61 protein-coding genes, 1 tRNA gene and 3 pseudogenes are annotated in these 56,216 nt (G+C 38.3%); 53 read left to right on the top strand and 12 right to left on the bottom strand.

Annotated features, from left to right (window positions below):
* The first annotated feature begins 89 nt into the window (after window positions 1–89).
* The 20 genes and pseudogenes from H7T92_RS03935 to msr(D) all read left to right on the top strand — a co-directional run bounded on the left by H7T92_RS03935 (window position 90) and on the right by msr(D) (window position 21,169).
* Window positions 90–428 (top strand): YlbF/YmcA family competence regulator, encoded by a 339-nt coding sequence (locus H7T92_RS03935; RefSeq protein ID WP_003014453.1) that lies wholly within the window; start codon window positions 90–92, stop codon window positions 426–428.
* 172 nt (window positions 429–600) lie between these two features.
* The gene (aroA, locus tag H7T92_RS03930; RefSeq protein WP_201037134.1) at window positions 601–1,884 is read left to right on the top strand and encodes a 3-phosphoshikimate 1-carboxyvinyltransferase; all 1,284 of its coding nucleotides are present in this window, start codon (window positions 601–603) and stop codon (window positions 1,882–1,884) included.
* Window positions 1,877–2,362, top strand: a complete 486-nt coding sequence (locus H7T92_RS03925) for a shikimate kinase (RefSeq protein ID WP_070673935.1) — start codon at window positions 1,877–1,879, stop codon at window positions 2,360–2,362. The genes aroA and H7T92_RS03925 overlap by 8 nt, the downstream gene beginning before the upstream one ends.
* Window positions 2,353–3,207: pseudogene (gene pheA / locus H7T92_RS03920) on the top strand (prephenate dehydratase). Before H7T92_RS03925 ends, pheA begins: the two are co-directional and overlap by 10 nt.
* Window positions 3,204–4,520, top strand: a complete 1,317-nt coding sequence (locus H7T92_RS03915; RefSeq protein ID WP_201037133.1) for an LCP family protein — start codon at window positions 3,204–3,206, stop codon at window positions 4,518–4,520. Before pheA ends, H7T92_RS03915 begins: the two are co-directional and overlap by 4 nt.
* Window positions 4,521–4,582: 62 nt before the next feature.
* Window positions 4,583–5,941 carry a 23S rRNA (uracil(1939)-C(5))-methyltransferase RlmD gene (rlmD, locus tag H7T92_RS03910; protein ID WP_201037132.1) on the top strand — a complete coding sequence of 453 codons (1,359 nt, stop codon included), beginning with the start codon at window positions 4,583–4,585 and terminating at the stop codon, window positions 5,939–5,941.
* Window positions 5,942–6,368: 427 nt separating this feature from the next.
* Window positions 6,369–6,797, top strand: coding sequence for an aminoglycoside 6'-N-acetyltransferase (gene aac(6'), locus H7T92_RS03905; protein ID WP_002912789.1), 429 nt, complete (start codon window positions 6,369–6,371; stop codon window positions 6,795–6,797).
* Between the two features lie 57 nt (window positions 6,798–6,854).
* A complete protein-coding gene (locus tag H7T92_RS03900; protein ID WP_201037131.1) occupies window positions 6,855–7,463 on the top strand; it encodes a Type 1 glutamine amidotransferase-like domain-containing protein in 609 nt (202 codons plus the stop codon).
* A gap of 121 nt (window positions 7,464–7,584) precedes the next feature.
* Window positions 7,585–7,905, top strand: coding sequence for a TfoX/Sxy family protein (locus H7T92_RS03895; protein ID WP_037605505.1), 321 nt, complete (start codon window positions 7,585–7,587; stop codon window positions 7,903–7,905).
* 25 nt (window positions 7,906–7,930) lie between these two features.
* Window positions 7,931–8,473 carry a GNAT family N-acetyltransferase gene (locus tag H7T92_RS03890; RefSeq protein WP_201037130.1) on the top strand — a complete coding sequence of 181 codons (543 nt, stop codon included), beginning with the start codon at window positions 7,931–7,933 and terminating at the stop codon, window positions 8,471–8,473.
* Between the two features lie 191 nt (window positions 8,474–8,664).
* Entirely contained in the window at window positions 8,665–9,294 is a 630-nt protein-coding gene (locus tag H7T92_RS03885) for a TetR/AcrR family transcriptional regulator (protein WP_201037129.1), read from the top strand.
* A 277-nt stretch (window positions 9,295–9,571) separates the two neighbouring features.
* Window positions 9,572–10,312, top strand: a complete 741-nt coding sequence (locus H7T92_RS03880; protein WP_201037128.1) for an ABC transporter permease — start codon at window positions 9,572–9,574, stop codon at window positions 10,310–10,312.
* A gap of 135 nt (window positions 10,313–10,447) precedes the next feature.
* On the top strand, window positions 10,448–11,185 hold the full coding sequence (locus H7T92_RS03875) for an ABC transporter ATP-binding protein (protein ID WP_201037127.1): 738 nt from the start codon (window positions 10,448–10,450) through the stop codon (window positions 11,183–11,185).
* A gap of 2 nt (window positions 11,186–11,187) precedes the next feature.
* Entirely contained in the window at window positions 11,188–12,870 is a 1,683-nt protein-coding gene (locus tag H7T92_RS03870; protein WP_201037126.1) for an ABC transporter ATP-binding protein, read from the top strand.
* 715 nt (window positions 12,871–13,585) lie between these two features.
* Window positions 13,586–14,419: pseudogene (locus tag H7T92_RS10405) on the top strand (ZIP family metal transporter).
* 14 nt (window positions 14,420–14,433) lie between these two features.
* Complete coding sequence (locus tag H7T92_RS03855) at window positions 14,434–14,796, top strand: ArsR/SmtB family transcription factor (RefSeq protein ID WP_201037125.1); 363 nt, start codon at window positions 14,434–14,436, stop codon at window positions 14,794–14,796.
* Window positions 14,780–16,867 (top strand): heavy metal translocating P-type ATPase, encoded by a 2,088-nt coding sequence (locus H7T92_RS03850; protein WP_201037124.1) that lies wholly within the window; start codon window positions 14,780–14,782, stop codon window positions 16,865–16,867. Before H7T92_RS03855 ends, H7T92_RS03850 begins: the two co-directional genes overlap by 17 nt.
* Before the next feature lie 945 nt (window positions 16,868–17,812).
* Entirely contained in the window at window positions 17,813–17,983 is a 171-nt protein-coding gene (locus H7T92_RS03845; RefSeq protein WP_000873143.1) for a hypothetical protein, read from the top strand.
* A gap of 385 nt (window positions 17,984–18,368) precedes the next feature.
* The gene (gene mef(A), locus H7T92_RS03840) at window positions 18,369–19,586 is read left to right on the top strand and encodes a macrolide efflux MFS transporter Mef(A) (RefSeq protein ID WP_000417519.1); all 1,218 of its coding nucleotides are present in this window, start codon (window positions 18,369–18,371) and stop codon (window positions 19,584–19,586) included.
* A 119-nt stretch (window positions 19,587–19,705) separates the two neighbouring features.
* Window positions 19,706–21,169, top strand: coding sequence for an ABC-F type ribosomal protection protein Msr(D) (gene msr(D), locus H7T92_RS03835; protein ID WP_000420313.1), 1,464 nt, complete (start codon window positions 19,706–19,708; stop codon window positions 21,167–21,169).
* A gap of 117 nt (window positions 21,170–21,286) precedes the next feature.
* On the opposite strand, the gene H7T92_RS03830 is transcribed toward msr(D), so the two are convergent.
* Genes H7T92_RS03830 through H7T92_RS03815 form a run of 4 tightly spaced genes read right to left on the bottom strand, consistent with a single transcriptional unit; the run spans window position 21,287 to window position 22,531 of the window.
* The gene (locus H7T92_RS03830) at window positions 21,287–21,586 is read right to left on the bottom strand and encodes a DUF5960 family protein (protein WP_001072467.1); all 300 of its coding nucleotides are present in this window, start codon (window positions 21,584–21,586) and stop codon (window positions 21,287–21,289) included.
* Window positions 21,573–21,941: a hypothetical protein gene (locus tag H7T92_RS03825; RefSeq protein WP_000567222.1), complete on the bottom strand. Its 369-nt coding sequence runs from the start codon at window positions 21,939–21,941 to the stop codon at window positions 21,573–21,575. The genes H7T92_RS03830 and H7T92_RS03825 overlap by 14 nt, the downstream gene beginning before the upstream one ends.
* 12 nt (window positions 21,942–21,953) lie before the next feature.
* Window positions 21,954–22,289 (bottom strand): DinB/UmuC family translesion DNA polymerase, encoded by a 336-nt coding sequence (locus H7T92_RS03820; protein ID WP_000806926.1) that lies wholly within the window; start codon window positions 22,287–22,289, stop codon window positions 21,954–21,956.
* On the bottom strand, window positions 22,286–22,531 hold the full coding sequence (locus H7T92_RS03815; RefSeq protein WP_001813542.1) for a hypothetical protein: 246 nt from the start codon (window positions 22,529–22,531) through the stop codon (window positions 22,286–22,288). Before H7T92_RS03815 ends, H7T92_RS03820 begins: the two co-directional genes overlap by 4 nt.
* A 422-nt stretch (window positions 22,532–22,953) precedes the next feature.
* Between H7T92_RS03815 and H7T92_RS03810 the strand changes: the two genes are divergently transcribed.
* From H7T92_RS03810 to H7T92_RS03795, 4 genes are all read left to right on the top strand, one after another.
* Window positions 22,954–23,706 (top strand): CPBP family intramembrane glutamic endopeptidase, encoded by a 753-nt coding sequence (locus H7T92_RS03810; RefSeq protein WP_201037123.1) that lies wholly within the window; start codon window positions 22,954–22,956, stop codon window positions 23,704–23,706.
* A gap of 88 nt (window positions 23,707–23,794) precedes the next feature.
* The gene (locus tag H7T92_RS03805) at window positions 23,795–24,286 is read left to right on the top strand and encodes a nucleotidyltransferase (RefSeq protein WP_201037122.1); all 492 of its coding nucleotides are present in this window, start codon (window positions 23,795–23,797) and stop codon (window positions 24,284–24,286) included.
* A 267-nt stretch (window positions 24,287–24,553) separates the two neighbouring features.
* Window positions 24,554–25,339, top strand: coding sequence for an alpha/beta fold hydrolase (locus tag H7T92_RS03800; protein ID WP_201037121.1), 786 nt, complete (start codon window positions 24,554–24,556; stop codon window positions 25,337–25,339).
* Between the two features lie 21 nt (window positions 25,340–25,360).
* Window positions 25,361–26,215 carry an ADP-ribosylglycohydrolase family protein gene (locus H7T92_RS03795; protein WP_201037120.1) on the top strand — a complete coding sequence of 285 codons (855 nt, stop codon included), beginning with the start codon at window positions 25,361–25,363 and terminating at the stop codon, window positions 26,213–26,215.
* 104 nt (window positions 26,216–26,319) lie between these two features.
* Here H7T92_RS03795 and H7T92_RS03790 read toward each other — a convergent pair whose 3' ends face one another.
* From H7T92_RS03790 to H7T92_RS03780, 3 genes and pseudogenes are all read right to left on the bottom strand, one after another.
* A complete protein-coding gene (locus H7T92_RS03790; RefSeq protein ID WP_201037119.1) occupies window positions 26,320–27,036 on the bottom strand; it encodes an ABC transporter permease in 717 nt (238 codons plus the stop codon).
* Entirely contained in the window at window positions 27,033–27,848 is an 816-nt protein-coding gene (locus tag H7T92_RS03785) for an ABC transporter ATP-binding protein (protein ID WP_201037118.1), read from the bottom strand. Before H7T92_RS03785 ends, H7T92_RS03790 begins: the two co-directional genes overlap by 4 nt.
* Window positions 27,845–28,597, bottom strand: a pseudogene (locus tag H7T92_RS03780) (MerR family transcriptional regulator); the annotation flags it as partial. The pseudogene H7T92_RS03780 and the gene H7T92_RS03785, both read right to left, overlap by 4 nt.
* A gap of 486 nt (window positions 28,598–29,083) precedes the next feature.
* On the opposite strand from H7T92_RS03780, the gene relB reads away from it, so the two are divergent.
* From relB to H7T92_RS03750, 6 genes are all read left to right on the top strand, one after another.
* On the top strand, window positions 29,084–29,377 hold the full coding sequence (relB, locus tag H7T92_RS03775) for a type II toxin-antitoxin system RelB/ParD family antitoxin (RefSeq protein WP_201037117.1): 294 nt from the start codon (window positions 29,084–29,086) through the stop codon (window positions 29,375–29,377).
* Window positions 29,370–29,708, top strand: coding sequence for a type II toxin-antitoxin system RelE/ParE family toxin (locus H7T92_RS03770; protein WP_201037116.1), 339 nt, complete (start codon window positions 29,370–29,372; stop codon window positions 29,706–29,708). Before relB ends, H7T92_RS03770 begins: the two co-directional genes overlap by 8 nt.
* A 14-nt stretch (window positions 29,709–29,722) precedes the next feature.
* Entirely contained in the window at window positions 29,723–30,160 is a 438-nt protein-coding gene (locus tag H7T92_RS03765; protein WP_201037115.1) for a hypothetical protein, read from the top strand.
* A gap of 172 nt (window positions 30,161–30,332) precedes the next feature.
* On the top strand, window positions 30,333–30,533 hold the full coding sequence (locus H7T92_RS03760; RefSeq protein ID WP_003003382.1) for a helix-turn-helix transcriptional regulator: 201 nt from the start codon (window positions 30,333–30,335) through the stop codon (window positions 30,531–30,533).
* Window positions 30,520–31,038, top strand: a complete 519-nt coding sequence (locus H7T92_RS03755; RefSeq protein WP_037615666.1) for a DUF3278 domain-containing protein — start codon at window positions 30,520–30,522, stop codon at window positions 31,036–31,038. The genes H7T92_RS03760 and H7T92_RS03755 overlap by 14 nt, the downstream gene beginning before the upstream one ends.
* Window positions 31,039–31,125: 87 nt before the next feature.
* The gene (locus H7T92_RS03750) at window positions 31,126–31,566 is read left to right on the top strand and encodes a GNAT family N-acetyltransferase (RefSeq protein ID WP_201037178.1); all 441 of its coding nucleotides are present in this window, start codon (window positions 31,126–31,128) and stop codon (window positions 31,564–31,566) included.
* 282 nt (window positions 31,567–31,848) lie between these two features.
* On the opposite strand, the gene H7T92_RS03745 is transcribed toward H7T92_RS03750, so the two are convergent.
* Both H7T92_RS03745 and H7T92_RS03740 read right to left on the bottom strand, forming a co-directional pair.
* Window positions 31,849–32,634, bottom strand: a complete 786-nt coding sequence (locus H7T92_RS03745) for a CPBP family intramembrane glutamic endopeptidase (protein WP_201037114.1) — start codon at window positions 32,632–32,634, stop codon at window positions 31,849–31,851.
* A gap of 4 nt (window positions 32,635–32,638) precedes the next feature.
* The gene (locus H7T92_RS03740) at window positions 32,639–33,526 is read right to left on the bottom strand and encodes a helix-turn-helix domain-containing protein (protein WP_201037113.1); all 888 of its coding nucleotides are present in this window, start codon (window positions 33,524–33,526) and stop codon (window positions 32,639–32,641) included.
* Between the two features lie 339 nt (window positions 33,527–33,865).
* Here H7T92_RS03740 and H7T92_RS03735 point away from each other — a divergent pair, with 339 nt between their 5' ends.
* The 17 genes from H7T92_RS03735 to H7T92_RS03655 all read left to right on the top strand — a co-directional run bounded on the left by H7T92_RS03735 (window position 33,866) and on the right by H7T92_RS03655 (window position 50,105).
* Window positions 33,866–34,912: a DNA/RNA non-specific endonuclease gene (locus tag H7T92_RS03735; RefSeq protein ID WP_201037112.1), complete on the top strand. Its 1,047-nt coding sequence runs from the start codon at window positions 33,866–33,868 to the stop codon at window positions 34,910–34,912.
* A 202-nt stretch (window positions 34,913–35,114) separates the two neighbouring features.
* Window positions 35,115–36,863 carry a glycoside hydrolase family 13 protein gene (locus tag H7T92_RS03730; protein ID WP_155125323.1) on the top strand — a complete coding sequence of 583 codons (1,749 nt, stop codon included), beginning with the start codon at window positions 35,115–35,117 and terminating at the stop codon, window positions 36,861–36,863.
* An 82-nt stretch (window positions 36,864–36,945) separates the two neighbouring features.
* The gene (locus tag H7T92_RS03725; RefSeq protein ID WP_155125321.1) at window positions 36,946–37,485 is read left to right on the top strand and encodes an RDD family protein; all 540 of its coding nucleotides are present in this window, start codon (window positions 36,946–36,948) and stop codon (window positions 37,483–37,485) included.
* Window positions 37,486–37,545: 60 nt separating this feature from the next.
* A complete protein-coding gene (locus H7T92_RS03720; protein WP_155125320.1) occupies window positions 37,546–37,989 on the top strand; it encodes an 8-oxo-dGTP diphosphatase in 444 nt (147 codons plus the stop codon).
* 288 nt (window positions 37,990–38,277) lie between these two features.
* Window positions 38,278–38,589: a hypothetical protein gene (locus tag H7T92_RS03715; protein ID WP_155125319.1), complete on the top strand. Its 312-nt coding sequence runs from the start codon at window positions 38,278–38,280 to the stop codon at window positions 38,587–38,589.
* A gap of 191 nt (window positions 38,590–38,780) precedes the next feature.
* Window positions 38,781–39,557, top strand: coding sequence for an Ltp family lipoprotein (locus H7T92_RS03710; RefSeq protein WP_201037110.1), 777 nt, complete (start codon window positions 38,781–38,783; stop codon window positions 39,555–39,557).
* A gap of 119 nt (window positions 39,558–39,676) precedes the next feature.
* A complete protein-coding gene (locus H7T92_RS03705) occupies window positions 39,677–39,958 on the top strand; it encodes a hypothetical protein (RefSeq protein ID WP_023917901.1) in 282 nt (93 codons plus the stop codon).
* Between the two features lie 173 nt (window positions 39,959–40,131).
* On the top strand, window positions 40,132–40,794 hold the full coding sequence (locus tag H7T92_RS03700; RefSeq protein ID WP_023917903.1) for a hypothetical protein: 663 nt from the start codon (window positions 40,132–40,134) through the stop codon (window positions 40,792–40,794).
* Complete coding sequence (locus H7T92_RS03695) at window positions 40,787–41,851, top strand: hypothetical protein (protein ID WP_070505662.1); 1,065 nt, start codon at window positions 40,787–40,789, stop codon at window positions 41,849–41,851. Before H7T92_RS03700 ends, H7T92_RS03695 begins: the two co-directional genes overlap by 8 nt.
* Window positions 41,852–41,859: 8 nt before the next feature.
* Window positions 41,860–43,206 carry an AAA family ATPase gene (locus H7T92_RS03690; protein WP_023917906.1) on the top strand — a complete coding sequence of 449 codons (1,347 nt, stop codon included), beginning with the start codon at window positions 41,860–41,862 and terminating at the stop codon, window positions 43,204–43,206.
* Window positions 43,207–43,494: 288 nt separating this feature from the next.
* Window positions 43,495–44,382 carry a DUF4300 family protein gene (locus H7T92_RS03685; protein ID WP_023917908.1) on the top strand — a complete coding sequence of 296 codons (888 nt, stop codon included), beginning with the start codon at window positions 43,495–43,497 and terminating at the stop codon, window positions 44,380–44,382.
* Between the two features lie 3 nt (window positions 44,383–44,385).
* Window positions 44,386–44,802, top strand: coding sequence for a hypothetical protein (locus H7T92_RS03680; RefSeq protein ID WP_023917910.1), 417 nt, complete (start codon window positions 44,386–44,388; stop codon window positions 44,800–44,802).
* Window positions 44,803–44,824: 22 nt separating this feature from the next.
* Window positions 44,825–45,580: a CPBP family intramembrane glutamic endopeptidase gene (locus tag H7T92_RS03675; RefSeq protein WP_023917912.1), complete on the top strand. Its 756-nt coding sequence runs from the start codon at window positions 44,825–44,827 to the stop codon at window positions 45,578–45,580.
* Window positions 45,577–46,332, top strand: a complete 756-nt coding sequence (locus tag H7T92_RS03670; RefSeq protein WP_023917914.1) for a CPBP family intramembrane glutamic endopeptidase — start codon at window positions 45,577–45,579, stop codon at window positions 46,330–46,332. Before H7T92_RS03675 ends, H7T92_RS03670 begins: the two co-directional genes overlap by 4 nt.
* Before the next feature lie 157 nt (window positions 46,333–46,489).
* Entirely contained in the window at window positions 46,490–47,161 is a 672-nt protein-coding gene (locus tag H7T92_RS03665) for an ankyrin repeat domain-containing protein (RefSeq protein WP_021153074.1), read from the top strand.
* 186 nt (window positions 47,162–47,347) lie between these two features.
* On the top strand, window positions 47,348–48,856 hold the full coding sequence (glpK, locus tag H7T92_RS03660) for a glycerol kinase GlpK (RefSeq protein WP_024056021.1): 1,509 nt from the start codon (window positions 47,348–47,350) through the stop codon (window positions 48,854–48,856).
* A 484-nt stretch (window positions 48,857–49,340) separates the two neighbouring features.
* On the top strand, window positions 49,341–50,105 hold the full coding sequence (locus H7T92_RS03655; protein WP_070594517.1) for a (S)-acetoin forming diacetyl reductase: 765 nt from the start codon (window positions 49,341–49,343) through the stop codon (window positions 50,103–50,105).
* 115 nt (window positions 50,106–50,220) lie between these two features.
* Here H7T92_RS03655 and H7T92_RS03650 read toward each other — a convergent pair whose 3' ends face one another.
* The 3 genes from H7T92_RS03650 to H7T92_RS03640 form a co-directional block, all read right to left on the bottom strand.
* A complete protein-coding gene (locus H7T92_RS03650; protein WP_003016441.1) occupies window positions 50,221–50,463 on the bottom strand; it encodes a type B 50S ribosomal protein L31 in 243 nt (80 codons plus the stop codon).
* A 161-nt stretch (window positions 50,464–50,624) separates the two neighbouring features.
* Window positions 50,625–51,197: a lantibiotic ABC transporter permease gene (locus H7T92_RS03645; RefSeq protein ID WP_201037108.1), complete on the bottom strand. Its 573-nt coding sequence runs from the start codon at window positions 51,195–51,197 to the stop codon at window positions 50,625–50,627.
* Window positions 51,198–51,293: 96 nt separating this feature from the next.
* The gene (locus H7T92_RS03640) at window positions 51,294–52,238 is read right to left on the bottom strand and encodes a DHH family phosphoesterase (RefSeq protein WP_201037106.1); all 945 of its coding nucleotides are present in this window, start codon (window positions 52,236–52,238) and stop codon (window positions 51,294–51,296) included.
* Between the two features lie 76 nt (window positions 52,239–52,314).
* Here H7T92_RS03640 and H7T92_RS03635 point away from each other — a divergent pair, with 76 nt between their 5' ends.
* The 6 genes from H7T92_RS03635 (at window position 52,315) to H7T92_RS03610 (ending at window position 55,799) form a co-directional block, all read left to right on the top strand.
* Complete coding sequence (locus H7T92_RS03635; protein WP_260314265.1) at window positions 52,315–53,061, top strand: hypothetical protein; 747 nt, start codon at window positions 52,315–52,317, stop codon at window positions 53,059–53,061.
* A 162-nt stretch (window positions 53,062–53,223) separates the two neighbouring features.
* Window positions 53,224–53,667 (top strand): flavodoxin, encoded by a 444-nt coding sequence (locus H7T92_RS03630; RefSeq protein WP_201037104.1) that lies wholly within the window; start codon window positions 53,224–53,226, stop codon window positions 53,665–53,667.
* A 63-nt stretch (window positions 53,668–53,730) separates the two neighbouring features.
* Window positions 53,731–54,003 (top strand): chorismate mutase, encoded by a 273-nt coding sequence (locus H7T92_RS03625; protein ID WP_201037102.1) that lies wholly within the window; start codon window positions 53,731–53,733, stop codon window positions 54,001–54,003.
* A gap of 46 nt (window positions 54,004–54,049) precedes the next feature.
* Entirely contained in the window at window positions 54,050–55,213 is a 1,164-nt protein-coding gene (locus H7T92_RS03620; RefSeq protein ID WP_201037176.1) for a chloride channel protein, read from the top strand.
* A 123-nt stretch (window positions 55,214–55,336) separates the two neighbouring features.
* Window positions 55,337–55,684 carry a 50S ribosomal protein L19 gene (gene rplS, locus H7T92_RS03615; protein WP_021153086.1) on the top strand — a complete coding sequence of 116 codons (348 nt, stop codon included), beginning with the start codon at window positions 55,337–55,339 and terminating at the stop codon, window positions 55,682–55,684.
* A 43-nt stretch (window positions 55,685–55,727) separates the two neighbouring features.
* A tRNA-Arg gene (locus H7T92_RS03610) sits at window positions 55,728–55,799 on the top strand.
* The last annotated feature ends 417 nt before the right edge of the window (window positions 55,800–56,216 follow it).

Here is a 56,216-nt window from a genome sequence, read left to right as displayed (position 1 = left end):
GATTTGCATCAAAAGGCCTGCTTCATTTTAGGAATATTAAGGGAAAAGAAGTATAATAGAGGTATCTTATCAGTAAAGGAGCCTAGAAAATGGCAAATATTTATGATGTAGCAAACGAACTCTCTCGGACCCTGCGAGACCTTCCTGAATACAAGGCTGTCGTAGAGAGCAAGCAGGCGATCGAAGCAAATCCAGAAGCGAAAACACTGTTTGACGAATACGTCGCTTTCCAAAATCAATTGCAAGGCTTGATGCAATCCGGTCAACTTCCAACAGAAGCTGTGCAACAAGAAATGAAGGACTATATGGAAAAAATCCAAGCAAGTCCGATTGTGAATGAATTTTTCACCAAACAACAGCAATTGTCTATTTATCTTGCAGATCTTGAAAAGATCATCTTTGAGCCGATTCAAGATTTATACAAGTAGAAATTTCTACCAGAGTTGTCATTTCGACTCTGGTATTTTCGTTCGCCACTAGATCAAAAGAAGCTCAAAAAAAGCTTGGAAACATTCGTTTTTTGTTCCAAATTTTTGATCAAAAATTGAATTCATGTCCTATTTATGATAGAATATGTGGAAAAGCACTCTGGAGATGGCAATGAAATTAAGAACCAATAGCAAGGGTCTAAAGGGAACCATTCGTGTCCCTGGTGACAAATCCATCAGTCACCGATCCATTATTTTTGGAAGTCTTGCAAAGGGCGAAACCAAGGTCTATGATATCTTGCGAGGCGAAGATGTGCTCTCTACCATCCAGGTGTTTCGAGATTTGGGAGTTTCTATCCAAGATGATGGGGATGTGATTCGGATTCAAGGAGTAGGCTTTCAAGGTCTTCAAGCTCCGACGGCTCCCCTTGATATGGGCAATTCAGGAACGTCTATTCGTTTGATCTCCGGTGTTTTAGCAGGTCAGGATTTTGCAGTGACCATGGTCGGAGACGACAGCCTTTCCAAACGGCCCATGGATCGTGTCGCGATCCCACTGCGTCAGATGGGGGTAGAGATTGCTGGTCAGGGAGATCGCGATTGCCCACCTTTACATGAAAAAGGGACCCGTCAGCTCCAACCGATTCATTACCGTTTGCCAGTGGCATCGGCTCAAGTCAAGTCTGCTCTCATTTTTGCCGCTCTACAAGCTGAAGGTGAATCGACGATTATCGAGAAGGAAAAGACGCGTGACCATACGGAGGATATGATTCGCCAATTTGGTGGAGAGATCCAAGTGGATGGAAAAACCATCCACATCCAGGGTGGACAAGAGTTCAAAGGTCAAACAGTCATTGTTCCTGGAGATATTTCCAGTGCGGCCTTTTGGTTAGTGGCTGGACTCATCCTTCCAGATAGTGTGATTAAGATTGAAAATGTTGGCATCAACCAAACGCGGACAGGGATTCTCGATGTGATCCAGGAAATGGGGGGAGATCTCACCATTGAGGATCGTGATGAAAAAGCGATCTCTGCGAGTCTCACTGTCAAGACTTCGTCCTTAAAAGGGATTCGGATTGATGGGGAGTTGATTCCACGCTTGATTGATGAATTGCCGATTATTGCTTTACTAGCGACACAAGCAAATGGTCAGACCGTGATTGCGGATGCTGAGGAGCTTCGTGTGAAAGAAACGGACCGCATCCAGGTCGTGGCAGATAGCCTCAATGCTATGGGAGCCACTGTCGTGCCGACGGAAGACGGCATGATCATCACTGGACCGACTCCCCTACATGGAGCAGACATAGAGACCTTTGGAGATCACCGGATTGGGATGATGGCTGCCATTGCTGCCTTATTAGTGAGTGAAGGAAATGTGATGCTGGATCGGGCAGAGGCCATTAACACCAGTTACCCTAGTTTTTTTGAAGATTTGGAGACCTTACTGCATGGCTAAAATTTTACTTGGTTTTATGGGAACAGGTAAAACGACCGTTGGTCGCATTCTTGATCCAAAGTTCCATGATATGGATGAATTAATTGTTGAAGAGATCGGTATGTCGATCAATGACTATTTCGCAGTGGAAGGAGAAGCAGCCTTTCGTCGTCGCGAGGCTGAAATGCTGGAGCGTTTATTGGAAAATGAAGCGGCTATTATTTCTCCTGGAGGCGGGATTGTGGTCAATCCTCATAACCGTGCACTCTTGGAAAAAAATCCTCACAACATTTATCTGCGGGTAGATTTTGAAACCTTGTACAGCCGGATTCAAAATGACAAAGCCATGCAACGTCCCCTCTTTTTAAACAACACCAAAGAAGAATTTAAGAAGATTTTTGATGGACGTTTGCCTTTGTATGAGGATATTGCTACCCATATTGTGGATGTAGAGGACAAAACACCTGAAGAAATTGCGGAGATCATTCGATGCTTGTAGGCTATCTTGGTCCCAAGGGATCTTTTACCCATGATGTGGTTACTCATAGCTTTCCAACTTCTGAACGAATCGCCTATCGGACGATCACAGATGTCATCAAGGCTTATGAGAATCAAGAGATCGATTTTGCAGTCGTCCCAGTTGAAAACTCGATTGAAGGCAGTGTTCATGAGACCCTTGATTACCTCTTTCACCAAGGGACCATCCAGGCCGTTGCAGAAGTGGTCTATCCCATTAAACAACAGCTCTTGGTAGTTAAAAAAGATCGGCCTATTCGAACGGTCTATTCGCATCCACAGGCCTTGGCCCAAGGGAAGGCTTTTCTAAGAGCCCATTATCCGGATGTGGCCATGGAAATGACGGCTTCAACAGCCTAGGCAGCCCGCTATGTAGCAGAGCATCCAGACATGGAAATTGCAGCGATTGCCCCTCTGGCAGCGGCCAGTGAGTACGGCTTGGAAGTCCAGGCCAAAGACATCCAAGAAATCGAGGACAACTACACACGTTTTTGGATTTTAGGGACCAAAGAGCCCGCAATTTCAGAAACTTTAAGACCGGCCCTTCAAAAAGTTAGCTTGGCTTTAACTTTGCCAAGTAATCTGGCAGGAGCCCTCTATAAGGGTTTGTCCACCTTTGCTTGGCGGGGAATCAATTTAACCAAGATTGAAAGTCGCCCCCTAAAAACAGCTTTAGGAGAATACTTTTTCATTATTGATCTCCTAAATGAAGCGCCTGATCTTGTGCACTTTGCCTATCAAGAATTAGACAGTCTGGGCATTCAGACAAAAGTCTTGGGTCAGTATCAGGTCTATACTATAAAAGATAACGGAATGGAGAAAAGATGAGTAACGAATCCAACTTTCTATCTCACCATGAGCGAAAGCGATTAGAGTACTTATACTCAAATTTTCATTATTTGAATGAACGAGAACAACTAGAATACAATTATTTGCTCAAAAAAAGCCAAGGAGTTTATGAGGAAATAGAACCCCTTCAACAGCCTGAAGTAGCTGCTACTGAAGAAGTGCAAGGAGAGATTGCTGAACCGATTGGTGACCTTCCTGTTTACCAATCACGTAGCAGAAAAACAAAGAAAAAAGCAGTCGCTGCGACGAGCGATCTACCTAAGAAACCACGGAAAAAGATCCGCGTCAAGCGGATCCTCAAGTGGATAGCTCTCTTTTTCTTGCTCATTATCGGTGGCATGGTCTTTATGTTTGTGAAAGGCCTCAACAGTAAACCAGCTGGGAAAGATGCCAAGCCTGCTGTCGTCGAGAAATTTAACGGCAAGAAGTCGCGAGATGGGGTCAATATCCTGATCTTGGGGACAGATGGTCGGATCGGTGAGAAATCAGATGAGACTCGGACAGACTCCATCATGGTGGTCAACGTCAATAACAAAGAAGGCAAGATCAAGATGGTCAGCTTCATGCGGGATACACTGGTCCATATCGATGGAGTGAGCCAGCAAAATATTCCTGAATATGATGGCTACTATGACCAGAAGCTCAATACTGCCTTTACCATTGGGGAGCAAAATAACAACCAAGGGGCTGAATTGGTGCGTCAGATGCTCAAAGATAACTTTGATATTGACATCCAATATTACGCCATGGTCGATTTCAAGACCTTTGCGACAGCGATCGATACCCTCTTCCCAAATGGGGTCGAGATGAATGCGCAGTTTTCAACGGTTGATGGCGAAAAGGTCAGTGAAGTGGAAGTGCCAGACGATTTGAATATGAAAGACGGCGTCGTTCCGCAGCAAACCATCAAGGTTGGAAAACAACGGATGGATGGCCGGACCCTTCTCAATTACTCGCGTTTCCGTAAGGATGATGAAGGAGACTTTGGTCGGACCCGTCGCCAACAAGAGGTCATGTCCGCTATCATGCATCAGATCAAGGATCCAACCAAACTCTTTACGGGATCTGAAGCCCTTGGGAAAGTCTTTGCCATGACGTCTACCAATGTTCCTTTCTCCTTCCTATTGACCAATGGACTTGGACTAGTCGGAAGTGCTGGAAAAGGAATTGAACGAGTGACCATCCCAGAAAATGGGGATTGGGTCGATGCTTACGATATGTATGGTGGTCAAGGCTTGCTGGTCGATTTCGATGCTTATAAAAAGAAATTGTACCAAATGGGACTGAGATGATATAATAAGGGGATAGGAGTTTTGGACTCCACCCCTTTTAATTTGTAGAAAGATAGAAAACGATGTTAAAGAAAAATGAAATTGTAACGGTTGAGATTGTCGATTTGACACACGAAGGAGCAGGAGTGGCTAAGGTCGATGGCCTGGTCTTTTTTGTGGAGAATGCCCTGCCAGGAGAAGTCATTCGCATGCGCGTGCTCAAGGTCAATAAGAAGATCGGCTACGGAAAAGTAGAGGAGTACTTGGAAAAATCTCCTCACCGCAATGAAGAGTTAGACCTGGCTTACTTGCGAAGCGGTATTGCCGACTTGGGCCACCTGGCTTATCCAGAGCAGCTGAAATTCAAGGCCAAGCAGGTCAAGGATAGTCTCTACAAGATGGCAGGAATCTCCAATATCGAAGTGCCCCTGACCTTGGGGATGGACCATCCTGTCCAATACCGCAACAAGGCCCAGGTCCCTGTCCGTCGTGTCAATGGTCAGGTAGAGACAGGCTTCTTTCGCAAGAACTCTCATGATTTGATGCCGATTGAAGACTTCTATATCCAAGATCCAGTCATTGACCAAGTAGTCTTGGCTCTTCGAGATTTGATTCGTCGGTTTGACCTTAAGCCTTATGATGAAAAAGAAAGATCTGGCTTGATTCGCAATCTTGTGGTCCGCCGAGGTCACCATTCAGGAGAAATCATGGTCATTTTGGTCACCACTCGTCCCAAGGTGTTCCGTGTGGACCAGTTGATCGAGCAGTTGATCAAGCAATTCCCAGCCATCAAATCCGTTATGCAAAATATCAATGACCAGAATACCAATGCGATTTTTGGAAAAGAATGGCGCACTCTTTATGGTCAGGATTACATTACGGACCAAATGTTGGGCAATAGCTTCCAAATCTCAGGACCAGCCTTTTACCAGGTCAATACCGAAATGGCAGAAAAGCTCTATCAGACAGCAATTGACTTTGCGGACTTGAGAGCAGAGGATATCGTGATTGATGCCTACTCAGGAATTGGGACCATTGGCTTGTCAGTTGCCAAGCATGTCAAGGAAGTCTATGGGGTAGAGGTCATCCCAGAAGCAGTGGAGAATAGCCAGAAGAATGCTAGTTTAAATGGCATCACCAATGCCCACTATGTCTGCGATACAGCAGAAAATGCTATGAAGAATTGGCTCAAGAAAGGCATCCAACCAACTGCTATCCTAGTCGACCCACCACGCAAGGGCTTGACCGAAAGCTTTATCAAAGCAAGTGCCCAAACAGGCGCTGACCGCATCGCCTATATCTCCTGTAACGTCGCCACCATGGCGCGTGATATCAAACTCTATCAAGAGTTGGGCTATGAACTGAAGAAAGTCCAGCCGGTGGATCTGTTTCCTCAAACGCACCATGTCGAATGTGTAAGCTTGTTGGTAAAACGCAGTTAATCCTCAAAGGTTTACTGAACCTTTTGAGTCCCACAGACGCACCATGTCGAGTGTGTGAGCTTGTTAGTGAAACGCAGTTAATCCTCAGAAGGTTCACTGAACCTTTTGAGTCCCACAAACGCATCACGTTGAGGCAGTATCACTGCTTGTACGAGCCGAGGCATCAGCGAAGTAGAAGTAGATGATCTGCCCATGCGACAAGGTGAGACCGAAGGTCGAGAAGGTGCCCTGGGGTATAGGACTCGTAGAATGAGGAGGGAAACTGACGAAATGATACGATAAGTCCGAACTGCTGAGTGCGTGGATCTGCTCTTCCGATCTGAGACAGTCGAAAAGTAGAAGGGGATGGTATTGGTATCAATCAATGAGTAACAAAGTAACAGCATGATTCGAAACATTTGCTTGTAATTTGCGGAGGAACATCAATATGGATGGAATAACAAAAGATTCTATAAAAACGGCTAAACTAATGAAACAATTATGGCCCCAATTGACCGATAAAGAAGCTATTGATGAAGTAAAAAGATATACGAATGGCAAAAATACTGCAATCTTTACTGAAGTTGAAGGTGACACAATTGTAGGTTTAGCACTATGTTCACTCAGATTCGATTATGTTGAAGGTTGTAAATATAGTCCTGTTGGATTCTTAGAAGGGATTATTGTCGACGAGGAATATCGTTTAAAGGATATAGCTAAAAATCTCTGTACAAAATGTGAGGAATGGGCGAAAAATAAAGGATGTAAGGAATTTGCAAGTGACTGTACTTTAACGAATACGGACTCTATAAGATTTCATCTCAATATTGGATTCCAGGAGGCAAATAGAATTATTCATTTTAAGAAAAAATTATAATTTCGAAACGAGAATAAACTTGTTTAAACTTTATGTATCTTTAGAAAGTGTGAAAGATTGGACGAACAAATTTTTTTGATGGGTGGAAATCCGCCGATAAAGAATCCTACGGTTGTTAATAAAATTGTGTCATCAAGAAAGATCGAAAGAATTGTCATTTTTACAGTTTATCGAGAAAATTGGCAACCCTATATGAAAAAGTACACGGAAGTTTTCCAAAGCCATTTTTCTAATCTAAACACTGATTACTTACTCTTGGACACTGAGCAGATTGATTTTGATAGCTATCTAGATGCTGATGTCATTATCATCGGTGGTGGAAATACGGAAAAGTATCTAGCTACTTATGTCAATCAGGAGTTCAAAAATTATATCGATCATATGCTGAATAAAGGGGCAAAAGTTATAGGGTTTTCTGCAGGAGCCCTATTATTAGGAGAAAAAGTCTATGTCTCACCTAATGATAATTCAAATCATCAGATAAAGATAAAAAATGGATTAGGACTCTTTAGTCAGTTTTTAATTAGTGTCCATTATGATTCCTGGAATGATAAAGCTAATAAGGATAGAGCTGAAGAACTCGTTAATGTTCCCATAATTCCACTAAATGATCATTCCTGTCTTGTATTAGATAAACTTGGAAACATTATTGAGAAAATTGACTAATTTTCATTATGTAATTCTGGATCTAGGATACTAAAATGTAGACGAACTGGATGGGAGCCAAATTTTTAAGTTTGATGAAAATGGACTATTGAATTATAGTAATTAAGGGAGATAGAAAAAAATGGCTTCAAGTAAAGAATATTTAAATTTCATCTTAGAACAACTATCCGATTTGGAAGAAATAACATATAGATCAATGATGGGCGAATATATTGTTTATTATCGCGGAAAAATTGTGGGTGGAATTTATGATGATAGATTTTTAGTGAAGCCTGTTAAATCTGCAATAGCATATATGCCAAATGCGAAGTATGAGTTACCATATGATGGAGCAAAGGAAATGCTGTTGGTAGATGATGTTGACAACAAAGATTTTTTAACTGGCTTATTCAATTCAATGTATGATGAATTACCTGCACCCAAACCAAAGAAAAAGAAATAATTAAATTGGAATTTGAGGAGAAATAATGATTTTAGAAACGGAAAGATTGATTCTTCGCCCATGGGAAGAAAGTGATGCTAATGATTTATTTCAATATGCCAGTGCTCCAGAGGTTGGTCCGAATGCAGGTTGGCCTGTACATACTAGTGTTGAAAACAGTAGAGAGATTATAAAAAGTGTTTTTTCCTCACCTGATACATACGCTATCGTTTTAAAAGAAACGATGCAGCCAGTGGGTAGCATAGGATTGATGATTGGCTCTGCAAGTAATATAGGTATTCCTGATACTGAGGCGGAGATTGGTTACTGGATAGGAGTTCCGTATTGGGGTCAGGTACTTATACCAGAAGCAGTTCAAGAGATAATGAGATATGGATTTGATGACTTGAATCTGGAGAAAATGTGGTGCGGTTATTTTGATGGCAATACAAAGTCGCAGAGAGTTCAGGAAAAATGTGGGTTCCGTTATCATCATACAAAAGAGAAGGTGCCATGTGCATTGGAAGGAGTTCTTCGCACAGAACACATAAGCTGTCTATCAAAAGAAGAGTGGATTTCATTTAAGTAAATCCCAGTTTGTCAGAGTAAGGAGTGTATGACGAAACGGTAAGTAAAAGCATAAAACCCTTGTAATGAAAGGGATCATGAAAAGCCTTGAATTAAGGCTTTTTGTTATATTCCAATAAAGAACTTGACATAATTAGTTTCGTCCACTACAATAGAAGTTACATACCGATGGTATGATAGAAAGGGACTGGAATGGCAAGAAATAGAAACTCACATGAAACTAGAAAAAAAATACTAGAGGTCTCTAAAGATTTATTTTTAGAAAAAGGATTTGATAATACGTCAATACAAGATATCATAGATGGTTTAGGTGGATTAACGAAAGGTGTTATTTATCATCATTTTGAGTCTAAATATGATATTTTGCAAACGATCATTAGCGAAAATAATCAAGAAATTTTTAATTATAATTGGAGAGGAAATACTGGATTAGAAAAAATACAAAATTCTTTGATGGATTCTTTCTCTAACTTTGAACACCAAAGGCTCGTCTACTCTGCTTCAATTATGCTAAGAAGTCCACGCTTATTGGGAGAGCAGTATCTAGGTTTATTTTCTGATTTTTTACCGGAAATTAGAGAAAAAGTTTACGAAGGTGTTGAAGATGGGTCTATTAAAACAGAATATCCAGAAGAGCTAGCAGATTTAATTGTTTTAACTCTAAATATTTGGATTGGTTTTCAAATTTCCGTTTTTTCATTAGTGGAATTAAAGCGTAAAATGAATTTCATTAAACTTACTTTTGAAGGTCTGGGGGTACAATTAATTTCTGATGAAATGATGGACGTGATTTTCAAGTTATTTGATCACTTAAAAAAATAGGAAATAAGTAGTTGCATGACATGCTTGTTAATACTAATTTCTATCTATGTATTATCAATTGAACGATCTATTTTACATTTTGATACTTAAAAAATAACATACTTTATGTGTGTTATTAAAATCCTATTTTACATACCGTAGGTATGTTTGTTTTTTAGTATATACATACCGACAGTATGTATGTTGCCATTGTCTGTAAAATAAGCTTATTTTTAAATATTTGTTGAGATTAGTTTGAATAGTTTATTCTTTATTTACACTTTGGAGGAAAGAATCTATGTTGTCGCTTATTAAAATTGAATTAAATAAAATTTCTAAATCTAAATTATTTTTAGCCTGGTTGTGTACTATATTTATAGTGTTAGGTATTACAGTAATAATCATTATGGGGTTAGGTACTGACAATAAACTAGGAGAATTCACTGGACAGGATTCTAATCTTATTAGAGTTACTGATAAATGGGAAGGTTGGGCAATTGTAGCATCATTGTTTTCATCTTTATTTACAAAATCAGCATTTTTGATTTTCGAATCTTATTTATTATCTACGATTATTATTGATGAATTTAAACGAAGAACAATTTTTCAGTTGTTTTCTTACCCTATTTCTAAAATAAAGTTACTATGGGGAAAAATTCTTACAGTCATTCTAATATCATTTATTGCCAATTTTTCTGCACATTTAGTTATTCAATTATTAATTAAATTAGTAGCAATTTTAACTGAATCAAATTATATTCCAGTAGCTAATCAATTGATTAACTTAGCTGGAATAACGTTTGCAACAGTACTAATAGGGTTACTACCATTTGTTTTAGGTATGATTAAGCATTCGACAGCTATAACAATGCTTACTGGACTTGGTTTAGCAGCATTACTTTCGAATGCCAGTCCAGGAAGTTTATCTAATAATATTGCTGATAACCTATTCTTTTTGATATTTGCAAGTTTCATAAGTTTAATGATTACTTCATTTTCAATTTTTGATATTTCAAGACAAGATATTAGTATCAAGTAGCATACCCGAGTTTAATTGAAGGAAAGTGATAATTCCTTAATGATTTCTATAAAAAAAGAGACTGTATAAATTAGTATTTATTCTCCGGGAGAAAAATTCTTGTATTTAAAGCCAGATATAGAAAGAGAGATAGAAATGAGAAATATTGTTGAAATAAAAGAAGTTTTTAAAACAATTGATAAAGAAGAAATTTTAAGTGGTATCAACCTTCAAATTGCTGAAGGAGAAATCTATGGTCTTTTAGGACCGAATGGAGCTGGAAAAACAACGTTAATGAAATGTATGTTATCCTTATCAACAATTACATCAGGTAGTATTGAAATTTTTGGGAAAAATCTACAAGAACACAGAGAAGAAATCCTAAGTCAGATTGGAAGTATTATTGAATCACCAATTTTTTATGATAATTGCACTGCAAAAGAAATTTTGGAAATTCACGCTCAGTATATGGGGAAAAATATTATTGAATCAGATATAATAAGAGCCTTAAGAATGGTCGGATTAAAAAATACGACTAAAAAAGTAAAAGATTTTTCGTTAGGAATGAGGCAAAGGCTTGGTTTAGCTCGTGCCTTTCTAACAAAACCTAAATTGTTAATTTTAGATGAGCCAATCAATGGTTTAGATCCAATAGGAATTCAAGAAATTCGAAATCTTTTGTTGTCGCTTTCTAAGGAGCATGGAATTACTATTCTAATATCGAGTCATATATTATCGGAAATTTCACAGATAGCAGATAAAATTGGTTTTATCAAAAATGGAGAAATGGTAGAACAGGTTTCTATGAAAGAGATTAGGAGAGAGAATATTGACTTAGAAGAATATTTTATGTCACATTTTCTAAATGAAATTAAGAATTATGAGGTAGATTAAGGATGAAACAATTGATAAAGAACCATCAGAAGGCTTTTTATGCTTTCATGATATTTAATATACTGGTCCCTTTAACTAACGTTGCTTTTGCTTATTCTATTAAAGGTATTATTGATAGTGGCATGTCCCAAAATGAAGAAGCCTTAACTCAAGCGGTACTAATAGGGGCTACTGTTATTTTCATCTATGCAGGACTCAACTTTATATCTCTTCGATTGAAAAATAAACTTGTTAGGCAAATAATGTCAAGATACAAAAACAAGGTGTTCCAATCTATTTTAGATAGGGATTATAGAGACTTTTCTATAGAAAAATCAGGAAAGTTTATTTCTGTATTAACCGAAAATATGAAGAAAATCGAGCAAGATTATCTACACCAGTATTTTAATATTTCAAAAAACCTTTCCTTAATGATTTTTTCACTCCTAGCTATGTTTATAGGTAATTGGTTTTTGACCTTATTAGTAATCATTGCTAGCATTATTCCAATGATGGTTTCAGGATTTATTGGACAAAAATCAGCCTCTCTACAAAATAGTGCTATGATTGCAGATCAGAAGTATTTAGCTAAGGTTAAAGATATTTTAGCAGGATTTCTGGTTATTAAAAGTTTTAATGTGAAAGATGCTATCTGTGAGGATTATAGTCATGAAAGTGAAAAATTTGATGAAATAAATTTTATAAAAGGGAAATTTGATGTTTTAGCTTATGTTATTTCGCAGCTTTCAGGGATGATTGTTTTTTTGGTAGCCTTTGGTGGAGGAATGTATCTCGTATTTAATGGCTATACCACAATTGGAAGTGTAACAGCTATTGTTCAACTAGTCAATTTTGTAGTAATGCCACTAAATGAAATTGGTATGGGAATGAGTAAATTCCGTGAAGGGCAAGCAACACTTAATGCATTTGAGGTAAAAGATGTAACTGGACTTCAGACCGGTGAAACGAAAGAATATTTCGATGATGTTATTTCTTTTTCAAATATAGACTTTTCTTACCCTAATACTGAAGAAAAAATTTTTAATCATTTATCTTTGAAGATTAAAAAAGGAGAAAAAATTGCAATTGTAGGAATGTCAGGGAGTGGGAAATCAACTTTGCTCAATCTATTACTGCGTTTTTACGATGTAACAAGTGGACATATTTCAATTGATAATCAAGATATACAAGCTATTTCAGCAGATAGTCTTTATAACTTAATGACGATTGTTCAGCAAGAAGTTTATATTTTTGATGATACTTTAAGAGCGAATATTACTCTTAATCAATCCTTCACTGATGAGGAAATAAAGCAAGCTGTACAGCAGTCAGGTTTAGAAAGTTATGTTTTAGAAAATGAATCTGGCTTACAAACTTTATGTGGCGAGAATGGATCAAATCTATCTGGTGGAGAAAGACAGAGACTTAGTATTGCGCGTGCCTTGATTCGAAAAACACCAATCTTATTATTGGATGAGGCTACCTCATCTTTGGATAATCGAGTAACTACTGAAATTGAAAATTCAATCTTGGATATTCAAGATTTAACTGCACTTGTAGTAACCCACAAGTTGAATGAGAACATTTTGAAAAGATACGATAGAATTCTCTTTATGAAAGCAGGCGTCATTGTTGAAGATGGTTCTTTTAGTGACTTGATGTATAGAAGAGGTGAGTTTTATAAGTTGTTTGAGTTGAGTGTATAATTCTCTTTCGTTTTATAGTATAATTTTAGAAAACACTCTATCACTTTCGTTCTAAAATAAAGTTGTTTGCTAGCAATACACGTGGAGTGTGTAGCTTTGCTCGTAAAAGCCTAGAACCTTTGAACGAAAGGGATAATGAAAAGCCTTGATTGCAAGGCTTTTTGCTTTATGGTGGGGAAGTATTAGAGTAAGTAATTTTTGGAGTGAGTGGAAGTGATAGTTAGGAATTCTCAAATTCTATTTCCATTTACACTGTGGGTACGTTTTTATTTCCATTGACAAGGAGTTTGAGGGAATAGAAACGTACCCACCTATATGAAAAAATCACGAAAGGTTTGATCTATGGAAATCAGTAGAAATTAGGTGATACAATAACACGTTATAAAAACCTTGAAATCAGTATGTTTCAAGGTTTTAAGTACTCTTACGGATAGCATTGGGAACATCTAACTTTCTTGAGGAGTAAAGTTTGTTTCTCAATATAGTAATCGTTAAATTGTGTCGAAGCGTTATATGATATGATAATTCCAAATAGTCCTTTGGGCTTTTTATGGCATTGTGATATTCTCTAAGAACACGAGATTGCTTCAATAATTTACAAAGTTATGGGGATTTCTCATAGCTTTTTTACTTTCTTCCTTGACAATTGAGCGAGTGTTCAACTATAATGATAATAGTTGAGTGGTTGTTCAACTGAATCATCGATTATTGAGGTATGAGATGTAATTTTTCTTCTCTATCACCAGTAATGCAAGCTTTATTAGCTGGCTTATTCAACTGGTTTTGTACCCTTATCGGTGCTAGTTTGGTCTTTTTTGTCAAAACCATTCATCAAAAATTCATGGATATGATGATGGGCTTGGCAGCGGGCATTATGACGGCAGCGGCAGTCTGGCCTTTGCTTGTCCCTTCTTTGGACTATAGCCAGTCAATAGCTACGAACAGATTTTACTGGTTGACGACGGCTGTTGGTTCTATTGTCGGGGGCTTATTTATCCGCTTTATTAATTATTTGGTTCCCGACCTACATTTGAATCATCAGATGAGTGATAAGGAAGGGATTTTGAATCCCAAAAGACCCTTATCAAAGACCATGCTGCTTTATCTGGCGGTAGTGTTTCATAATATACCAGAGGGCTTAGCAGTTGGTGTGGCATTTGCTAGTGTGGCAAATCTCGCAACTAGACTTTCCTTTACGTGAATGAGTGCCCTTGGATTGGCCTTGGGAATTGGCATCCAAAATATTCGAGAAGGCTCTGCCTTGTCCTTGCCACTACGGGTAGAAGGGCGAAGTAGGAAATCAGCTTTCTACTATGGCGCCATGTCAGCGATTGTTGAGTCGATTGCAGCTGTTTTAGGGGCCTATGCTGTTATGTCTATGACCCAGCTACTACCTTATGCTCTCTTATTTGCGGCGGGAGCCATGATTTATGTTGCAGTGGAAGAACTTGTGCCAGGTGCTCAAGAGCACAAGAATACCGATATTGCGACAAGTGGGGTTATGGCCGGATTTCTAATCATGATGTTACTTGATACAACTTTAGTATAGGAGGAATAGAAAATATGTCACAGTGTTTAACAGCTTGTAATCCAGATTTAATTCAAGGGGTCCATGAGACGGAGTTTGATACCGTTACATTGCTAAATATGTCCAATTTTTTTAAGGCGATTTCTGACCCAACTCGTTTGTTGATTTTACAAGCAGTACGGCAAAATCCAATTTGTGTCGGAGACTTAGCGATTGCGTTACAGATGACCAAGTCTGCTATTTCTCACCAACTACGCTATCTGCGGGACTGCCAATTGGTCAAGGGGGAGAAAAAAGGAAGGATGACCTATTATGAACTTGCGGACGATCATGTCGCAGCAGTCTTGTCTTTGACACTGAAACATTTGAAAGAGGAAAAACATGAAGAAAGAGTATGAACTTCGAGGAATTGACTGTGGCAATTGTGCTGCTAAGATTGAACGTGCTGTCAATCAATTGGAGCAGGTAGAATCTGCCACTGTCAATCTGATAGCTCAAAAGCTGATTTTGGAAACAAAAAGCGAAGATGGGATAGATAAGGAAATTATTGACTTGGTGGATGCTATTGAACCTGGAATCGAAGTTATCAGTGAGAAAAAGGAAGAGGCACTTCCAGAAAAACGAGATTGGGCGAAAGAGCTGCTACTTGCTGTTATGATTCTATTTGCCTTCGGCTTTTTCCTGCCAGAGGAGTATTTCTGGATTCGTCTGGTCTATTATCTGACCCTATATATCATTATCGGCCATAAGGTTCTTATCAAGATGGTTCAAAATATTCAACGTGGTAATCTTTTTGATGAAAACTTTTTGATGAGTATCGCGACCTTAGGAGCCTTTCTCTTGGGAGAATTTCCAGAGGCAGTAGCCGTCATGCTTTTTTATCAGATTGGGGAGTATTTCCAAGATAAGGCCACCTCTCAATCTCGTCAGTCCATTGCACGATTGATGGATATTCGGTCGGATAAGGCTTGGAGACTAGAGGGGGGAGAAACCGTTCAAGTAGACCCTGAAACAGTAAGGGTTGCGGACCATATTTTAGTTAAGCCTGGGGAGAAGGTGCCCCTAGATGGTCTGGTCAGAGAAGGTCGTTCTATTCTGGATACGTCAGCCTTGACAGGAGAATCACTGCCTAGGGAAATTGGCGTTGGTGAGGACATTACAAGTGGTGTGATCAATTTGACTAGTCCATTGGTAATTGAAGTGAGTAAGACTTTTTCGCAATCAACGGTCAACAAAATTTTGGAATTAGTTGAAAATGCAAGCAATAAAAAAGCGGAGACGGAACGGATGATCACACGTTTTTCGCGTGTGTATACACCAGTGGTTGTCGGAATCGCTTTTCTACTTGCAAGCCTGCCTCCCTTGCTTGGTTTAGGGGAGTGGTCGATTTGGCTTTATCGGGCACTTACCTTTTTAGTCATTTCTTGCCCTTGTGCTCTTGCGGTTTCGGTACCAATGAGTTTCTTTGGCGGGCTAGGGGGAGCATCTAAATTAGGTGTCTTAGTGAAAGGTGGGAATTATTTAGAGGCTCTTGCCAAGTTGGATACGGTCGTATTTGATAAGACGGGGACAATTACAAAAGGTATCTTTGCGGTAGATACCGTTGTCAACGCAGAAGGTATCGAGGATAATATTCTGTACCTCGCTGCCCATTTGGAAAGCTATTCCAATCATCCAATCGCAAACTCGATTCGAACAGCCTATGGACAGGAAGTGGACGAGAATAGGGTGAGTCAGATTACCGAGCTACCAGGGCAGGGCATGTCCGGTAGGATAGATGGCAGACAGCTCTATCTTGGGAATGCTAGATTAATGGAAGTTCAAGGGATTGCTTATCCAGCTATTGACAGCACAGGAACAGTTCTCTATTTGGCAGAGGACAGTCACTTTTTAGGCTATTTCCTTATCACAGACCAAGTGAAGGAGACGAGCATCGAGGCCTTGAAGGATTTACAGGCGGTCGGAATTAAAAAAACGGTTCTCCTTTCAGGTGATCGTCAGGCAGTGGTTGATGAATTTGCACAGCAATTTGCCTTCAATGATGCATTTGGAGATTGCTTGCCTCAGGATAAGGTGAGTACATTTGAGGAAATTCTGACTCAGTCTCAGCAGGCTGTTGCCTTTGTTGGAGATGGAGTGAATGATGCACCGGTTCTTGCTAGGGCAGATGTTGGTATTGCTATGGGAGGGCTAGGTTCGGACGCAGCCATTGAATCAGCAGATGTTGTACTGATGGATGATGACCTTGGAAAACTTCCTCAAGTCATTCGACTGGCTAAAAAGACAGTCAGAATAGCTCGGCAAAACATGACCTTGGCTATTGTAGTTAAACTAATTTTCTTGGTTCTAAGTGGATTGGGAATTTCTAATATGTGGGAGGCAATCTTTGCAGATGTTGGTGTAACGCTACTGGCAGTATGGAATGCATTGAGGACCTTGAGGATAGATACCTCCACTTTGTCAAAGTAAGTGAACAAACAGAGCGATATACAAGTTTTTGTATAATCGCTTTTTTAAACTATGATATGGGCTTTAACGATTTTAACCTAAATCTAGTAACCGTTGAACGTGCATCAATAGAACACACTATGACCATCAACAAGAACTACGTTACTTTCATTAAGGGTATTTTCTGGTAAATTTCAAAAATAAAACCTTGATTTTGCGCCATTTCTTTTTTTCCTTCCCGAAGGCGCGGGAGTACACCCCTTTTGTTAAGGATTTATCCCTTTTTAAATAAAAATAATACAAGTAGGACACTTCTAAAAGTGATCTACTTTTTTTAAATATTTTCATTCTAAAGTTTAATTTTAAACAACAACTCTATCACTTTCGTTATATAATATAGATGTTGACTAACTCCACATGTTGAGGCGGTAAGTTTGCTAGTCAAGGAGTAAAACGACGAAGATTAGCATTTACTTCCGCCCATGCGATAGCTGTCCGTGATTGACAAGTGCTAGCACGCAGACAGAACGGAGATAGCGAACCGCTGAGTGTGTCGCTCTGCTCGTAAAAGCTTAGAAACCTTTGAACGAAAGGGATAATGAAAGCCTTGATTGCAAGGCTTTTTGCTTTATGGTGGGTAAGTATCAGAGTGAGAAAATTTTTGGAATGAGTAGAAGTGATAGCTAGAAATTATCAGTTTCTATTTCCATTTACCCTGTGGGTACGTGTTTGTTTCCATTGACAAGGAGTTTGTGGGAATAGAAATGTACCCACCTTGTTTGAATCAAGTGAAGTGTAGTTGAAGGAAATCTGTTGAAAGCAATACTTCATTTTACCGAATAAGTAATAATTTAGGCAACTTCAAATCGATTAAAAAAAACTATTTTAAAGGTTAAGAGTAGACAAAAATTGTCCACTCTTTTTTGCAAACTCAATTTATCAATAAATGAAATGAGGGAATGTAAAATGAAATATTTTGAGGTTGAGTTAGAAAATCCTGATGAATTTTTAAAACTACAAACAGAAGATTTTGTGAAAGCTAATCGCTTGCTACTAAGGAAGATAATCCAGAGCGTTACAGTCTATGAAGAAAACTTCGTCATATCCTTTAAATCTGGCATCGAATTGGAAGTATGAGTCTCATTCCATAACTTTTATATTGAACATATCATCTTGTTGTGTTATACTATAAATTGATATAAACAAAGATGTAGGAGGAACCGAAACTATGACAGCCTCAATGCGTTTAAGATAAGCTGGCAATAAAAAAAGCAGAATCTATACCCGATGATAGGCTTTTTTGTTGTGCTTATTTATACGATATTGAGCATTCATTAGTTACGGTGAGGATATTGGTTATTTAACTATACCTTTATTTAACTATGTCTTTAATATGAATGTTTCCAAATTGTATGTATGCAGACCAAAAGCCACATTGTGGGGTTTGGCCTGCATTTTTTATTGCCTAGAATGCTATTCAAAATAGAAATTCAAGCAAAATAATATGCAGGAGATAATATAAATGGAAAAATACAACAATTGGAAACGAAAATTTTATGCAATATGGGCAGGGCAAGCAGTATCATTAATCACTAGTGCCATCCTGCAAATGGCGATTATTTTTTACCTTACAGAAAAAACAGGATCTGCGATGGTCTTGTCTATGGCTTCATTAGTAGGTTTTTTACCCTATGCGATTTTGGGACCTGCCATTGGTGTGCTAGTGGATCGTCATGATAGGAAGAAGATAATGATTGGTGCCGATTTAATTATCGCAGCAGCTGGTGCAGTGCTTGCTATTGTTGCATTCTGTATGGAGCTACCTGTCTGGATGATTATGATAGTATTGTTTATCCGTAGCATTGGAACAGCTTTTCATACCCCAGCACTCAATGCGGTTACACCACTTTTAGTACCAGAAGAACAGCTAACGAAATGCGCAGGCTATAGTCAGTCTTTGCAGTCTATAAGCTATATTGTTAGTCCGGCAGTTGCAGCACTCTTATACTCCGTTTGGGATTTAAATGCTATTATTGCCATCGACGTATTGGGTGCTGTGATTGCATCTATTACGGTAGCAATTGTACGTATACCTAAGCTGGGTAATCAAGTGCAAAGTTTAGAACCAAATTTCATAAGGGAGATGAAAGAAGGAGTTGTGGTTCTGAGACAAAACAAAGGATTGTTTGCCTTATTACTCTTAGGAACACTATATACTTTTGTTTATATGCCAATCAATGCACTATTTCCTTTAATAAGCATGGAACACTTTAATGGAACGCCTGTGCATATTTCTATTACGGAAATTTCCTTTGCATTTGGGATGCTAGCAGGAGGCTTATTATTAGGAAGATTAGGGGGCTTCGAAAAGCATGTATTACTAATAACAAGTTCATTTTTTATAATGGGGACCAGTTTAGCCGTTTCGGGAATACTTCCTCCAAATGGATTTGTAATATTCGTAGTTTGCTGTGCAATAATGGGGCTTTCGGTGCCATTTTATAGCGGTGTGCAAACAGCTCTTTTTCAGGAGAAAATTAAGCCTGAATATTTAGGACGTGTATTTTCTTTGATCGGAAGTATCATGTCACTTGCTATGCCAATTGGGTTAATTCTTTCTGGATTCTTTGCTGATAAAATCGGTGTAAATCATTGGTTTTTACTATCAGGTATTTTAATTATTGGCATTGCTATAGTTTGCCAAATGATAACTGAGGTTAGAAAATTAGATTTAAAATAAACAATATTGGAGGAATATTTATGTATCTTATTTTCATGTAACTCTTCCTGCTAAAATCGCAGGGTTTTCCCTGCATACAAGCAAATGAAAGCATGCGATTATAGACAGGAGGAAATGTTATGGAATTAATATTAAAAGCAAAAGACATTCGTGTGGAATTCAAAGGACGCGATGTTTTAGATATAAATGAATTAGAAGTATATGATTATGACCGTATTGGTTTAGTAGGAGCAAATGGTGCTGGAAAAAGCACTTTACTCAGGGTACTTTTAGGAGAATTAACTCCCCCAGGATGTAAAATGAATCGTCTGGGTGAACTTGCCTATATTCCCCAGTTGGACGAAGTAACTCTGCAGGAGGAAAAAGATTTTGCACTTGTAGGCAAGCTAGGTGTTGAGCAATTAAATATACAGACTATGAGCGGTGGTGAAGAAACAAGGCTTAAAATAGCACAGGCCTTATCGGCACAGGTTCATGGTATTTTAGCGGATGAACCTACGAGCCATTTAGACCGTGAAGGAATTGATTTTCTAATAGGACAGCTAAAATATTTTACAGGTGCACTGTTAGTTATTAGCCATGACCGCTATTTTCTTGATGAAATAGTAGATAAAATATGGGAACTGAAAGATGGCAAAATCACTGAGTATTGGGGAAACTATTCTGATTATCTTCGTCAGAAAGAGGAAGAACGTAAGAGCCAAGCTGCAGAATACGAACAATTTATTGCGGAACGTGCCCGATTGGAAAGGGCTGCGGAGGAAAAGCGAAAACAGGCTCGTAAAATAGAACAGAAGGCAAAAGGTTCTTCAAAGAAAAAAAGTACTGAAGACGGAGGGCGTTTAGCTCATCAAAAATCAATAGGAAGTAAGGAAAAAAAGATGTATAATGCTGCTAAAACCCTAGAGCACAGGATTGCGGCCTTAGGAAAAGTAGAAGCTCCGGAAGGCATTCGCAGAATTCGTTTCAGGCAAAGTAAAGCATTGGAGCTCCATAATCCATACCCTATAGTCGGTGCAGAAATTAATAAAGTATTTGGGGATAAGGCTCTGTTTGAAAATGCATCTTTTCAAATTCCGTTAGGAGCAAAAGTGGCGTTAACTGGTGGTAATGGAATCGGAAAAACAACTTTAATCCAAATGATCTTAAACCATGAAGAAGGAATTTCTATTTCGCCTAAGGCAAAAATAGGTTACTTTGCACAGAATGGTTACAAGTACAACAGTAATCAGAATGTTATGGAGTTTATGCAGAAGGATTGTGACTACAATATATCAGAAATTCGTTCAGTGCTAGCATCTATGGGGTTCAAACAGAACGATATTGGAAAAAGTTTATCTGTTTTAAGCGGTGGAGAAATTATAAAATTGTTGCTTGCTAAAATGCTCATGGGTAGATATAACATCCTAATAATGGATGAACCCAGTAACTTCCTTGACATACCAAGTTTAGAGGCTTTGGAAATACTAATGAAGGAGTACACCGGAACTATCGTGTTTATCACCCACGATAAACGATTACTCGAAAATGTAGCAGATGTAGTTTATGAAATTAGAGATAAGAAAATAAATCTGAAACATTAAATTTAAGGTAGTCGCTGGTCAGTATAGTCTGTTCTGGTTGGCGACTCCATTGTTAAAGAGTATAAAGACTTTAGATTTTATGAATATTAAAAATAGGAACAGTCAATTGAACTGCTCCTATTTTTCTGCTAAATATATTGTAGTTTTCTTATATGTATAATGATAGATTAGCGGATTCTCATCTACGGTACTTACTTCAAATATGAAGAAGTGATCGCGGTTATCTCTGGACTTTTCCTTATTGAGGACAAAGTAATTCTTACGTGAAGTCGCCATTGTTTTTAGGATATCATCAGTTAGGAAGGTCAATGGAATATTCATGTTAGAGTAGCGGTAGAAGTCACGTTCAAAATCTTGGTAGCTCTCGCTATAATAGTCCATTTGTAGGTGATTACGCTGAAACTCAAGCTGATTCATAGAGCACCTCCTCGACAAGTTCAATACTAATAATGTCTTTTAATTTCAAATTGATGTGACCTGTTGTAGTTTTTATCAAAATGAAATCTTTGGTCAGACTTGGTATTGTTCCAGTGTAGGAAACACGCTTGTTTTTTTCAATCACTTGAATGCGTGTGCGTAGCTGCCCGGCGTATACTTGACTGAGGAGTAATAATTTCTTCTCTAGTGATAAGTCAGACATGTACGTTACTTTGTTTGTATCATCAGAGAGTGCTGATGCATGTTCAGATAGGAAAAAGCCCATCCATTTTTGCATCTTTGTATCCTGGTACTCTCTTGCTGATTGAAATGGTAAATATGAACGGTCAATCATATCAAATCCTTTCTATGCAGAGGCAAGGGTATTTTTATCAAATTGAATCGTAAAACCTTGAATTCCCCCACCTGTGTAACATTCTTTAAAGCGATTGATTACCTCAGTATAGATTATCACAGATGAGCTTGTTGGCTTAATGCTAAATGTAAATTCCAATGGTAATCGGTTTTCAGATTTAGCATGTACTAGTCGTATCGATATTTCAGTTGTTTTGAGTTTTCTCTGACGAAGTTTTGAAGTTGCTGTTTCAACGATTCCATGTAAAAATCTTTCAAGCATTTCAATATCATTACATCCTTTGCTACGGATTTCTGAAAATTGTACTGTATTTTTTTCTTGTTTCATTTTAATCCCTCCAATCCACCCGCGGAATGACCACCGATAAGTTTACTGCGTTCAATATTTCTGGAACCTTCAGTTAGGACGGTTCCTTTTTGTATGGCTAAAAAACCAAACTGTTCTCTGACAACATCAATAGCTGTCTGAAGTCTATTATCTTTTTCAATTTGTTCTACATCATCAAAGAGTGATAGTAGAGTATAGCTTTCATCTACGAAGCCACTATAAGATACACCAATTTGTCTCACTGCACCAGAGGTGTATTTTTTCGGAATAATACAAGTACATGACTCACCATTGTTTTGGGGAGATTTGCGGGTTCAATTTTATTCTGAGCATTTATAGATTTTTTCATCTCAGTCCTAGAATAGCCAATATGAATAGAAACGACAGTAGTCAATACTAGGGCTACTGTTCCGTTCCACAGTATCATTTAAAAATCATTTTCACACCCTTTCGTCTATTAGTATAGAAGAAAGCTCTCAGCACACGTTGAGTGTGTAGCTTTGCTCGTAAAAGCCTAGAAAGCTTGGTATGAATCAATAATGAAAAGCCTTGATTGTAAGGCTTTTTTTGCATTTTTGTGATAGAATATAGGTAGTTATAATCGAGAGCAACTAAGAAGCAGTAAAAATGTTATTCATAAAATAATCAAGATAAGGGCGATAAAATGACAGAAATTGACAAAAAGAATTTTAAAAATTATCTTTGTTTTACATTTGGAATTACTTATATAGCTTGGGGGATTCTTGCCATCTTTACTCAATCTCATATTTTGGGATTAGAAACATTTATTGGGAGAACATTACATATAGTAGGTGCACTTGGACCAGCTATTGCAAGTGGCTTTTATTTGAAAAGGAATAATATAAAATTTAAACATTTTTTATTTAGTAAGAAAGAAAATAGTAGTATTTATTTCATTATTCATTTGTTAGCAATTTTGATACTATTTTCTGTATCTTCCTTAGAATTAAATGGAGTATCCATTTATCTGATGCCATTATTCTTTATACAACTAATTTTTTTTGGTGGTGGACATGAAGAATTAGGATGGAGAGGAATATTACAGCCGTTACTTGATAAAAAATATACTTATTGGAAATCTAATTTGATTGTAGGTTCAATCTGGGGAATTTGGCATCTGCCTTTATGGTTTATAGTTGGAGAAAGTCATCAAGGATTTCCTTTTATTTTATTTTTTATATATACATTATTTTTAAGTTTTGTTTTAGGGCTTCTTTACCGTCAAACGAAATCTGTGGGATACTGTCTATTATTTCATGCGTTCGCAAATTTGTTAAATCTCTATTTTGTGTTAAAAATTAATCTTATTTTTATTATCATTTTTATTGCTTATTTAATTTATACTATATTGGCGAGTAATAGAATTAGCAAGGAAAAGAATTTGTATCCAAAATAACAGGATATACTCTAGAAAATGAAGATGATTTTGTTCAAGGTAATAAAGTAGAAATAACGAACATTTATATGAAAGGTTTAGAGTAAACATGAGTCTCTTATTTGAAGAATTTAAAACCATTTGTTTCCATTTAAATCGAGTCGGAATTACACCGACACTGATGGGGTCTTTGGGATTGGAGTTTAGAACGAAAGAAAATTGGGGGCCGTCTGACATTGACATTCATGTGCCTGGTGACCCTAGAGGTTGGGAAGCACCTGATCATCTCAGAATTTATGACTGGGACAAGATAATGAAAGTGATGAAAGAATTAGGCTACGTCTTAATAGATATTCATGAGCATGAATTCCAAAAGGATAGAGTGAGTGTTGAATTTGGAAGTATCGATTCCTTACTAGATTTTGCAGGAGTTTCGGAATCAGATATAGAGCTTATTCACATTGAAGGCATCACTTTTCGTCTTCCAAGTCTGGAGCAGTATCTAAGTATTTACAAAGCTTCTTCTCAAGACTCCTATCGAAATGAACAAAATAACAATAAGGATTTTAAAAAGATCGAGTGGCTGGAAAAACATTTGTAAATTATCATATGAAAAGTAGTAAGTTGTAAGACTGGTTGCTATGTTATTTTTATTGGTTATTTAATTTATACGATATTGGCGAGTAAGAGAATTAGTAAGGAAAAGTAATTTTAACTTTAGATTAGTATATCAATTATTGAAAGTAACGTGTGGTCATTCTGGATAATCAATGTAAGAGACTTTTCTATTTGATGAGGCATCACTGCTTGTTCAAACTGATTTAACAAGTATTTATACAGTGAAAGTCCTACAGTAAGGAGTTTAAACATGAAATTCCATGAATTTGGTGATAAGAATTTGCCTCCTATCTTACTGATACATGGCGGTGGCAGTTCTTGGTGGAATTATCTTCGTCAAGCACGGATTTTATCAAAAGACTACCGTGTTATTTTACCCACTTTGAATGGCCACGGTGAAGAATATCAAATCGATTATGTTTCTACGGAAGATTCTGCTTTGGAGATCCTAGACTATGTCAAAGCCAACTGTGGTGGAAAGGTGTTTGCGATCGGTGGCGTTTCACTTGGTGGTCAAATTGCCATGGAGCTTTTGACATTAGACAGCGAGATAGCTGAGAAGGCCATCATAGATGGAAGCCTCTGTATTCCTCAACCAAGGCTAGCTAAAGTCAGCATCTTTCTAGTAGCTCTATTTGGTAAATTGATGTTCAGTAAATTCTCTTGCAAACTTCAATTAAGCATGATGGACAAACTCTATCCTAAACTGGCTTATCCAGAGGAAATAAAAGCATATTATTTGGAGGATCTCCCAAGGACGCCTATCAAAACATTGGTGACCATTTACAAAACCTATATGGGGCGTTACAAGCTCAAGGACACAATTTCTGCTAGCAAGGCGCAGGTTCTGTATATCTACGGTGAAAAAGAATTGAACTGTGTGAAAGCATCAGCGAAATTATTTCATCAGCTACATCCCAACACGATCCTGTATGAAGCAAAGGGCTATAACCATGGCTATTTATCAGCTTACCTGCCTCAAGAGTGGATTGATTTGGTTGAGCCGTTTTTAAAGAGTGATCCATTGGAAATCTGATATGCTGTAAGGAGGAATCTTATGCTAGGAGCAATAGTTGGAGACATTGTTGGTTCAGTTTATGAATGGAACAATATTAAAACCAAGGACTTTCCATTATTTCGTGAGGATTGTTTTTTCACGGACGATACGGTTATGACCTGTGCTGTTGCTGAAGCCATCATGAACGGTGGTCAGAAGGATGACTTTATTGACGCCATGAAAAAATATGGTAGGATGTATCCCGATGCTGGGTACGGGCCTAGGTTTAATACATGGATTCAAAGCAATGATTGCTCCCCTTATAATAGCTTTGGCAATGGCTCAGCCATGCGTGTTTCTCCTTGTGCTTGGGTCATGGATTGTAGTTTCTGTGCCAGAACAGGAGCTTGGCCGTCCAGAAGAGCTCTTGCACGACTTTCTGCAGAGGTGACTCATAACCATCCAGAAGGGGTCAAGGGAGCTATGGCGACGTCTGATGCTATCTTTATGTGTCGTTATTACTTTGGAGGTTACAGTGGCGACTATGGAAAACCAATCAACGATAACCCTACAGAGTGCAAGAGACTCATCAAGGAATACATAGAGCAAGAGTATGGATATAATCTTTCTCAAACACTAGATGAAATTCGTCCTACTTATCGTTTCAATGAAACTTGTCAGGATACGGTACCTCAAGCTATCATTGCTTTTCTTGAAAGTACAGATTTTGAAGATGCAATTCGAAATGCCATCTCTCTTGGAGGGGATAGTGATACTCTTGCTGCTATCACAGGGAGTATAGCAGAAGCAGCTTATGGCATACCTGATTGGATTAAGGATAAGGCCTATACATATCTTGATGAGCCCTTAAAGGATGTCCTCAGACGATGGGAGCAAGAAGTTTCAATAACATAACAGAGATTAGATAAAGACAACCAAAAACACTAAAGCGACGAGATATGTAACAATCTCGTCGCTTTTGCTTAAAAGTTAATGTTGCCATGGATTTATTCAGACACCTAGTTAGATTTTTGCCGATTCAAGAGGAGGATACAAGTCATTACTGAGATACAGGATACAAGAATCAGATACCAAAGATTTTCAAGATCAAAACCATGATCTAGCATCAAGCGGTATCCCCAAGAAGCGGGGGAAAGACGCCCTATTGCTTTAAGAAAACCAGGTAGTAAGTTGCTAGGAAACATGATTCCTGAGAGCATAATTGAGGGTAAAAAGACAAGTTGCGCTATCATGGTAAGCTTTGCTTGATTTTTTACAGTAAGGCCCAGTATACTTCCGATACTTAACGATACGAAAATGTAGATTGCCAGTGCGAGAAAGAATAGGGGAAGTTGATTCGGTAGACTTGCTTTAAATAAAATTGGAGCAAGTAGTAGGATCACTATGCAGGTCATTATCAAATGAACAAAGGCAGAGAGAAGCATGGTCACCAATCCTAAGTGAATAGGCACACCATTTGCTTTATAAATCTTTTTTATGTCGCTTCCGTATGTTTCAATCAAGGAAGGCGGTAAGCCGAGAAAGGCTCCCATGGAAACACTCATGACAATCATTGACTGTATGAGTGTGCTTTCCATATCAGGTATAACGGAAGTAAAAATACCACCCATGAGAAGAAAGAAAATAAGCGGTACAATATAGTAAGCAACCAGGAGAGACTTACTTCGTATGTCCAATTTCCACTGTAATGCTAGGCTATATAAAAAACCATTCATTCCGATCCCCTCCTTGCCATTTCGATGAAATGCTGCTCCAGTGTACCACGATCAACCTTAATATCCAATACCTGGATATGTTTCTGTTTGCATTCTTCCAATAATGAAATCAAAGTGTCCTCGATCGTATCTGTTTCAAAAGATTCCTCTCCGTCCCGGGTCTTTAAATGGATGAAATAGTTTCTTCCCAACCTGTCTGTCAGTTCTGAAGGAGTACCACAAAAGACAATCTTTCCATTATTCAAAATAGCAATGCGGTCACATAAGGTTTCAACTTCGGCCATATCGTGGCTTGCCAAAACAATTGTCTTGCCCTGTGATTTGAGCTTTCGGATTTGTTCATGGAGGGATAGTCTTCCTTCAACATCAAGTCCCGCTGTCGGTTCATCGAGAAAAATAATATCCGGATTACTGATAAGTGCAAGAGCAAGATGTAATCTTCTTTTTTGACCGGTGGATAATTCTATGTATTGCGACTCCTTCATTTCTTTTATGCCAAGGGCCTTTAGCATAGCATCATCAATGTATGTATGATTCCATTTTGCAAAGAGCTTTATGGCTTCCATTGGTTTGATGTGGGCGGGTAGAGAGGAGGACTGTAGTTGAATTCCGGTTTTCCCGTTTACAACGATAGTGCCTTCGTCATATTTTCTCAGACCTTCGATACATTCAAGCGTGGTTGTTTTACCAGCTCCGTTCACTCCGAGCAGAGCAAAGATTTCTCCTTGTTTGATTTGAAAATCGAGACCACTAAGAACCATATTGCTACCATAACTTTTCTTTAATCCAGAAACCTCTATTGCGTCTTTCATGGTTCTACCTCCTCAAAGGGATTGGTTCCAAGCCTTGAAAAATAGACTTGTAAAGCAGGCCCTAAATAATCATTAACGATTTTTTGCTTTTCTTCCCAAGCGTTTGAGGCGGTATCAATATTCCCAACCTCCATCAACTTCGGAAGCATGCTCATATCACCATTTGTAAACTCCATAATCAAGCTCCAGTATTCTTGCACAACCTGCTGGCTTTGTTCGCTTTCAACTGGCACGTTTTCTTTTTGAAGCTCCACGATTTGATCACTTAGGCGGTTCAACCTATCCATAAAGTCTTGCCCGCTTCTCTTGTCAAATCGACTGCGTATCTGGTCGAGCGTATCATCATCAAACCGCTTAATGAGAGAGTAGGAGTCATTCTTCATCTGTAGATTGACAATAATGTCTGCATATTTCTTAAAATTGACCGTTTGTATTTGTAAAACTTCTACCTTTAACTGCTCTATTGCGACCAAAGAATCCTTAAGTTGCTCTATATTTTTACGAAGAACATCTGCCTGCTCTGTAAGAGCTTTAGCAACATCATCAGGTGTTTTTAAAGAGATCAAACGGCTCTTTATATCCTTTAGAGAAAAACCCAGTGATTTTAAAGATAGAATCTGATGGAGTAGCACTATATCTTTATCGGTATAAAGCCTGCGACCTCCCTCACTTTCTGCCGATGGGGAAAGCAGCCCCTTCTTTATCATAGTATTGTAGAGTACGGATGGTAACCCCCATTTTCTTAGCAAGTTCCCCAACTGTCATAAATCCTTCCGGTATTGCTCTGTATTTAGCCATCATTACCCACCTCCTCATACCTATTATACATCGTTACGTAAGGTCATGAACAAGATTATTTTAAAAAATTTGCTTGACAAAAACTTTTTCATTTTCGAGAAAAGAAAGAGAAGTCATAGAAAAAAAGAAGCATGTGACAAAATAAGTCCAAAATATTGACATAATTCCTAGCCTTTAGAGTATTATTTATGGGTATGTGTCGTGATTTAGAAAAGAAAAGTACAATTACAAGATGATCAATAGCAAACACAAGGTGATAGACAGAACAATCTATCACCTTTTTCAGTTTAAAACTATTTGTCACCAATTACGCACTCATATTTCTTATCTCTTACAACTTTTATTTAGTGAAAGAGGAATCCATTTTTCACTTGAATCCCTTCTCATTTGTATGGTAGAATGTATATACAAATTGTATGTACAAAGGAGAGGTAGAAATGGCAAACACGAAAGCAGTGAATTTTCGGGCAGATGCGATATTTTACCAGAAAACAAAAGAGGTGCTTGCGGATCAAAAAATTTCTGTGTCAGATGTCCTGAATGCGGCACTTCGAAAAATTGCCAACGGGACTGTGGATCCAGAAGAATTTGTTTCGAGTGATTTGCAGAACGCGCAGTATCAAGTAGCCTTTGAAGATTTGAAGAAGGAGATTTTAGTGGGGCACCAGGAAATCGCTCAAGGAAAAGTTACTTCTGTAGCCGATGTGAGAAAGGAATTTGGTCTTGACTAAGTTGAAGCGCTATCAGGTCTTTCTTGCAGATCAGGCTAAGCAGGACTTGCGTGACATTCACGACTATATTCTTGTGAATTTTTATATCCAGCAAGCTGCAGATGGAAAAGTTGATTTGCTATTAAGTGCTCTTGAGACCCTAGAACTGTTTCCAGAAGCCTGTCCTCTGGTATCAAACCGGGGCTATGGTGAGATGACGAATGATGGAAAACCCTATCGTTATATTCCAATAGAGAACTATCTCGCATTTTATTATATGGAGAAGCATACAGTGTATGTTGCTCGTATCCTCAGTGCAAAGCAGGATTTGGTCAAGATTTTTTATAAGTAGATTGAGGAACCTCCATGTTAAAATCAAATAAGCTAATCATTTTTTTAATTTCTCTACCCTTTCTGATGGTCCTTGTTTTCTATTCTCTTAGTGAGCATCCTGGATATAGTGATGATGGGAATTTCGTCAGAAATCATGAGACTGCTATTAAGCGTGAGATCATCGCAAACTTAGCCCGGGAAAAGCAGGACATAGAATCTGTTACCTTATTGCCAAATACTGCTAGAGGAGAGTATGATAATGGTGGTGATGTGAGTGGACATTACCATATCTATTTTACAGCCTACGTCAATCATAATCGCGAGCAAACGATAAGCGTAGAACTATTCTTCCCAGATGCCAGCATCCCCCCTTTCACCTTGTTTCCTCCTAACCCTTATAAAGACAAAGGCAAAAAGATGTCCAATTGGGTGATGGGGAATATTGAAGTATCGGAAGAAACCTCTAGATAGTATATAAAAGAAATCACAACGATAGCTACAGACGTCTATCGTTTTTTAATGCTTTTAAAGTTGAGAAAATAGTTTTAGGAAATGATGTCAAATATAGTTGACATCCGGCAACTAGTATTGTAAAATAAATGTATCAAATATATTTGACACATTTACATTTAGGAGGTGCCAAGTGAACCGTGTGAAAGAATACAGAGTCAATCTTGGACTTTCTCAATTGGCTTTGGCAAAAAGTATTGGAGTTTCCAGGCAAACGATTAATATGATTGAGAATGGGAAGTATAACCCTTCCCTAGATCTCTGTATCAATCTAGCAAAAGAGCTTGGGACGGATTTGAATTCTTTATTTTGGAGGATCGATGATGATGAATAAAAACTGGCAATTGAAATGTGTGAAAGCTTTCTACGATATTACAGGTGAGCTTGACGAATACAAGGAAAAAGAATTGAGTACTTTTGGGAACAACATGTACATGCTCTTTATGTCGGGAATTATCCTCGGATTCCTGCTCAGTTTCATGTTTAATACGGATTATGTCAGTGTGATCACGTTTTTAGTATTTTGCTACTCCCTGTACCAACAAGAGCAAGTGATTCATCGTTTGGAACTCGACATCTATGAGGTTTCAGAAGATGAAGTAGGAGAGGCAAAGAAAAAGATGCTAAAAAGAACTTTCCTTCAAACCTTGATTGTGATGGGGCTAGCTATTTTTGTTGCGATTGGTCTTTGGAGAACAGGATTGCTACAAGAAAATAAGATAAGCTTTGAAATGTATTTCACTTTTATTTTCCCTCTTGTCATTGGGCTGATTACCATGATTAGTTTCTTGAGTAATTTCATTGCAAATAGAAGAAAAATCAAAGTGATCCGGGATTAGATCCATCAGAAATAAGACCGGTTATTTTTCTGATAAGATAGAGCTAAATGGAAATAGAAACCATTTATGATGAAAGAAAAAGTAAGAATGAATAGAATAGTAGACGAACAGATCACTCTTATTCCTTATTATAGGAATGATGACATTTCCCTTCTTTGGTATCAAGATAGTGAGATTTGCAAACAAGTGGATAATACTGATCAGATTTACAGTCTAACAAAACTTCATAAAATGTATGATTACCTAACTTCACATGGTTCATGCTATTATATCCAATATAAAGGAGTGTTAGTTGGAGATGTGACACTTCAAGATAATTCAGAGCTTTCTATAGTGATCAGCAAAGAGTATCAGAATTTACAGATCGGAAGACGATGTATTTCTGAAATGATACAGTTAGCCAAAGAGAAAGAAATGGTTAAGGTAACTGCTCAAATTTATCCTTTTAATACCCAAAGTCAAAGAATGTTTTTGGCTTTGGGATTTCAGAAAGTAGATGAAAAGTGGTATGAATATAAGTTGATTTAGAATAGTTGTATATCTCCATATATGTTAAGACTGTAATCTACTGTTTATAAAACAATGTTCATGAAAAATAGAGTTAAAGGGTACCTACTGATACATGGACAAGAGGTTTTTTCAGAAATCTAAAAATGAAGAGAACACCAACAGATGATTTTTTATTGGTGTTCTCTTCATTTGATTTTACGATCTATCTCGCTTTTTTATGTTTTCAACCAGTTAGACAGACAATTTGTAGGAGAACATTTAAACTCAAAATTTTGTAAAGTTAATGAAAGCTTTTACCCATTATAATCTGTCCGCAGTTCTATTTCGTATATGCATTGCAATCGGTGTGATGAGCAGGTATAGCAAGGTCAAAATGATAAAAAATCCGATATCGGCATCCAAAAATACATAAACGATATTAAAGCCAAAATGCATGAAAATAGAATAAATCAGATTATTATGTTTTTCCAAAATAATATTCATACAAATAGTAATAGATGTAATCACAACTATGTTAGCAATAATATAAGGAATGGCACGCCAGTCCGTAAATTTTGAATCTACAACCCACAGAAGTGTATGCCAGAAACACCAAACTAGGCCTTGGTAGATAGAGGATTTTAAAAAATGATACTTTTTATTAAATTCTTCTCTCATATAACCACGCCAACCTAATTCTTCACCAGTCGGACCTGATGTAAATGATAAGAATATACTAAGTGGCAATGATACGGTTCCTAGATTGATGTAGGAGAACATTGTTTTTTGGGTCATAAGTGAGTAGATGAAGAGTGATAATACACTGAGCCCAAATGTCAGACCAAATGAAGATAGAAGTGGGAGTAACGACACTTTAGCAGAGAAACACCGCTTAAGGAAAGTTGTTCTTTTCTCATCAGTCCTAAAATATTTCCATCCAAATAAAAGCAGGTATGATGGAGACCATGCGACGATATTTCGTACAATCCACATGATAACAGGTGTAACCTTAAATACTAAACTTGCAGGAGCTGCTACAAAAATAATGAGTGCCCAAACAAGGACATAAGAACTGATGATGTATCTTTTTAAATAATTTACGTTCATTTAGTTATCCTCTTTCTTCAGCTGTATAGATAACCAGTTCACTCTTAATACCATTTAATTCAATGATATTATCTGAATCGGGTGAATCGAATGGTTTAGTTTTTTGTCCATTTTTTTCATAATAAATGTTTGTACCAATCCCTTTGGTAATAGCTGTAAATAGGCTATTTTCAGGGATACGCATTCTAGATGTTGCTGAAATCTGGTTAATGTTAACTTCACCGTTTAATGAATGACATAATACTTCCATATCAAGATTACAGTTTATTTTTACTTTACCTGAAATATCTTCTAGGGCAATACGAGATGTCTTAACGTCAAGTTCGATATTGTCACATTCTAGGGAGTGAATTTCTACAGACTCTGCACGAACCGCACATTCAATGTGACTAATATAAGGAGTTGGGATTTGCACAAAGATACTGACAGTTTCTTTAGCCGTTGCCTCTGTTACACCATTATAACGTTTTACATCTACGTCAATTCTTTTTCTACTATCATCAATTTTTACTTTAAAATCATTTTGAAGTGTAGGAAGAAGGTTAGATACCAGACGAACTCGAATTTTTTCTCCGTTGTATCCAGACAATACAAACTTTTCTGCGCCTCCAAATTTCATATCATAGCTCTTGATCTTATCGATATCATACTCTGTGATACTCTCAAAAAGATATTCGCTCGTCTTAAGAGTAGTTCTTTCATTACAGATTAGCTCATCGATAGAGATGTTAAATAGGTTTGAGATGGATATCATATTTTCGATATCTGGAATTCCAGCACCAGTTTCCCACTTTGTTACAGCTTGTCTTGATACACCGATTTTTTCAGCTAAAAGTTCTTGTGACATCCCTACTTGTTTACGTATGGATTTTAATTTATCAGCAAATGTCATGTTGTATGACCTCCTCTATATTTTATGATGTAATTTGTCATAAAGTAGCAATATGACTGATTTTAGTATAGAATAAACGATGATTACAGCACAAGCAAGTAGAAGTTGCATTCTCATTTTTTTTGCTACTTTGCGTGGCATTTATCGTTTTAACGTTGATTTTTAGCATTATTTTAGTTATTTTACCATACATTCAAATAATAGAATTTAAAATAATATTTTGAAATCCCAGATAGTCTGGTAGTAATAAAAAATAGCATAAAATAATTTCTAAAAGCTATTTATTTGTAACTGTTTTTTTTGCTATAATAATACTAGATAGTAATACAGGAGTTTATCATGGTTACAAAACGGTTTTTGAAAAATGTTATTGTTGCGATCGTCTCGGTTTTTATCTCCTTGGTCTTTGTTCAAGGGGCTCAAGCTGAGCAAACTGGACTCGATTACCAGAGTCTTCATCTACTGCCTTTTAATGGCAATAAGCAGCTAGTACTGGGGGATTTTGATCATTTGGGTCGTGCGACCTCCGCTCATATTCAGCTGCAGGACAAGGATGAGCCAAAGAGAAAAAGAGAACCACGTCTCAGCTATAATCCGGTTGGCTGGCACAATTATAAGATTGCTTATGGAAACAAGGGAAAGAAGGCCTGGTTGTTCCATAGAGGGCATTTGATTGGCTATCAGTTTAGTGGTCTGACCAATGAAGGGAAAAATTTGGTTCCTCTAACTGCCTGGACCAATACAGGGAATTATAAAGGGACAGCGGATAGCAATGTGGAGGGCATGTTCTACTACGAGAAACGACTTGATAGCTGGCTAGCCACCCACCCAAATTACTGGTTAGACTACAAGGTGACTCCGGTCTATACTGGTGATGAATTAATTCCTCGGCAGGTGACCTTGCAATATGTAGGAATTGATCGAGATGGCAACCTTCTACCAATCAATTTAAGTAGTCCCAAAGAGTCAGTAGATGCTTATGGGATTACCACCGTTACCTTGGACAACTACTCTAAGAATGCGACCATTGACTATCTGAAGGGGACTGCCAAGCCATCTTTAGTGCCGACAGAACCTAGTAGTCAACCTCAACCTGCTAGTCCTTCTGTAGAGACGCAACCAAGTCAAGCCCCTCAACCGAGTCAGCCAGCAATGCCTGCACAGCCAGTTCAACCTGTAGAGCCTGCAGCACCAGTCCAACCTGTCGAGCCTGCAGAGCCAACTCCTCAACTAGCTCCAGTTGTTTATGTGGCCAGAAATGGGAGTGCGGATGTTTATTGGTATTCTAAAGATAGCATGCCACGAAATACCAACTTTGCGAAAGTAGTTGAAATGTCAGAAGAGCAAGCGCTAAGTCTTGGAAAGCGGCATACAAGTAAGGAATGACTATAAGTTATTTTGATAATGAGAAAGCCCAATTGTTGGGCTTTTTGTTTTGCAATACAATTATAAAAAGTGAGGAATCTGAAATTATCTCTCAGAATCTTGCAAACCTTTTCATAAAGTTGTATACTAATAAATGATTTTATGTAATCGTTTGCATAAAGTGGTAAATGATGAAAAGAGAGTATAGTAGGAGACGAGACAGATGGAATTAACAGCGATTTATCATCGGCCTGAATCGGAGTATGCCTATCTTTATAAGGACGGGCAGCTTCATATTCGCATCCGGACCAAGAAAGAAGATATCAAACGGATTGTCTTGCACTATGGGGATCCCTTTGTTTTTATAGAGGATCTTTATGAGGCAACTAAGGAAATGGACAAGGTGACGACAGACGACCTCTTTGATTATTGGCAAGTGTCGGTATCGGTTCGTCATGCACGGATCCAGTACCTCTTTGAATTAGAGGACACAGCGGGAGAGAAGATCTTGTACGGAGATCGAGGTGTGGCAGCCTACACCAAGGAGAACCTGGACTTTGTCATGAACGGCTTTAAGCTTCCTTTTATCCATGAGATTGATGGGTGTGCTGTTCCGGATTGGGTGGCGCAGACGGTTTGGTATCAGATTTTTCCTGAGCGCTTTGCCAATGGGAATCCAGCTATTTCGCCAAAAGGTGTTCGTCCTTGGGATGCCTCTATTGCTCCTCAAGTATTGGATTTCTTTGGTGGTGATTTGCAAGGGATCATCGATCATCTGGACTACTTGCAGGAGTTAGGGATCACAGGGCTCTATCTTTGCCCGATTTTTGAGTCTCCAAGTAACCACAAGTACGATACCATTGATTATTTTGAAATTGATCGACATTTTGGTGATAAGGAGACCTTCCGCCAGCTAGTGAAAGAGGCCCACGCGCGTGGGATGAAGATTATGCTGGATGCCGTCTTCAACCATATTGGTTATGATTCACCCCAATGGCAGGATGTGGTCAAATACGGGGAGGATTCGATTTACAAGGACTGGTTCCATATCAAAGAGTTCCCTGTCTCCTCAGAAAATCTGTGGAATAGTCGCGACTTGTCTTACCATGCTTTTGCCTTTGCGGGCTTTATGCCTAAGCTCAATACGGCTAATCCTGAGGTGAAGGCCTATCTCTTGAAGGTGGCGACTTACTGGATTGAAGAGTTTGATATTGATGCTTGGCGACTGGATGTGGCCAATGAAATCGACCATCAATTTTGGCGGGATTTCCGTAAGGCAGTCTTGGCCAAGAAACCAAACCTCTATATCCTTGGAGAAATCTGGCATTCGTCCCAACCTTGGCTCAATGGCGATGAGTTCCATGCGGTGATGAACTATCCCCTCTCTGAAAGTATCAAGGATTATTTCCTGCGGGGGCATAAGGAAACGCAACGCTTCATTTGGGAGATCAATAGCCAGTCCATGTACTATAGGCAACAAATCTCTGAGGTGATGTTTAACCTCTTGGACTCCCATGATACAGAGCGCATTTTGACGACGGCCAAAGGCGATCTTCAGTCTGTCAAGTCTGCTCTGGCCTTCCTCTATCTGCAACGAGGAACGCCCTGTATTTATTATGGAACGGAGCTAGCCCTCATCGGTGGTCCAGACCCAGATTGCCGCCGTGTCATGCCATGGGAGCGCGTGTCAGCGGACAATGACATGCTCAACTTTATGAAGGAATTGATCCAGCTCCGAAAAGAAGTAGCAGGCATGATTCAGTATGGTAAAGTGAGTCTGGAAGAAGTAGAGCTAGATATACTGGCAGTAGAATGGCGGTATGAAGGACAGCTCCTCAAAGCATATTTTAACCACTCCAAGAAAGACGTTGTCTTAGAAAGAGAACAAGCAGATCTGATCAGCCTTGGGAGCATCTCTGATGATCAATTGGTTATCCAACCAAATGGATTTGTTATTTATAGAGAAGATTAATAAGAAAGAAGACTGGAATTTAGGTATTTCAGTCTTTTTTTATAAATGGTTTCTTTATTCGTACCCTTATATTATAATGGAGATGAGAAAGGAGGAGCCGGCGATGAAGATGTTAGCAATCAATCCTATTTCGGTTAAAAAAAGAATGATAGAATTTCTATTTGATTATCTTTTCATTCTAACTTATTTAGTTTTTCTGTTTATAGGTTCGATGCTTATTTACATCATTTTTTTTAATGGTGTCCCAGAGTTTACAGAAATTCAGTCACAGTGGCTTGTATTTTTAACATCTATTTTGCCAATCACCCTCCTGTTTACATATTTGGATTATGCAAAAAATGGGAGCTTGGGGAAGGGAAAAGCGGGACTTGAGCTGGTCTACCAGAAAAAAACAGTGCAAGCTAGCTTAATCAGAAACACCATTAAATTTTTACCTTGGCAAATTGGTCATATGGGCACGATTCATGGTTTCTATAGTAATTTTGACGGATTATCCATTAGCCTCTCTATTTCGGCGACTCTCCTCGCAGTTTTGCTACTGGTAATGACGCTGTTTAGGAAAGATAAGAGGCATATAGGTGACCTGCTAGCCCATACGCAAGTGCAACTAAAAGAAGAATAGGGTAGAGATTGTTTATCCTATCCTTAAAGAAAAAGACAAACATAGTTAGGAAATATCTATATGAATGAAAACGTCGAGTTTACAAATCTTTGTATGGTAAGAGATGGCGATAGAGTTCTTGTTATTGATCGTAAAAAAGAGGACTGGCCAGGCATAACCTTTCCTGGAGGTCATGTCGAAGCGGGAGAATCATTTACGGAAGCAGTAATCCGTGAAGTGAAGGAAGAAACTGGCTTAAGGATTGCTTCTCCCCAGATTTGTGGAATGAAAGATTGGGTGGAAGATGGCATTCGTTATGTAGTTCACTTTTATAAGACAGAAAAGTTTGACGGAGACTTAAGATCCTCTGAAGAGGGGGAAGTCTGGTGGGAGGACCTGAAAGAATTGCCAAAACTAGACCTCTCCTTAGATATGGAGGATATGCTTCGTATTTTCCTTGAAGAAGACCTGTCTGAATTTTTCTACTACCAAGATGGAGAAGACTGGAAGTACGATTTAAAGTAAAATTGAACGCTGATTCTGAAAAAATAACCTGATCCAAGTGTAATAGAGCAAAGTCCCAAATTGAAGGTGATGAGTAACTTGGTCAAGAAATATGATCGGAATTGGGATAATAACTGTGTTAGATCTCACCATGATAGCATGCTTAGTCTATTAGAAACCGAGATAGAAAAACACAAATAAGTGTGGCTTACCCTTGGTCTATTTTTCAATTCGTTTAATTGTACTTTTACCTACATAGGTGTATAATGTGTCCCTAGGTAAAGAAAATAGTAGAATAAGGAGATTCATATGGAATTAAAAGATTTTACAGAAAAAGAACAAGAACAGATCAACCAAGGTTTGAGTACAGCTGATATTTCTGATAAAGAAGCAGCTAAGAAGTTGCTCGCTCTTGTCCCGCAGGAATGGATCAAACGAATTCCTTTCTTTGTCAGAGGGCATGCGACGACCAAGACTGTTGAGCGTGTAGCCAAGCAATACCCTGAACTCTATGCTGTGGCGAAACGTCAAGGGGATCTTCCTGAAAAAGAAGGAGAAGAGCTCCGCAAGATTATGACAGCTATCTTTGAAGAAAAGATGAACAAACACAAGATTAAATAATCCTTTATGATTTTTATCTCACAATTGAACGAGTGATTGCAGTTGAAATGCAGTCACTTTTTTATTTACTAGCCATAGAGACTTTTACACTAGTAAATAAAAATGAACAATATTTCATGATATAATACTAATGAAAGCAGTTCCAGAGGGATGAAAATTTCATTGGAGAAAAACAAGTAAAGGTAGTCATGATGAAAAAGTTTTTGATATTTATTTTTACAATTTTTGGATTATTTGCAGGAATGCTAGCTCTTATAGTAATTGATTATGAAATAAATTATAATAAATGGATAAATTCACGTTCAGGATCACAGTTGACTAATCCTGTACAAAAATACTCTTCTTCAAGTGATGGAAATAAGGATGATTTTGAATCATCAAAACAAGAATACGCTACTTCAAGTTCTAGTACGCAGAATTATGATTATAAAAAATACTCTTCTTCAAGTGATAGAAAAAATAAGGAAGATTTAGAATCATTAATGAATATGTTTATGAAAGGACTATTTCCTCCAACTTTACTATATCCAGAATATACAAGGGCATATGAAGAAGCTAAATCTTGGTCAAAAAAGCATTTATCGCAGCAGCAAATTAAAATATATCTTACTAAGTATGACAGGTATTCAGAGGATGCTACTCAGTACGCTTTAAATAAGCTTAATGTAGACTGGAAAGAGCAAGCACTTTTAAAAGCAAAATCATATCAAGAGTTTCATTATTCGAAAGAAAAATTAGTTGAGCAACTTATAAATATTGAAAAATTTACTCAAGAAGAGGCTGATTATGCCATAGAACAAGGTAATTTCGATTGGAAAGAGGAAGCTGTGAAAAAAGCGGAATTTTATGCAAACGGTGGTAAGATTACGAAAGAAAAGTTATTAGAAAAACTTGTTGTATATAGAAAATTTACTCAAGAAGAAGCTGAGTATGCAATAGAACATGCAAAAATAGATTGGGATAACTAAAATATAAGAGTGATATGTTTTTATCTAAATGTTATTCCATTACAATCAAATTTATCAACAAACACATTTTTAACTTTTAGAACTATACAGAAAAAGAACAAGAACAAATCAATCGAGGTTTGAGCACAGCTGAGATTTCTGATAAGGAAGCGGCGAAGAAGTTGCTCGCTCTTGGCCCGCAAGAATGGATCAAGCGTATTCCTTTCTTTGTCAGAGGGCATGCGACAACAAAGACGATCGAACGTGTGGCTATGCGCTATCCTGAACTCTATGCCGTGGCCAAGCGTCAAAGAGACCTTCCTGAAAAAGAACGGGAGGAATTGCGTGTCATCATGACGGAAGTCTTTGAAGAAAAGATGAACAAACACAAGATTAAAAAATCTTATATAATACTTTGTTAATTTTTTATCACACAATTGAACGAGTGATTGTAGTTGAAATATTGCAGTCGCTTTTTTGTTTACTAGTATGAAGACTTTTACACTAGTAAATAAAAATGAACAATATTTCATGATATAATACTAATTAAAGTAGTTCAAGAGGAATAAAGTGTTTCATTGAAAAAGAGGTTATTATGGATTACAGAGAAATTATAAAAGAATGTGTGATTGAACTTGAGTCAAAATCATTTCTTTATTTAAAAGATACACTGATTGCTGATTATTTTGACTTTAAATTTATCCAAGATGGCTCAATCACAAGAGAGATTTTAGCAGAGAAAATTACTGACTATTTTGAAAAGGTTGAGTTAAAAAATAATAAAAAATTTGAAAAAATACTAGAATTCTATTTTAATCATTTAGAAAATTTCGTTGCAAAAAGAGTACCAGAAAAAACAACCAGAAAGAATAAGGATATAACGTCTGTTATAGTTCCAAGGACTAAAAGATATTTTGAAAAAGCTAAACAATTAAGAGCTTTAAAGTTTAATAATGTGAGACAAATAATAGATTATAATAGAATTTTGATGTGCCTTCTTGTAGAGATTGTAAAACAAAATAATAAAGAGGTTACCAATTTTGATTTTTCAACCAGGTGTCTTGATGAAATGATCATAATTCCATGTATGGAAAGTATATTAGAAGAAGATTTATTTTCAATTTTTAATAAAAAAAGTCAAGGAATCATAAAGGATAAAGGGTTCTATAGTTTCGAAGTTTGTTCATTAATTCTGTCCATTATATTTCTTAACAAGATCAAAGATGCAAGAATTATAGGAGAGTACAGTAATGAATAAAACACTAGTAATTGATTATTTGAAACAATTTAATCAGTTTAAAAACGATAAAGGAATTATTGAAATAGTTGTTAGAGGGCAAAAAAATAGAATCAAAGCATTTCAAAAAGTTGCATTAAGTGATATTGTACAAAAGGGAAATAAAGAGATTAGTGAAAAAGCAATTGGAGTTTTTAATAAAAATTTTTCCAATATGCTTAATGATCAAATGAATATATCTCAAATTACCATGCATAATATCCAACAACTTGCATCGGTAAGTAAATTAGGGATTGTGATGAATGGTTTAAACTTAGCAGCCACGAGTGCTGGATTCGCTATTATGTATGAAAAACTTGATAATATTAGCTCAGAGATGAAGCTTCAATTTGATGAATTAAAAAATGTAGTCAAACAGGAGCATGATGTTCGTGCTATTTATGAATTTGAAAAAGTTCTAGGTGAGTATACCGATATGCTTGATTGCAGACGTCGTCAACAGCCATATTCTGAAGAACAAATGCGTTTTTTAGTTCAAAAACTATACACTGCTTTAAAATTACTAACAGACTTATTTAGAAAAGACATTGCATCAAATAATCATCTACTAATCGTTTCCATCTTTTCACTTCTTTCAATGTTTACTGTTGCTTTAAAATATTTTGATGAGCAATATTATTTTAATAATCATAATATTCTAATAGATACAGATGTTTGGCATTCGTCACATGATAAATGGATGAGCATCTATAATGAATTAACTGAAGAGTGGTTTATAGAGAAATTGCAGGATTACGCTGTATTTGAGACGGATTTAGATACTATTGGCGTCGATATATATTATACTGAACTAATTGATAGAGTTAATGAAGCTTTTCAGGAAGTTGTCGATAATCAGGAATTGATTAAGTGTGTAGGAGAAATTCATGTTTTGGAGGCTATCCGTGAAAACAGTACAAGAGAAATGAAAGAACTGATAGATGAAACTATTAGAGATACCTTTAAAGATCAAGATAGTAAAGAAATATCAGATATCTACAAGAATGTAATAAAACAAGCAGAGCTTCTTTTGGTGTGAGGAAACCTATGAATATTGATATTAAAAATTCCCTTGATAGCTTATTATTCATCTGTAATACAATCAAGACATCTTCAAAAGATATAGAAGATATAGATAGGATGATGATAGAAGATATTTTATCTTTTATTCATTACATTTCTAGTGAGGATTCAGAAGAAAGAATATCTCTTTTTAAAATTACATATCTAAACACTTCATACTCTGACCTTTATCCGAAAGTTCAAGAGATAGAAACACCTAGATTTTTTAAATTACTTTTTAATCTTAGTAAAGAAATAAGTAGTAATAGGGTTTCACATATTGAGTCATTATTTATTTCAACAATCTATGAAATTGGAAAGTACTACTCTTTAAATAAACAAGATGAAAATACTGTTGATAAAGAAAAATTTATGAATTATTTAAAGATGCTTAAAGAGTACACTGAGTTAAATAAAGAATCTCAAAATATTGCTTTTGAAAATTTAGATAATAGTATAATAAAAAATGAAGAAATACATAATAAGACATCAATTGATGGTAATAAAAAAGATGACGATCAAGAAGAATCTTTGGAGGATTTATTAAATGAACTGAATGAATTGATCGGTCTAGCAGGTGTAAAAGAAGAGGTGAGCTCTTTAGTAAATATATTAAAAATTAATAAATTAAGAGAAAGTAGAGGGTTTAAGGTACCCCAAGTTTCTAAGCATTTAGTTTTTTTGGGAAATCCTGGGACAGGCAAAACAACAGTTGCAAGACTACTTTCAAAAATTTATAAAAAATTGGGTGTGTTAGAAAAAGGACAATTAGTTGAAGTTGATAGATCTGGTTTAGTAGCAGGATATGTTGGACAAACTGCAATTAAGACTCAGGAGAAAATTAATGAAGCTATGGGAGGAGTACTATTTATTGATGAAGCCTATACTTTGGCTAAAGGAGAAAATGATTTTGGACAAGAATCTATTGATACACTTTTAAAAGCCATGGAGGACCAGCGTGAAGATTTTGTTGTAATTGTTGCGGGTTATTCAGAGCCCATGAATAGATTTTTAGAATCAAATCCAGGTTTAAAATCTCGATTCAATAAAAGTATTACATTTGAAGATTATTCACCAAATGAACTTCTAGATATTTTTGAGTTGTTCTGTAAATTAAATGATATGAGATTGTCTAGCGACGCAAGGGATTATTTAACACAATACCTTAGCAAATTAAGTAATGAAAAAAGTGAGAACTTTGCAAATGGTAGAGAAATGAGAAATCTTTTTGAGAAGGCTTTTACCAACCAAGCGAATCGATTGTCACAATATAATGATATTTCTGATGAAGAATTAAATATTATAAAGTCTGAAGATATTATTGTTCATTAAGAATGATCTTCATATACTATTGTTTTTATTGAAAAATTAAGCTTGTTTGACATAAAAAAGATAATATTAGTTTTCTGAATTCCAGAATTCTAATATTGTCTTTTTTCTTATTAGAGTAGATCGCCAACTTTTCATCAGTCAATAACACCGCAGCTATTTTAATGCTAGCATTCTCAGTGTAAAAGTAAAATGTTTTTTCTTTCTGTTTCAATCTGTTTCTTGTTATAATGAACTTAAGAAACTTTAAAATAAATGATTCTTACAACAATCATTAGAAGGAACCATTTTATGAAACCATCTAAAAAAATCATGCTCCTTACTAGCTGTGCCTTGGCGATCTTTGCTTTAGCGGCTTGTGGTAGCAACCAAAAGCAATCCAAGGAAAAGCAGGCAAGTTCTACTGTGCAGAAATCTAGTTCGGATAAGGAGCGCTACAAGGGCACCTACAGCAACCTCAATAGCAAGGCAAGTGTCGAAGAAGTGCGGAGTCTTTTGTCTGCTTATTTGGATCAGGACAGTGTAGACAAGTTTTTGGGTCTAGTAACGGATTACGATAGCATTGTTGGCTCGGTCGGCTTGACGGGTGACTTCAGCAAGTTTAAGAAAACAGACTACAATGTTGAGAAGATCAGTGACTTGTGGACCAAGAAAAAGGGCGATTTCGTCGGGACCAACTGCCGGATCAATAGCTATACTCTTCTGAAGAACCGCATTGAGATTCCTAAGATGAAAGCGGATAGTGAACTCTTGTTCGTGGACAATGATGCCATTGACAAAGGAAAAGTTTTCGATGAGGCAGACAAGGAAGCCTTTAACATTCTCTATTCACGGGTTCCGACAGAAGCAACAACGGATGTCAAGGTCCATGCCAAGAAGATGGAAGAGTATTTTTCTCATTTCAAGTTCAATGAAAATGCCCGCATGCTTTCCGTTATCGTTCATGACAACCTAGATGGAAACACACTTTTTGTCGGGCACGTCGGTGTCTTGGTTCCTGCTAAGGACGGCTATCTATTTGTCGAAAAGCTAACCTTCGAAGAGCCCTACCAAGCCATTAAGTTTGCGACCAAGGAAGATGTCTACAAATACTTGGAGACCAAGTACCAAGACTACACAGGCGAAGGTCTGGCTAAACCCTTTATCATGGATAATGAAAAATGGGTTGAGATGAAGTAGAGGATGAAAGACGGCGTGTTAGAATTTAGAAAGATAATGGAGTATGCTCCGATTCTATATGTGCTCATTTTCTTGCTCGTTTTCACTGTTTTCCTTTTCCTGAGAAGAAGGGCAATTGTGAGACGTAGTGGAGGTCCCTTCTTTGCTCCTTTCCACATTAGCCGTGGAATCTTCTATATCCATGTCGCTCTGTGTTTCAGTCGTCGCAGGATCCCGCTGAAAGAGATCAAGCAAATCACCTATGCAATTTTTCGTGGACGATCTGGGGGTGGGGCTCGCTATGCTTTTTATATCGAGCTTAGAAATGGAAAGACCATTCCCTTCTTTTTTGGAAAAAGTAAGCGGAATGAAGAGCTAGTGGAGAAGCTCAAACGAAATGCAGGCAGGTATGGGTTTAAGGTAGATAGCACTGGTAATTAATTGAAAGAAAAAGGAATCACGAATGAGTAGAAAGCAAGCCCTTTCCATGTATTTGATAGGGACCTTTGGTCAAGTATTAGGAGTTAGCCTTCTGGTGTGGTTTTTAAGAGCAGGAGGAGTCAAGGTTGATTTTACATCATCATTTGGGATCATCGCTATTATTGTAGGTGGCTTGTCATCAGCTTTGTGGGGCAGTCTTGCAAGCATTAGTTACCATCAATCTAGTTTCAAACAAGTTTTAAAAGATTTTTTTCAAGTCAAAGACAGTTTGGCAAATTATTGCTTGGTGCTCGTTTTCTTGTTGCTTGACTTTTTCCCATTTATCTTAGGTGGTAAGATCACCACTCAATCGTTGGTCTTGCCAGTAGTGCTCTTTTTCAAGGCTCTTCTTTTTGGTGGAGTTGAAGAAATTGGCTGGCGTTATTTCTTTCAACCAACTTTGCAGGAAAAAATACCTTATTTTTCAGCTACTTTGATCACCTTTTTAGCTTGGTCTAGTTGGCATCTACTATACTTTTATATCGACGGTTCTTTAGCTGTCATTCAATTGTTTCCGTTTCTAGTAGGTTTGCTAATTAACTGCTTTATCTTATCGGCCTTGTATCATAAAACGCAAAATTTATGGATTTGTGTCATGACCCATGCCTGTATCAATTCCTTGTCTCAGATTCTAGTGAATGAAGAGGTATGGCTATCTATCGTCAGTAAAATTCTTATTATTAGTTTAGCAATCTGGATTGCAAGAAAGAAGTATGTAACTGTAAAGGAAGAAAAATGAGCAAATTTATTTCAAAACAATCAGTCGCTATCTGGTATGCATTGACTGCCCTCCTTGCTACATTTCTAGTAGGGCAAGTGATCCTTTGGTTTTTCCCAGATGGGAGGAGTATGGGGACCTCACTACTGTTTATCCTAATGAACTTGATTCCCCTGATTGTGGCGGCTGTCTTTTCTCTGGTGTTGAGGGAAGTCAACTCCTTGGGTGAATTTTTCAAAAAGGTCTTTCTTCAAAAAGAAAGTTCCCTATCTTGGATCCTAGCTTTCTTCATCCCCGTCATCTATTATGGGATTTCCATCCTGCTTATGAACGTTCGCTTTACTGGGAACTCCCTCTTGGCCTTCTTCATTTATTTCCCCTGGACCTTTTTATATGGAGGTCTGGAAGAAGTAGGCTGGCGTTGGTTTTTACAAGATCATCTTTCCTTTCGTAATCACTTTATACCTAAAATGATGGTTCTTTCCATTGTCTGGTTCCTCTGGCATATTCCTATCTATCAACTCCCATGGATTACAGCAGGTTCGTCCAACTATCTCATCTTTTACCTGATGATTTTAGGGAATACTTTCCTATTTGGAGCGCTCAAGGAGTACTCGAAAGGAGCTGTCCCTTGTATCCTCGCTCATATGCTGATCGATAGTCTAGCTGTCCTCATGCTGGTTCAGAGCTCGCTTCCTCAGATTATCCTTCTGGTTAGTTTCGAAATCCTAGTAGCCTCTTGGCTGGTGGCTGCACGAAAATCAGAGAATTAGAGTTGTATCTTTTTTGGTGGGAGTCTGTCATCTTTAGCCTTTAGGACTTCAATGTAGAGTCCATAAAATGGTATAATCAGTTTAAAGAAGAACCTAGCGATAGGATCAAAGTATCAACATAGTGTTATTTTTATCTATAATGAGAGGGGGAAAGACCATGCAAAAAACCTTTCAGTTGTTGAGAAGAGGAGATCTAGAGGCCGTCCGTCAGATATTGGATAAAAAGCCTGAAGAAGTTAATGCTGTTTCGGGTGACAAACCTAAAAGAGATCAGGGACAGTCGCTCCTTCAAGTCGCTATCAAATCGGGACATTTAGATATTGCAGACTTACTTATTGATAGAGGAGCAGATCTTAACTTTATTGAAGAGCCGACAGAGCTGAATCCATTTTGTCAACCAGTCCTCCAAACAGCGGGTGGACGAGCTGTATTTGACTGCCGGCGCATGATCAAACTCTGGAATGGCCAATATGAGATGTATTCGTCTAAGGAAAAGGCTGACCGATCTTTCAAGGTTTTCGAGAAAATGTTGGAGCTTGGGGCTGATATATCTCAGAAGGACAGCCATGGTGGGACTTTGTTGCAAACTATTTTAATTGAAACCAAGGAAGTGTTGCCATCTTATTATTGGAAAACAAAAGAAACAAGCGATAATGTCCTCATAACGGATGAATTGCGTCATGATTTAAATCGTATTTATGATCTATTAATTCGTTACGGTGTGACTGCTGACGAAATAGCTGTCTATCAGAACATTCCTCTCAAAGAACTTTATCAAGACAGTCCGACCATGGAGTTTTTAAATCGGTTAGATCAAAGCAAATCTTGATAAGCATTTGAACTACTAGTTAAAAGAGTCTCAGTGCTCTTTTAACTTTGTCTGATAGAGCTAGAAGCAGTAGAAAATGTTAGACCGGATTTTCTTAAAAAAATGGATACAAATCCATGATGAAATAGAGTATACTAGTTTATGAAAGAACAAGATTTTTAAGTATCGAATTCAGGAGGGCAGTTTATGTCTCAAGAAACTTTCATTATGGCGATTGACCAGGGAACCACTAGTTCGCGGGCCATCATTTTTAACAAAAAAGGCGAGCAAGTTAGCTCTAGCCAAAAGGAATTCACTCAGATTTTTCCGCAGGCTGGTTGGGTGGAGCACAATGCCAATGAGATTTGGAACTCTGTTCAGTCGGTGATCGCTGAAGTCTTTATTGAAAGTGGCATCAAGCCCAATCAAATCGAGGCGATCGGTATTACCAATCAACGGGAAACGACAGTTGTTTGGGATAAGAATACGGGTCTTCCCATTTACAATGCTATTGTCTGGCAATCACGGCAAACTGCTCCACTAGCTGAAGAGCTCAAAAACCAAGGCTATGTAGAAACCTTCCACCAAAAGACAGGTTTGGTCATCGATGCCTACTTTTCAGCAACTAAAGTTCGTTGGATTTTGGATCATGTTAAAGGAGCACAAGAGCGTGCGGAGAAGGGCGAATTACTTTTTGGGACCATTGATACTTGGTTGGTCTGGAAGCTGACGGATGGAGCAGCCCACGTGACTGACTATTCCAATGCTGCGCGGACCATGCTTTACAATATCAAGGAACTGAAATGGGACGATGAGATTTTGGAAATTCTCAACATTCCTAAAGCCATGCTTCCTGAGGTGCGTTCAAACTCTGAAATCTATGGTAAGACAGCGCCTTTCCATTTCTACGGTGGACAAGTTCCGATTGCAGGGATGGCGGGAGACCAGCAGGCTGCTCTCTTTGGTCAATTAGCCTTTGAACCTGGGATGGTCAAAAATACTTATGGAACTGGATCTTTCATCATTATGAATACGGGTGAGGAGATGCAGTTATCAGAAAATAACCTGCTGACGACGATTGGTTATGGGATCAATGACAAGGTCTACTATGCCCTTGAAGGATCTATCTTTATCGCTGGAAGTGCCATTCAATGGCTCCGCGATGGCTTGCGTATGATTGACAGTTCTCCTGAATCTGAGATCTATGCTCTGAAGTCCCAGAACCAGGATGAAATCTATGTGGTGCCTGCCTTTACTGGTCTTGGAGCACCATACTGGAACCAAGAGGCGCGTGGTTCTGTCTTTGGGCTGACCCGGGGAACGACCAAGGAAGACTTTATCAAAGCAACCCTTCAATCCATTGCCTACCAAGTACGCGATATCATCGACACCATGCAGGTAGATGCTAAAACCTCTATCCCAGTCCTAAAAGTTGATGGAGGGGCAGCGAAAAATGATTATTTAATGCAGTTTCAGGCAGATATTCTTGGAATTGCAATTGCCCGCGCGAAAAACTTGGAAACAACTGCTTTAGGAGCGGCCTTCCTAGCAGGTCTGACCGTAGGCTATTGGAAGGACTTGGAAGAATTAAAATCTCTGCATGGAGCAGCTCAAATCTTTGAACCCAAGATGGATGAATCTCGTAAGGAAGAGCTGTACAAGGGGTGGAAGAAAGCAGTCAAAGCCACTCAAGTATTTGCGGAGTCAGATGACTAAAGGGATCAATCAAACGAATAGTTTATGAGAGAGAGTGGGACAGAAATCGGTAATTCGTTAGAATTCGATTTCGTCGTCCCACCTCCGCACAGTTGAGTAGGGCTGTAAAAGCTGATGAAATCAGCGTAGTAGAGCCCACTCAACCACTGCGTCTTGATCGACAATTCAAAGACAATTGAGAGGCTAGGACTTTTGTCCCACTCTCTTTTTATGTAGGGTTTACAGAATAGAACAGTTAACAGTTTTGGCTAAAAGCCATACTCTATTTCACGCTTTCGTTCACTTATCACTAAATAAAAATATCATATAAATAAACTATTTTTTTCAAAAAACAGGCTAGAGTTTGAAATATTTTTCACAAAAGAGTATACTGTTAGCATAGTTTTGTCGGATATTTATAATAGACCCCATCAAAACTAGTTGTCAACCCTTGCTGTTCTGATAGGAACGTTTGCTGGTATCATTGATACCAAGGAGGAATCATATGTCTAAAGTAGCTATTGTCACAGGTGCTGGTCAAGGAATCGGTTTTGCAATCGCAAAACGCTTGGTGCAAGATGGCTTCAAGGTCGGAGTATTGGACTACAATGCTGAAACAGCTGAAAAAGCAGTTGCTGAGTTGTCAGCAGATAATGCTTTTGCAGTCGTAGCTGATGTGTCTAAAAAAGAAGAAGTGGCTGCAGCTTTCCAAAAGGTAGTTGACCATTTTGGAGATTTGAATGTTGTCGTAAACAATGCAGGTGTTGCGCCAACTACACCACTTGATACGATTACAGAAGAACAATTTACACGTACATTTGCTATTAACGTTGGTGGCGTGATTTGGGGTGCACAAGCAGCTCAAGCTCAGTTCAAAGCACTCGGTCATGGTGGGAAGATCATCAATGCGACTTCACAAGCAGGGGTTGTCGGAAATCCAAACTTGACTATTTATGGTGGGACCAAGTTTGCTGTTCGTGGGATTACGCAAACCTTGGCGCGTGACTTGGCGGATTCAGGAATCACTGTCAATGCTTATGCACCAGGTATCGTTAAGACTCCAATGATGTTTGACATTGCTCATGAAGTTGGTAAGAACGCGGGCAAAGACGACGAATGGGGTATGCAAACATTCGCTAAAGATATCACTTTGAAACGTCTTTCAGAACCAGAAGATGTAGCAGCAGCGGTTAGCTTCCTTGCTGGACCTGACTCAAACTACATCACAGGTCAAACCATTATCGTGGATGGTGGAATGCAGTTCCATTAAGATAAAAAACAGAGGTTGGGATCAACATCCTAACCTCTTATTTTGTGCGTTCACAATAAAAGAAACAGAGATCAAAAAAACCACTCCCGAAAGGGAAGTGGTTCTGTGTTGGTTCTTATTTGAGACCGTATTTTTTGTTGAAACGATCCACACGTCCATCTGCTTGAGTGAACTTTTGACGTCCAGTGTAGAATGGGTGTGAGTCTGATGAAATTTCAACACGGATCAATGGGTAAGTTTCACCTTCGAATTCAACTGTTTCGCTAGAGTACTTAGTTGAACCGCTGAGGAACTTGTAACCAGTAGTAGTGTCCATGAAGACAACAGGGCGATATTCTGGATGGATATCTTTTTTCATTTTGCAATATTTCCTTTCTGCCATGGTCTCTTTCCGAGCCATAGATTGTTACTAAGCTAGTTTACCAAATTTCCAGGATCTTGACAAGTATTTTCACTAATTTTATTTAAATTAATGATCAAAAAAATCACCCTGGCTAAGCCAAGGTGAATCTAATCTTATTATTGTTCAGATTGATTTGGATCTTTTGGTGCTTCAACTGGTTGATCAGCTTGTCCCTCAGTGTGTTCGTGTGTTTCTTTTTTGATTTCATTTACAGCAGTTTTTACAGTAGAAGTTGTCACGCGTCCAACAGATTGGGCAAATCCTTTACCAGATTCAGCAAGTTCTTCGAATGTTCCTTTAGTGATTTTACCACCTGACATCGCCAAGAGACCAGTCACAACAATAGCGATGCTTGCAATCAAAGTAAGGATTAACCCAAAGCCGATTGAAACCAATCCACCTAACTCAGAGGTAAACTCACTTCCATTGAAGGTTGCAAGCAATGAAACCATTGTAGAAATAAAACCTGCAACAATGATGATAGTTGAAAAAGTTTTATTTAAAGGGGTATTGATGTTATTCAAGCAGGCAAGAACGATAGAGGCAATAGAAAAGACGATTACAATCCATCCGCTATTTTGGATTCCAGAAATGCTAATAACTCCAAAGACAGTGGTATACCATGGCAAGAAAGTACCAAGAATTGCTACCGCAGCAGAGATAATGATAAACAATCTATTTTTTTCCATAATAGGTCTCCTTAAAAATTGTATTAGCTTTATTTTACCATAAGAAGGGGTAAATGAAAACCCCGTGACCAAGATAAAAAGGCTGAGAAACCGTTCTCAGCCTTCGTTCGTGCGCGCCACTTCTTGTAGCTCTTTGTAGATTTGGTCATTTTCTTCAAGAGAGTAGGAGTTGGCTCCACTGGCTAATGGATGGCCACCACCATTATGACGTTTAGCAATCTCATTGATCACTTTTCGTTTGCTCCGCATCCGGACACGGAAGTGACCGTCTGCCTGCTCGACAAAGATAGCCCAAACAGATACGGTATCGATGCGTCCAGGAGCTCCGACAATTGCAGCAGTCTCTGAATCACGTAGATCGAATTTCTTCAAGAGCTCTTGTGTCAAGGTAACACGTGCAGCACCATGTTCATCGATCTCAAGATGGTCATAGACATAGCCTTGAAGCTTAGCTGTTTTGAGATTGATCGTATCCATCTGCCGAGCAAGTGCTGTAAAATCAAAGGGAATACTTCGAAGAAAGGCAGCAATCTCAAAAGTCCGAGTCGAAGTGGCAGGATAAAGGAAGCGACCTGTATCGCCGACAATCCCAGCATAGAGAAGACGCGCAGCACATACAGGAAGTTCAAGATCCAATTCCTTAGCAAAAAGTGCAATCAACTCACTGGTAGAGCTAGACTCAGTATCGACCCAGAGCAGATCGCCATAAGCATCGTCATTTGGGTGGTGGTCGATCTTGATCAGGAAATCACCAGACGTATAGCGCTTGTCATCGATGCGGGGAGTATTGGCCGTATCACAGACAATCACCAAAGCTCCATTATAATCCTCATCGCTGACAGTATCCATCTCAGCAAGCCAAGTCAAGGTCGGTTCATCATAGCCAGTTGCCAAGACCCGCTTTTGAGGGAAGTGCGCACGCAGGAGATCCCGCAAGCCCACCTGGCTACCAATCGCATCCGGATCCGGATTTTGATGACGGTGGATAATAATCGTGTCATAAGCTTGAATTTTTTCAAGAATTTCATTCATTACGTTCATACATTACCTCATTTTCTCTGTCAATTTTAACATAAGAAAGGCCCATCCAGCAAGCATTTATCACTAATTAGGAGCTATGGAAGCGGTTTTACATAAGTTCAATATTTTGGTAGAATGGATGGATATGATGAAAGAAGTTAAAATGAGACGATTCAGTTCGAAAGTCTTTCTAGTTGCTTTGTCTCTAGTAGTTGTTGCTGGTGTTTTCATAGCATTCCGCAGAGGCAAGATTCAAGAAAATTCAAAATCGATATTAGAACAAAAGCGGTTTATTGTTGTGGATAGAGCGGAATATGAAAATTCTTATCGATTTAATTTTGAGAATGGCTATGATTTAAAGAGTAATAATTTTTATAGTATAACTCAGGTAGTTGAAAAAAATGGGAAGATGTATGATGGTAGTTCAGATGAAAAGCCTGATGACAGATATCATTTATTCTTATACCAAAATGTCACTTCCGCAATTCTGAATTTAAAGGTTTCAAAAGATGAGATCGAACAATCAAACTTTATCATTGAGCGAGATCCGAAATCTCTAATCACAAAATCACTAGTGAAAGGAAAAATGACACCTGAATTTGAGGCTAGAGTTTTAGATAAAACTGACCAATTTTCCAAAGTTCGGATCACCTATAATCAAGATTATTTACCGATCAAACTTGAATGGTATTTTAAAGGGAAAGATGGGTTGAAGTGGTATACCTGGAGCCGTTTTTCATATCCCTATCAAACTGAATCTGAATTTAATAAAAAACTAGATGAAGAAATCCAGCGTATTAAAGATATTGAAGAGGAGTATGAGTTGGAGGCGAAGAACGGATAATAATTGAACTCTTAAAGCAATTCAAGAATAAAACGAGGGTGATTAGGTTGAATCGATCCAATTTCTTGAAACGTGTCCCTTCTTTCACCTTATCGGGAAAGGTTTCGTGCAAAATGCTTGAAAAAGTGGTATAATACGGGAAATAGCTTTTGGGAGGAAATTATGACTGTAGCGAAGATTGTTTTTGCTAGTATGACTGGAAATACTGAAGAAATTGCTGATATCGTAGCGGACAAATTCCGTGATCTTGGTGTCGAAGTAGATGTGGATGAGTGTACAACTGTGGATGCGGAGGACTTCCTTGATACGGATATCGCAGTAGTAGCGACTTATACATACGGCGATGGAGAGCTTCCAGATGAGATCCAAGATTTCTACGAAGATTTGGCTGGCCTTGATCTCAAAGGCAAACTTTACGGTGTTGTAGGATCAGGTGATACCTTCTACGATGAATTCTGTAAAGCAGTTGATGATTTCGACCGTTGCTTCGCTGCGACTGGTGCTGAAAAAGGTTCTGAGTGTGTCAAAGTTGATTTGTCTGCAGAAGACGAAGACATTGAAAAATTAGAAGCCTTTGCGGAAGAACTCGTAGCCAAAGCAAATTAATGACAAAGAGGCTGGATTGATGGATTACAGCCTCGATTTATATCCAAAATAAAGAGGAGACACATGGATTTAGATCAGATTCGTAAGGACATTGACCAGATCGATCAAGAGCTTGTAGCCTTGTTGGAAAAACGGATGGTTTGTGTCAGTCAGATTATAGAATATAAGGAGCAGCAGGGCCTACCTGTGCTCGACCAAGGAAGGGAAAGAGAGGTGCTAGAGAAAGTCGGATCTCTTGTGACAGATGAGCAGTATCGTGCGACCATTCAAGGCCAGTTTCAAGATTTAATGGCGCGTTCTAGAGACTACCAAGAGGAGGTGAGGGCGCGTGACTAGTCTATCTATCAAGCAAAAAGCACAACAGTATGTGGTCCTAACAGGGATGGCCCTCTTCATCGGTCTCTTGGTCGGTGCCATTGACATGATTTTTGGTCAAGGATTGCTCCTGATCGGAGATTTCCGAAGCCAGCATTGGCCCTTGATTCTTTTCCTGGCTTTAGCAGGGCTTGTCATCGTTTATCTTTATAAACGTTTTGGTGGGAAGGCTTCAAAAGGGATGGGATTGATCTTTGATGTCGGGCATGCGCGTGAGGAGAAAATCCCCTTGGTCTTAGTGCCTTTGATCATGCTGACGACCTGGATGAGCCACCTCTTCGGTGGTTCGGTCGGTCGGGAAGGCGTAGCGGTCCAGATCGGAGCAACCCTTTCGCATCGTTTTGCCCGTTATTTCCAGTTTCCAGATGCTTCGCGTATCTTTCTCATGACCGGGATGGCAGCCGGTTTTGCGGGGCTCTTTCAGACGCCACTAGCAGCAACCTTCTTTGCCCTGGAAGTCTTGACAGTTGGGGAGTTGCAGTTGATGGCTCTCTATCCAGCGCTCATCGCCTCGATCGTGGCGAGCTTTACCTCTCATGCTCTTGGCTTGGAGAAGTTTGCTGTGCCACTCAAGGAAACGCTGAGCTGGACACCAGAGACCTTGATCAAAGTCGCCCTTCTTGGCTTGGCGTTTGGCCTCGCTGGGAAGCTCTTTGCATTTAGCCTTTCCTGGTTGAAAAAAACAGTCGCGAAAGTACTGCCTAATCCGTATATTCGAATCTCGGTCATTGGGGCTGGACTCAGCTTGATCCTCTTGACTTTCCAGCTGACAAAGGTCGGCTCTTATAGCGGACTCGGAACCAATCTGATTGATGTGGCTTTTCATCAGGGTAGTGCGCAGAGTTATGACTGGATCCTCAAGCTCCTCTTTACCGTGGTGACCATCTCGGCTGGATACCAAGGAGGAGAAGTGACACCGCTCTTTGCGATCGGAGCTACACTTGGCGTCTTTCTCGCTCCTCTGCTGGGCTTACCCGTCTTAGTGGTGGCTGCTATCGGTTATGCCAGTGTCTTTGGCAGTGCGACCACGACCTTGCTCGCACCGATCTTGATCGGAGGAGAAGTCTTTGGCTATGGCAATCTTCCTTTCTTTGTGATCACTTGTGCCATCGCCTATTGTCTACCAAAAGAGTGGAGCATTTATTCCGGCCAAAAAGTTTCAAAAAAGTAGAGAAAAGAGCTTTACAAACCTGAAAATATCTGATATGATAGTTTCTGTGCGTAATGGAAGCACAAAAATACAGTTTATCCGCTGAGGGAGGTCCCTCAAGATTGACGAAGATAGGAGAATAAAATGAATCCATTAATCCAAAGCTTGACTGAAGGTCAACTTCGTACTGATATCCCTGCATTCCGTCCTGGTGACACTGTTCGTGTACACGCGAAAGTTGTCGAAGGATCTCGTGAACGTATCCAGATCTTTGAAGGCGTTGTTATCGCTCGTAAAGGTCAAGGACACACTGAAATGTACACTGTTCGTAAAATCTCTAACGGTGTCGGTGTTGAACGTACATTCCCAGTACACACTCCACGTGTAGACAAGATTGAAGTTGTACGTTACGGTAAAGTACGTCGTGCGAAATTGTACTACCTTCGTGCATTGCAAGGTAAAGCAGCTCGTATTAAAGAAATCCGTCGTTAAGACGAACAAGGAGGCGGGAGTGATCTCGCTTCTTTTTTTATCGGTCCCCTTAGTTCAATGGATATAACAACTCCCTCCTAAGGAGTAGTTGCTGGTTCGATTCCGGCAGGGGACATGAACTTTTTATCATGTGGTTTTTCTGATTGAATAGAAATTCCTCTTTTGAGACTTTCCATAGGTGAGGACGGACGTCAGCGAACTAAAACTAAAAATTTATGTACAATTGACTAAACTAGAGCTAAACCATTGATACAACTGAATTAGAAGCATAAAGTACATTCTTTAAAAAGTGTACTTTATTTTGTTTTGTACATTATTCTGGAGTGGTATTTTGTATATTTTATAGTTCATCATATTATCAAATCTAAGAAATTGATTTGTACATTTTTTTCAATGATAATCAAGGTATAATAAAAAAATTAAAGTTCGAATTCTGAAACTACTTTCATATATAAAAAATTGAATCTAAATTGCTGTAGGCCTATAATAAAGATAGGGATAAAAAGAAATCTTCCTAGAAAGGAGTATACTG

The organism is Streptococcus parasanguinis (genome assembly GCF_016648855.1).
GTDB lineage: Bacteria > Bacillota > Bacilli > Lactobacillales > Streptococcaceae > Streptococcus > Streptococcus parasanguinis_L.
Note: the sequence above shows the minus strand (reverse complement) of the source record. Positions and strands in the feature narration are given on the sequence as shown.

What these genes read in the sequence shown, in the direction of transcription:
- H7T92_RS03790 (WP_201037119.1), bottom strand. Translation starts at nt 27,036, where the DNA reads ATGAATGGTTTTTTATATAGCCTAGCATTACAGTGGAAATTGGACATA.
- H7T92_RS03625 (WP_201037102.1), top strand. Translation starts at nt 53,731, where the DNA reads ATGGATTTAGATCAGATTCGTAAGGACATTGACCAGATCGATCAAGAG.
- H7T92_RS03880 (WP_201037128.1), top strand. Translation starts at nt 9,572, where the DNA reads ATGTTGTCGCTTATTAAAATTGAATTAAATAAAATTTCTAAATCTAAA.
- H7T92_RS03675 (WP_023917912.1), top strand. Translation starts at nt 44,825, where the DNA reads ATGAGTAGAAAGCAAGCCCTTTCCATGTATTTGATAGGGACCTTTGGT.
- relB (WP_201037117.1), top strand. Translation starts at nt 29,084, where the DNA reads ATGGCAAACACGAAAGCAGTGAATTTTCGGGCAGATGCGATATTTTAC.
- H7T92_RS03690 (WP_023917906.1), top strand. Translation starts at nt 41,860, where the DNA reads ATGAATATTGATATTAAAAATTCCCTTGATAGCTTATTATTCATCTGT.
- rlmD (WP_201037132.1), top strand. Translation starts at nt 4,583, where the DNA reads ATGTTAAAGAAAAATGAAATTGTAACGGTTGAGATTGTCGATTTGACA.
- H7T92_RS03720 (WP_155125320.1), top strand. Translation starts at nt 37,546, where the DNA reads ATGAATGAAAACGTCGAGTTTACAAATCTTTGTATGGTAAGAGATGGC.
- H7T92_RS03655 (WP_070594517.1), top strand. Translation starts at nt 49,341, where the DNA reads ATGTCTAAAGTAGCTATTGTCACAGGTGCTGGTCAAGGAATCGGTTTT.
- H7T92_RS03650 (WP_003016441.1), bottom strand. Translation starts at nt 50,463, where the DNA reads ATGAAAAAAGATATCCATCCAGAATATCGCCCTGTTGTCTTCATGGAC.
- H7T92_RS03870 (WP_201037126.1), top strand. Translation starts at nt 11,188, where the DNA reads ATGAAACAATTGATAAAGAACCATCAGAAGGCTTTTTATGCTTTCATG.
- H7T92_RS03925 (WP_070673935.1), top strand. Translation starts at nt 1,877, where the DNA reads ATGGCTAAAATTTTACTTGGTTTTATGGGAACAGGTAAAACGACCGTT.
- H7T92_RS03695 (WP_070505662.1), top strand. Translation starts at nt 40,787, where the DNA reads ATGAATAAAACACTAGTAATTGATTATTTGAAACAATTTAATCAGTTT.
- H7T92_RS03710 (WP_201037110.1), top strand. Translation starts at nt 38,781, where the DNA reads ATGAAAAAGTTTTTGATATTTATTTTTACAATTTTTGGATTATTTGCA.
- rplS (WP_021153086.1), top strand. Translation starts at nt 55,337, where the DNA reads ATGAATCCATTAATCCAAAGCTTGACTGAAGGTCAACTTCGTACTGAT.
- H7T92_RS03700 (WP_023917903.1), top strand. Translation starts at nt 40,132, where the DNA reads ATGGATTACAGAGAAATTATAAAAGAATGTGTGATTGAACTTGAGTCA.
- H7T92_RS03830 (WP_001072467.1), bottom strand. Translation starts at nt 21,586, where the DNA reads ATGAATCAGCTTGAGTTTCAGCGTAATCACCTACAAATGGACTATTAT.
- H7T92_RS03740 (WP_201037113.1), bottom strand. Translation starts at nt 33,526, where the DNA reads ATGACATTTGCTGATAAATTAAAATCCATACGTAAACAAGTAGGGATG.
- H7T92_RS03645 (WP_201037108.1), bottom strand. Translation starts at nt 51,197, where the DNA reads ATGGAAAAAAATAGATTGTTTATCATTATCTCTGCTGCGGTAGCAATT.
- H7T92_RS03745 (WP_201037114.1), bottom strand. Translation starts at nt 32,634, where the DNA reads ATGAACGTAAATTATTTAAAAAGATACATCATCAGTTCTTATGTCCTT.
- H7T92_RS03750 (WP_201037178.1), top strand. Translation starts at nt 31,126, where the DNA reads ATGAATAGAATAGTAGACGAACAGATCACTCTTATTCCTTATTATAGG.
- H7T92_RS03755 (WP_037615666.1), top strand. Translation starts at nt 30,520, where the DNA reads ATGATGATGAATAAAAACTGGCAATTGAAATGTGTGAAAGCTTTCTAC.
- H7T92_RS03845 (WP_000873143.1), top strand. Translation starts at nt 17,813, where the DNA reads ATGAAATATTTTGAGGTTGAGTTAGAAAATCCTGATGAATTTTTAAAA.
- H7T92_RS03915 (WP_201037133.1), top strand. Translation starts at nt 3,204, where the DNA reads ATGAGTAACGAATCCAACTTTCTATCTCACCATGAGCGAAAGCGATTA.
- H7T92_RS03810 (WP_201037123.1), top strand. Translation starts at nt 22,954, where the DNA reads ATGACAGAAATTGACAAAAAGAATTTTAAAAATTATCTTTGTTTTACA.
- H7T92_RS03795 (WP_201037120.1), top strand. Translation starts at nt 25,361, where the DNA reads ATGCTAGGAGCAATAGTTGGAGACATTGTTGGTTCAGTTTATGAATGG.
- H7T92_RS03665 (WP_021153074.1), top strand. Translation starts at nt 46,490, where the DNA reads ATGCAAAAAACCTTTCAGTTGTTGAGAAGAGGAGATCTAGAGGCCGTC.
- H7T92_RS03785 (WP_201037118.1), bottom strand. Translation starts at nt 27,848, where the DNA reads ATGAAAGACGCAATAGAGGTTTCTGGATTAAAGAAAAGTTATGGTAGC.
- H7T92_RS03630 (WP_201037104.1), top strand. Translation starts at nt 53,224, where the DNA reads ATGACTGTAGCGAAGATTGTTTTTGCTAGTATGACTGGAAATACTGAA.
- H7T92_RS03885 (WP_201037129.1), top strand. Translation starts at nt 8,665, where the DNA reads ATGGCAAGAAATAGAAACTCACATGAAACTAGAAAAAAAATACTAGAG.
- H7T92_RS03805 (WP_201037122.1), top strand. Translation starts at nt 23,795, where the DNA reads ATGAGTCTCTTATTTGAAGAATTTAAAACCATTTGTTTCCATTTAAAT.
- H7T92_RS03735 (WP_201037112.1), top strand. Translation starts at nt 33,866, where the DNA reads ATGGTTACAAAACGGTTTTTGAAAAATGTTATTGTTGCGATCGTCTCG.
- H7T92_RS03640 (WP_201037106.1), bottom strand. Translation starts at nt 52,238, where the DNA reads ATGAACGTAATGAATGAAATTCTTGAAAAAATTCAAGCTTATGACACG.
- H7T92_RS03850 (WP_201037124.1), top strand. Translation starts at nt 14,780, where the DNA reads ATGAAGAAAGAGTATGAACTTCGAGGAATTGACTGTGGCAATTGTGCT.
- H7T92_RS03800 (WP_201037121.1), top strand. Translation starts at nt 24,554, where the DNA reads ATGAAATTCCATGAATTTGGTGATAAGAATTTGCCTCCTATCTTACTG.
- aroA (WP_201037134.1), top strand. Translation starts at nt 601, where the DNA reads ATGAAATTAAGAACCAATAGCAAGGGTCTAAAGGGAACCATTCGTGTC.
- H7T92_RS03715 (WP_155125319.1), top strand. Translation starts at nt 38,278, where the DNA reads ATGGAATTAAAAGATTTTACAGAAAAAGAACAAGAACAGATCAACCAA.
- H7T92_RS03730 (WP_155125323.1), top strand. Translation starts at nt 35,115, where the DNA reads ATGGAATTAACAGCGATTTATCATCGGCCTGAATCGGAGTATGCCTAT.
- H7T92_RS03875 (WP_201037127.1), top strand. Translation starts at nt 10,448, where the DNA reads ATGAGAAATATTGTTGAAATAAAAGAAGTTTTTAAAACAATTGATAAA.
- H7T92_RS03620 (WP_201037176.1), top strand. Translation starts at nt 54,050, where the DNA reads ATGGCCCTCTTCATCGGTCTCTTGGTCGGTGCCATTGACATGATTTTT.
- glpK (WP_024056021.1), top strand. Translation starts at nt 47,348, where the DNA reads ATGTCTCAAGAAACTTTCATTATGGCGATTGACCAGGGAACCACTAGT.
- H7T92_RS03855 (WP_201037125.1), top strand. Translation starts at nt 14,434, where the DNA reads ATGTCACAGTGTTTAACAGCTTGTAATCCAGATTTAATTCAAGGGGTC.
- H7T92_RS03725 (WP_155125321.1), top strand. Translation starts at nt 36,946, where the DNA reads ATGAGAAAGGAGGAGCCGGCGATGAAGATGTTAGCAATCAATCCTATT.
- H7T92_RS03670 (WP_023917914.1), top strand. Translation starts at nt 45,577, where the DNA reads ATGAGCAAATTTATTTCAAAACAATCAGTCGCTATCTGGTATGCATTG.
- H7T92_RS03895 (WP_037605505.1), top strand. Translation starts at nt 7,585, where the DNA reads ATGGCTTCAAGTAAAGAATATTTAAATTTCATCTTAGAACAACTATCC.
- H7T92_RS03825 (WP_000567222.1), bottom strand. Translation starts at nt 21,941, where the DNA reads ATGATTGACCGTTCATATTTACCATTTCAATCAGCAAGAGAGTACCAG.
- H7T92_RS03890 (WP_201037130.1), top strand. Translation starts at nt 7,931, where the DNA reads ATGATTTTAGAAACGGAAAGATTGATTCTTCGCCCATGGGAAGAAAGT.
- H7T92_RS03935 (WP_003014453.1), top strand. Translation starts at nt 90, where the DNA reads ATGGCAAATATTTATGATGTAGCAAACGAACTCTCTCGGACCCTGCGA.
- H7T92_RS03635 (WP_260314265.1), top strand. Translation starts at nt 52,315, where the DNA reads ATGGAAGCGGTTTTACATAAGTTCAATATTTTGGTAGAATGGATGGAT.
- H7T92_RS03820 (WP_000806926.1), bottom strand. Translation starts at nt 22,289, where the DNA reads ATGAAACAAGAAAAAAATACAGTACAATTTTCAGAAATCCGTAGCAAA.
- H7T92_RS03685 (WP_023917908.1), top strand. Translation starts at nt 43,495, where the DNA reads ATGAAACCATCTAAAAAAATCATGCTCCTTACTAGCTGTGCCTTGGCG.
- H7T92_RS03765 (WP_201037115.1), top strand. Translation starts at nt 29,723, where the DNA reads ATGTTAAAATCAAATAAGCTAATCATTTTTTTAATTTCTCTACCCTTT.
- H7T92_RS03680 (WP_023917910.1), top strand. Translation starts at nt 44,386, where the DNA reads ATGAAAGACGGCGTGTTAGAATTTAGAAAGATAATGGAGTATGCTCCG.